General features: G+C 67.6%; 53 protein-coding genes (1 of these 53 cut by a window edge). 28 read left to right on the forward strand and 25 right to left on the reverse strand.

Annotation, left to right across the window (positions count from 1 at the left end; translation table 11 throughout):
* The 15 genes from L540_RS08680 to tam all read left to right on the forward strand — a co-directional run.
* Positions 1-390, forward strand: partial view of a hypothetical protein gene (locus tag L540_RS08680; RefSeq protein WP_043215161.1) — the 3' portion only. Its footprint begins 117 nt before the window's first position; 390 of the gene's 507 nt are visible here — the last part of the coding sequence; its start codon lies beyond the left edge, outside the window; the stop codon is at positions 388-390.
* Positions 391-407: 17 nt separating this feature from the next.
* Positions 408-1,922, forward strand: coding sequence for an MmgE/PrpD family protein (locus L540_RS08685; RefSeq protein WP_082149589.1), 1,515 nt, complete (start codon positions 408-410; stop codon positions 1,920-1,922).
* Positions 1,923-1,947: 25 nt separating this feature from the next.
* Positions 1,948-2,412 carry a hypothetical protein gene (locus tag L540_RS08690; RefSeq protein ID WP_043215159.1) on the forward strand — a complete coding sequence of 155 codons (465 nt, stop codon included), beginning with the start codon at positions 1,948-1,950 and terminating at the stop codon, positions 2,410-2,412.
* A 45-nt stretch (positions 2,413-2,457) separates the two neighbouring features.
* Complete coding sequence (locus tag L540_RS08695; RefSeq protein WP_043215157.1) at positions 2,458-2,646, forward strand: hypothetical protein; 189 nt, start codon at positions 2,458-2,460, stop codon at positions 2,644-2,646.
* Positions 2,647-2,680: 34 nt separating this feature from the next.
* Positions 2,681-4,186, forward strand: a complete 1,506-nt coding sequence (locus L540_RS08700) for an MmgE/PrpD family protein (RefSeq protein WP_048026210.1) — start codon at positions 2,681-2,683, stop codon at positions 4,184-4,186.
* Positions 4,187-4,311: 125 nt separating this feature from the next.
* Positions 4,312-5,004, forward strand: coding sequence for a TetR/AcrR family transcriptional regulator (locus L540_RS08705; RefSeq protein WP_043215154.1), 693 nt, complete (start codon positions 4,312-4,314; stop codon positions 5,002-5,004).
* A 151-nt stretch (positions 5,005-5,155) separates the two neighbouring features.
* Positions 5,156-6,076 (forward strand): SDR family NAD(P)-dependent oxidoreductase, encoded by a 921-nt coding sequence (locus tag L540_RS08710; RefSeq protein WP_043215153.1) that lies wholly within the window; start codon positions 5,156-5,158, stop codon positions 6,074-6,076.
* Between the two features lie 25 nt (positions 6,077-6,101).
* The gene (locus L540_RS08715; RefSeq protein WP_048026212.1) at positions 6,102-7,328 is read left to right on the forward strand and encodes a Rieske 2Fe-2S domain-containing protein; all 1,227 of its coding nucleotides are present in this window, start codon (positions 6,102-6,104) and stop codon (positions 7,326-7,328) included.
* Between the two features lie 103 nt (positions 7,329-7,431).
* Positions 7,432-8,559, forward strand: a complete 1,128-nt coding sequence (locus L540_RS08720) for an acyl-CoA dehydrogenase family protein (RefSeq protein ID WP_231584766.1) — start codon at positions 7,432-7,434, stop codon at positions 8,557-8,559.
* Between the two features lie 14 nt (positions 8,560-8,573).
* Positions 8,574-9,710, forward strand: a complete 1,137-nt coding sequence (locus L540_RS08725; RefSeq protein WP_043215149.1) for a CaiB/BaiF CoA transferase family protein — start codon at positions 8,574-8,576, stop codon at positions 9,708-9,710.
* A 37-nt stretch (positions 9,711-9,747) separates the two neighbouring features.
* The gene (locus L540_RS08730; protein ID WP_043215146.1) at positions 9,748-10,734 is read left to right on the forward strand and encodes an ABC transporter substrate-binding protein; all 987 of its coding nucleotides are present in this window, start codon (positions 9,748-9,750) and stop codon (positions 10,732-10,734) included.
* Between the two features lie 10 nt (positions 10,735-10,744).
* Positions 10,745-11,764, forward strand: a complete 1,020-nt coding sequence (locus L540_RS08735; protein WP_043215144.1) for a cupin domain-containing protein — start codon at positions 10,745-10,747, stop codon at positions 11,762-11,764.
* A 3-nt stretch (positions 11,765-11,767) separates the two neighbouring features.
* Positions 11,768-12,628 (forward strand): fumarylacetoacetate hydrolase family protein, encoded by an 861-nt coding sequence (locus tag L540_RS08740; protein WP_043215142.1) that lies wholly within the window; start codon positions 11,768-11,770, stop codon positions 12,626-12,628.
* A gap of 3 nt (positions 12,629-12,631) precedes the next feature.
* A complete protein-coding gene (locus L540_RS08745) occupies positions 12,632-13,585 on the forward strand; it encodes a PDR/VanB family oxidoreductase (RefSeq protein WP_043215140.1) in 954 nt (317 codons plus the stop codon).
* A gap of 80 nt (positions 13,586-13,665) precedes the next feature.
* A complete protein-coding gene (tam, locus tag L540_RS08750; protein WP_043215139.1) occupies positions 13,666-14,433 on the forward strand; it encodes a trans-aconitate 2-methyltransferase in 768 nt (255 codons plus the stop codon).
* Positions 14,434-14,453: 20 nt separating this feature from the next.
* On the opposite strand, the gene L540_RS08755 is transcribed toward tam, so the two are convergent.
* Both L540_RS08755 and L540_RS08760 read right to left on the reverse strand, forming a co-directional pair.
* Positions 14,454-15,503: an NADP(H)-dependent aldo-keto reductase gene (locus tag L540_RS08755; protein WP_043215138.1), complete on the reverse strand. Its 1,050-nt coding sequence runs from the start codon at positions 15,501-15,503 to the stop codon at positions 14,454-14,456.
* A gap of 71 nt (positions 15,504-15,574) precedes the next feature.
* Positions 15,575-15,988: a hypothetical protein gene (locus L540_RS08760; protein ID WP_043215136.1), complete on the reverse strand. Its 414-nt coding sequence runs from the start codon at positions 15,986-15,988 to the stop codon at positions 15,575-15,577.
* A 139-nt stretch (positions 15,989-16,127) separates the two neighbouring features.
* On the opposite strand from L540_RS08760, the gene L540_RS08765 reads away from it, so the two are divergent.
* Together L540_RS08765 and L540_RS08770 are read left to right on the forward strand one after the other, a co-directional pair.
* Complete coding sequence (locus tag L540_RS08765) at positions 16,128-16,778, forward strand: OmpA family protein (RefSeq protein ID WP_043215135.1); 651 nt, start codon at positions 16,128-16,130, stop codon at positions 16,776-16,778.
* Between the two features lie 54 nt (positions 16,779-16,832).
* On the forward strand, positions 16,833-17,156 hold the full coding sequence (locus L540_RS08770; RefSeq protein ID WP_043215132.1) for a 4a-hydroxytetrahydrobiopterin dehydratase: 324 nt from the start codon (positions 16,833-16,835) through the stop codon (positions 17,154-17,156).
* Positions 17,157-17,162: 6 nt separating this feature from the next.
* Here the strand turns inward: L540_RS08770 and L540_RS08775 are convergent, their stop codons facing one another.
* The 3 genes from L540_RS08775 to L540_RS08785 form a co-directional block, all read right to left on the reverse strand.
* A complete protein-coding gene (locus L540_RS08775) occupies positions 17,163-17,882 on the reverse strand; it encodes a DUF6776 family protein (RefSeq protein ID WP_053073181.1) in 720 nt (239 codons plus the stop codon).
* 142 nt (positions 17,883-18,024) lie between these two features.
* Positions 18,025-18,705 (reverse strand): N-acetylmuramate alpha-1-phosphate uridylyltransferase MurU, encoded by a 681-nt coding sequence (murU, locus tag L540_RS08780; RefSeq protein ID WP_043215129.1) that lies wholly within the window; start codon positions 18,703-18,705, stop codon positions 18,025-18,027.
* Positions 18,705-19,748, reverse strand: coding sequence for an aminoglycoside phosphotransferase family protein (locus L540_RS08785; RefSeq protein WP_043215127.1), 1,044 nt, complete (start codon positions 19,746-19,748; stop codon positions 18,705-18,707). Before L540_RS08785 ends, murU begins: the two co-directional genes overlap by 1 nt.
* Positions 19,749-19,920: 172 nt before the next feature.
* On the opposite strand from L540_RS08785, the gene L540_RS08790 reads away from it, so the two are divergent.
* From L540_RS08790 to rsmA, 3 genes are read left to right on the forward strand one after another with little or no spacing between them, the layout of a single operon-like run.
* Entirely contained in the window at positions 19,921-22,320 is a 2,400-nt protein-coding gene (locus L540_RS08790; RefSeq protein ID WP_180961653.1) for an LPS-assembly protein LptD, read from the forward strand.
* Positions 22,317-23,867, forward strand: a complete 1,551-nt coding sequence (locus L540_RS08795; RefSeq protein WP_043215122.1) for a peptidylprolyl isomerase — start codon at positions 22,317-22,319, stop codon at positions 23,865-23,867. The genes L540_RS08790 and L540_RS08795 overlap by 4 nt, the downstream gene beginning before the upstream one ends.
* Positions 23,868-23,881: 14 nt before the next feature.
* Entirely contained in the window at positions 23,882-24,670 is a 789-nt protein-coding gene (gene rsmA / locus L540_RS08800; RefSeq protein WP_043215120.1) for a 16S rRNA (adenine(1518)-N(6)/adenine(1519)-N(6))-dimethyltransferase RsmA, read from the forward strand.
* Here the strand turns inward: rsmA and L540_RS08805 are convergent.
* Together L540_RS08805 and L540_RS08810 are read right to left on the reverse strand one after the other, a co-directional pair.
* Complete coding sequence (locus L540_RS08805) at positions 24,667-25,158, reverse strand: thioesterase family protein (protein ID WP_043215118.1); 492 nt, start codon at positions 25,156-25,158, stop codon at positions 24,667-24,669. The genes rsmA and L540_RS08805 overlap by 4 nt on opposite strands.
* Before the next feature lie 26 nt (positions 25,159-25,184).
* Positions 25,185-26,327, reverse strand: a complete 1,143-nt coding sequence (locus tag L540_RS08810; protein WP_043215116.1) for a glycerate kinase — start codon at positions 26,325-26,327, stop codon at positions 25,185-25,187.
* A gap of 99 nt (positions 26,328-26,426) precedes the next feature.
* Between L540_RS08810 and pyk the strand changes: the two genes are divergently transcribed.
* Positions 26,427-27,869: a pyruvate kinase gene (pyk, locus tag L540_RS08815; RefSeq protein WP_043215114.1), complete on the forward strand. Its 1,443-nt coding sequence runs from the start codon at positions 26,427-26,429 to the stop codon at positions 27,867-27,869.
* 1 nt (position 27,870) lies between these two features.
* Here pyk and L540_RS08820 read toward each other — a convergent pair whose 3' ends face one another.
* Positions 27,871-29,100 carry a nucleoside recognition domain-containing protein gene (locus tag L540_RS08820; protein ID WP_043215112.1) on the reverse strand — a complete coding sequence of 410 codons (1,230 nt, stop codon included), beginning with the start codon at positions 29,098-29,100 and terminating at the stop codon, positions 27,871-27,873.
* 123 nt (positions 29,101-29,223) lie between these two features.
* Here L540_RS08820 and L540_RS08825 point away from each other — a divergent pair, with 123 nt between their 5' ends.
* Positions 29,224-31,467 (forward strand): acyl-CoA dehydrogenase, encoded by a 2,244-nt coding sequence (locus L540_RS08825; RefSeq protein WP_082149591.1) that lies wholly within the window; start codon positions 29,224-29,226, stop codon positions 31,465-31,467.
* 12 nt (positions 31,468-31,479) lie between these two features.
* Here the strand turns inward: L540_RS08825 and def are convergent, their stop codons facing one another.
* The 11 genes from def to glyQ all read right to left on the reverse strand — a co-directional run bounded on the left by def (position 31,480) and on the right by glyQ (position 42,370).
* On the reverse strand, positions 31,480-32,013 hold the full coding sequence (def, locus tag L540_RS08830; protein ID WP_043215110.1) for a peptide deformylase: 534 nt from the start codon (positions 32,011-32,013) through the stop codon (positions 31,480-31,482).
* A 6-nt stretch (positions 32,014-32,019) separates the two neighbouring features.
* Positions 32,020-32,415: a lactoylglutathione lyase gene (gene gloA, locus L540_RS08835; protein WP_043215109.1), complete on the reverse strand. Its 396-nt coding sequence runs from the start codon at positions 32,413-32,415 to the stop codon at positions 32,020-32,022.
* Between the two features lie 139 nt (positions 32,416-32,554).
* Positions 32,555-33,520, reverse strand: a complete 966-nt coding sequence (locus L540_RS08840; protein ID WP_043215107.1) for a Bug family tripartite tricarboxylate transporter substrate binding protein — start codon at positions 33,518-33,520, stop codon at positions 32,555-32,557.
* Positions 33,521-33,589: 69 nt separating this feature from the next.
* On the reverse strand, positions 33,590-34,798 hold the full coding sequence (tcuB, locus tag L540_RS08845; protein ID WP_043215105.1) for a tricarballylate utilization 4Fe-4S protein TcuB: 1,209 nt from the start codon (positions 34,796-34,798) through the stop codon (positions 33,590-33,592).
* A complete protein-coding gene (gene tcuA, locus L540_RS08850) occupies positions 34,785-36,200 on the reverse strand; it encodes an FAD-dependent tricarballylate dehydrogenase TcuA (protein ID WP_043215599.1) in 1,416 nt (471 codons plus the stop codon). The genes tcuB and tcuA overlap by 14 nt, the downstream gene beginning before the upstream one ends.
* Positions 36,201-36,278: 78 nt before the next feature.
* Complete coding sequence (locus L540_RS08855; protein WP_043215103.1) at positions 36,279-37,205, reverse strand: LysR family transcriptional regulator; 927 nt, start codon at positions 37,203-37,205, stop codon at positions 36,279-36,281.
* Between the two features lie 4 nt (positions 37,206-37,209).
* Complete coding sequence (locus tag L540_RS08860) at positions 37,210-38,067, reverse strand: M48 family metallopeptidase (RefSeq protein ID WP_043215102.1); 858 nt, start codon at positions 38,065-38,067, stop codon at positions 37,210-37,212.
* Positions 38,054-38,782 (reverse strand): lysophospholipid acyltransferase family protein, encoded by a 729-nt coding sequence (locus L540_RS08865; protein ID WP_043215100.1) that lies wholly within the window; start codon positions 38,780-38,782, stop codon positions 38,054-38,056. The genes L540_RS08860 and L540_RS08865 overlap by 14 nt, the downstream gene beginning before the upstream one ends.
* 3 nt (positions 38,783-38,785) lie before the next feature.
* Positions 38,786-39,325, reverse strand: coding sequence for a D-glycero-beta-D-manno-heptose 1,7-bisphosphate 7-phosphatase (gmhB, locus tag L540_RS08870; RefSeq protein ID WP_043215099.1), 540 nt, complete (start codon positions 39,323-39,325; stop codon positions 38,786-38,788).
* Complete coding sequence (gene glyS / locus L540_RS08875; RefSeq protein ID WP_043215097.1) at positions 39,322-41,457, reverse strand: glycine--tRNA ligase subunit beta; 2,136 nt, start codon at positions 41,455-41,457, stop codon at positions 39,322-39,324. Before glyS ends, gmhB begins: the two co-directional genes overlap by 4 nt.
* A gap of 1 nt (position 41,458) precedes the next feature.
* Positions 41,459-42,370 (reverse strand): glycine--tRNA ligase subunit alpha, encoded by a 912-nt coding sequence (glyQ, locus tag L540_RS08880; RefSeq protein WP_043215095.1) that lies wholly within the window; start codon positions 42,368-42,370, stop codon positions 41,459-41,461.
* 255 nt (positions 42,371-42,625) lie between these two features.
* On the opposite strand from glyQ, the gene L540_RS08885 reads away from it, so the two are divergent.
* The 5 genes from L540_RS08885 to L540_RS08905 all read left to right on the forward strand — a co-directional run bounded on the left by L540_RS08885 (position 42,626) and on the right by L540_RS08905 (position 48,001).
* Complete coding sequence (locus L540_RS08885; RefSeq protein WP_043215092.1) at positions 42,626-43,393, forward strand: crotonase/enoyl-CoA hydratase family protein; 768 nt, start codon at positions 42,626-42,628, stop codon at positions 43,391-43,393.
* Positions 43,394-43,457: 64 nt separating this feature from the next.
* Positions 43,458-44,981 (forward strand): fumarate hydratase, encoded by a 1,524-nt coding sequence (locus L540_RS08890; RefSeq protein ID WP_043215090.1) that lies wholly within the window; start codon positions 43,458-43,460, stop codon positions 44,979-44,981.
* 175 nt (positions 44,982-45,156) lie between these two features.
* The gene (locus tag L540_RS08895; RefSeq protein ID WP_043215088.1) at positions 45,157-45,987 is read left to right on the forward strand and encodes an HTD2 family dehydratase; all 831 of its coding nucleotides are present in this window, start codon (positions 45,157-45,159) and stop codon (positions 45,985-45,987) included.
* Positions 45,984-47,171, forward strand: a complete 1,188-nt coding sequence (locus L540_RS08900) for a CaiB/BaiF CoA transferase family protein (protein ID WP_043215086.1) — start codon at positions 45,984-45,986, stop codon at positions 47,169-47,171. The genes L540_RS08895 and L540_RS08900 overlap by 4 nt, the downstream gene beginning before the upstream one ends.
* Complete coding sequence (locus L540_RS08905) at positions 47,171-48,001, forward strand: HpcH/HpaI aldolase/citrate lyase family protein (protein WP_043215085.1); 831 nt, start codon at positions 47,171-47,173, stop codon at positions 47,999-48,001. The genes L540_RS08900 and L540_RS08905 overlap by 1 nt, the downstream gene beginning before the upstream one ends.
* A 74-nt stretch (positions 48,002-48,075) precedes the next feature.
* Here L540_RS08905 and L540_RS08910 read toward each other — a convergent pair whose 3' ends face one another.
* Genes L540_RS08910 through hda form a run of 4 tightly spaced genes read right to left on the reverse strand, consistent with a single transcriptional unit; the run spans position 48,076 to position 51,294 of the window.
* The gene (locus tag L540_RS08910; RefSeq protein ID WP_043215084.1) at positions 48,076-48,555 is read right to left on the reverse strand and encodes a 2-amino-4-hydroxy-6-hydroxymethyldihydropteridine diphosphokinase; all 480 of its coding nucleotides are present in this window, start codon (positions 48,553-48,555) and stop codon (positions 48,076-48,078) included.
* Entirely contained in the window at positions 48,552-49,904 is a 1,353-nt protein-coding gene (pcnB, locus tag L540_RS08915; protein WP_043215083.1) for a polynucleotide adenylyltransferase PcnB, read from the reverse strand. The genes L540_RS08910 and pcnB overlap by 4 nt, the downstream gene beginning before the upstream one ends.
* Entirely contained in the window at positions 49,904-50,602 is a 699-nt protein-coding gene (locus L540_RS08920; protein ID WP_043215082.1) for an HAD family hydrolase, read from the reverse strand. The genes pcnB and L540_RS08920 overlap by 1 nt, the downstream gene beginning before the upstream one ends.
* Positions 50,599-51,294 (reverse strand): DnaA regulatory inactivator Hda, encoded by a 696-nt coding sequence (gene hda, locus L540_RS08925; protein ID WP_043215079.1) that lies wholly within the window; start codon positions 51,292-51,294, stop codon positions 50,599-50,601. The genes L540_RS08920 and hda overlap by 4 nt, the downstream gene beginning before the upstream one ends.
* Positions 51,295-51,543: 249 nt before the next feature.
* Between hda and purM the strand changes: the two genes are divergently transcribed.
* The gene (gene purM / locus L540_RS08930) at positions 51,544-52,593 is read left to right on the forward strand and encodes a phosphoribosylformylglycinamidine cyclo-ligase (protein WP_043215076.1); all 1,050 of its coding nucleotides are present in this window, start codon (positions 51,544-51,546) and stop codon (positions 52,591-52,593) included.
* Between the two features lie 52 nt (positions 52,594-52,645).
* Here purM and miaA read toward each other — a convergent pair whose 3' ends face one another.
* Positions 52,646-53,596 (reverse strand): tRNA (adenosine(37)-N6)-dimethylallyltransferase MiaA, encoded by a 951-nt coding sequence (gene miaA, locus L540_RS08935; protein WP_043215074.1) that lies wholly within the window; start codon positions 53,594-53,596, stop codon positions 52,646-52,648.
* Positions 53,597-53,598: 2 nt separating this feature from the next.
* Entirely contained in the window at positions 53,599-55,452 is a 1,854-nt protein-coding gene (gene mutL / locus L540_RS08940; RefSeq protein WP_043215071.1) for a DNA mismatch repair endonuclease MutL, read from the reverse strand.
* Positions 55,453-55,524 lie beyond the last annotated feature (72 nt).

Here is a 55,524-nt window from a genome sequence, read left to right on the forward strand (position 1 = left end):
CACCAGCTGGGTTACCAACCCGTATTTCCCCAGCCTTTCGGCAGCCTGCCGGACTCCAACAAGCTGCTCATCACCTTCGTGGAGGTGGGGTTGTTCGATCTGGTGAAGAGCTTTGAAATCATCGGCGGCCTGCTGCTGATCTTCAATATCTTCGTGCCCCTGGGCCTGGTCATTCTCTTTCCGATCAGCGGCATGGTGTTCTACAACGCCGTGGTGCTGAACCAGCGCTATGACGGGATATTGTCGCTGACCTATATGGGCACCGCCTGCCTGTACATGAATGTCGTGCTGCTGCTGGCCTATATCAAGTATTACCTGCCCATGCTGTCGTTCAATGCGCGCAGCGGCGGCCTGGCGGACTTGAAGCGCCTGCCCGAAGTGCTGCGATGACAGCGGCGAGGCCGATCATGAAGCCTTTCTCTCCCACGCGGCGGCGCTTGGCCCAGGGTGCCATCCTGGCGGCGGGATTGTCCCTCGGCGGCGCGCGGGCGGCGGGGGGCGGCCCTGTCCGCGACAGCGCGGCGTCCGCCAGGGCCGATGCCATCGAGGACCTGGTCGATTATTGCCTGGCGACGACTTACGAAAGCCTGCCGGAAGCTATCGCCGTCATCGCCAAACAGCAGGTGCTCGACACGATAGGCGTCGCATTGGCCGGCTACGCCGCCGACGGCGTGCGCCAGCTGCGCGAGTTCACCGCGGCCATGGGCGGCAGGCCGGAGAGCCGTATCTGGGGATCTCCGGTCGCAGTGCCGGCCCACGAGGCGGCGCGCGTCAATGGCGCCATGGCGCATGCGCTGGACTACGACGACACGCACGAGAAATCGTATGTCCATCCCTCCGTCATCACCATACCGGCGGTCCTGGCGGTCGCCGAAAAAAGGCCGGGCGTGACGGGGCGGGACATCATCGTCGCCACGGCACTGGGCACCGACCTGAGTTGCCGGCTGGCCATGGCCGCCCAGCCCGGGGTAGATCCTTTCAAAGTGGGTTGGCACAACACAACAGTGTATGGCTATATCAGCTCCGCGCTCGCGGCCGGCAAGTTGCTCGGACTGAGCCGCCAGCAGATGATCGACGCCGCCGGCATTGCCTATCACCAGGCCGCGGGCAACGCCCAGGCCCATGTGGACGGCGCGCTTACCAAGCGCATGGGGCCTGGCTTCGCCGGTTCCGCGGGGGTGTTGGCCGCCCAGCTGGCGCAATCGGGGGTGAGCGGCGCGCGCCAGGTTCTCGAAGGACCGATAGGCCTGTACCGGCAGTACCACGGGGGCGATTACGACCGCAGCCGTCTGCTGGATGGGCTCGGCAGCCATTTCGCCGCGGCGGATCTTTCCTTTAAGCCCTATCCCTCATGCCGGGGCAGCCACACGGCCGTGGATGCGGCGCTGGCCATCCGGGGGCAGCAGGGCTTTCCGGTATCGGAGATCGCGGCCATCACCATCCAGATGGGCCCGGGCGAGTACAAGCTGCTCGGCACGCCGATCGAGGCCAAGCGCCGGCCACGCTCCAATGTCCAGGCGCAGTTCAGCAATCCCTGGATTGTCGCCACGACCCTGCTGGACGGCCGTCTTTCGCTCGCGGACTTCTCGCCCGCGGCGCTGGACCGGCCCGAGGTCCTGGCGCTGACGGCGAAGACCCATACGGCGCTGGATGCCTCCTTGCTCGCCGAAGGCGGCGGGGTGGGGCCGACCCGGCTCACGGTGGAGCTGCGGGACGGCCGTCGATACATCCAAACCGTCCGCACGGCCAAGGGCGAGCCGAATCAGCCTCTGAGCGTCGCCGAATTCGAACAGAAGTTCTCAGACTGTGCGCGGTCGGCGGGCCTGGCCGCAGGCCAGGCGGCCGCGCTCATGTCGACCATCCTGGGCCTGGAGCGTCTGACGGACGCCCGCGCGCTCACCAGACAAATGATTCCGGCGTAACCGCCGTCAATAAGGGAGCAGGGAAATGGCATCGAGGTCGCCTTGGTATTACATCATTCATTGGTTGCGCCTGTACTTCGGCGCTCATCTGCTGTTTTCGGGCATCCGCTACGCGGCCACCGGCTATGTGCCGGAGATCCCGGGGATAGGCGGCGAGTGGGTGCAGGCCAACGCCAATATCTACCTCTACCAGATGATCAAGTACCTGGAGATCATGACCGGCGCGATGATTTTCTTCAATCGCTTGCCGCTGCTGGGCCTGATCCTGGAGTTTCCGGCCACGATCAATATCTTCTGGCTGAACACCTTCATCGTCGCGACGCCGCGCCAGCTGTTCACCGGCCCGCAGGAGCTGTTCATGAACGGGGTCTTGCTGCTGGCGTACAGCGGCTGGATGTTCGCGGCCGTCAAGCCCAGGCTGGAACCCCTGTGGCTATGGGACGGCGCCAAGGCTTACCAGCCGGGGATCGGTCGCCGCATGACTGACTGATGGCCTGCCGCCGTCGCCCGAAAACGCAGCTTTCAAGGTGAATACATGGACAAGAGTAAATGGATGGCCGTCGTGGTTTGCGTCGGCCTGACCGCCGCCGCCTATATCGGCTCCACCGGCCTTTTCTATACCGAGTTCCGGCCGATACGCAATTACGACCTGGTGGCTTTCGCGGGGTCATGGCTGGGGCTGATCTGGCTGCTGATCCGCGATAGGAACAAGAAAGACGACTGAGGTCCGCCGGGCGACAGGCCCAGGGAGAACAAGCATGAACGTGACGCGCAGAAGATTCGCCCAGTTGTCGGGGTTGCTCGCCGCCGGATGGGCGGCAAGCCCCGCCTGGGCCTTGAGCCCGGCCAAGGCCGCCGCCCCGGACGGGCGGCGTACCGCCGATGCGATCGATACGCTGGCGGACTATTGCCTGAACACAAGATATGAGGATCTGCCGGCCGAGGTCATCGCCGTCACCAAGAGCCAGATTCTGGACACCGTGGCGGTCGCGCTGCCGGCGCTGGACGCCGATGGCATCCGGCAGCTCTATGCCTGGAGCAAGGAAACGGGCGGCAGGCAGGAGAGCCGGGTGCTGGGCACGGCGGTTCGCCTGCCCGCCGAGCAGGCGGCAAGACTCAATGCCTCGATGGCGGCCGCGCTGGAGTTCGACGACACCTATGAGCCTTCCCTGATGCACGCCTCCTGCGTGACCATTCCGGTGGCCTTGACGGTCGCCGACCTGGCTGGCGGCATCGACGGCAAGACCCTGATCGCCGCCGTCGCCGCCGGCACGGACGCGGCCTGCCGGCTCTCGCGCGCCGGCTCGCCCGGGGTGTCGCCTTTTGTGGTGGGTTGGGATCCCACGCCGATGTACGGTTTTTTGGCCGCTTCCCTGGTGGCGGCCCGCTTGCTGGGCCTGACGCGGGAACAGGCCGTGGCGGCCGCGGGTCTGGCTTATCACCAGCTGTCCGGCAATGCCCAGGCCAGCATCGACGGCACGCATGCCAAGCGCCTGGGCGCCGGCTTCGCCAGTTATGGCGGCGTGATGTCGGCGCGGCTGGCGCAGCGCGGCGTCTTCGGTTCTCCCCATGTGCTCGATGGGGTCAAGGGCTTGTTCCGGCAGTATCACGGCGGTCGGGTGTCGGAGGAGGCCTTGCTGGCGGACTTGGGCAGCCATTACGCCGGGCCCGAGATCGCGCCCAAGCCCTATCCCTGCTGCCGCGGCGGCCATGTGGCGATCGACGCCGCCCTGGATCTCGTCCGAAGCCATGACATCCGTCCCGCCGCGGTGGATCATGTCAGGATATACAGCCCGCCGGCGGAGATGATGCTGCTGGGCGCGCCCCTGGAGAAAAAACAGCGTCCGCGGAGCATCGTCGAGGCGCAGTTCAGCAATCCGTGGATGGTGGCCGCCGCCATCCAGGACCGCGAGGTCAGCCTGCGCCACTTTACGGTGCAAGCGTTGGGCAGGCCCGACCTGCAGGCGCTCGCGCAACGGATGCGGACAATCGAGGACAACACCCTGGTGCGTCCGGATGGCGGGCCGGGCTTCGTGCGCGTGGAGGTGTATTTGCGCGACGGCAAGATGCACGGCAAGCAGGTCAACTATGCCAAGGGAGATCCCAAGAACCCCATGAGCGCCGAGGAGTCGCGTAAAAAATTCTACGAATGCACGGATGCCGCCGGCATGAAACGCGGGCAAGCCGCCCGGGTCATGGACCGAATTCTCGCGCTGGAGACGGAAAAAGACGTGTCCGCGCTGAATGCGGCCATGGCGATTTAGTTCCCGCTTGCCGCGCCGGCGATGATGATGGCCGCCCGTGCAATGTATGAAATAATAACTTTCGATTAGCCAAGTGGCGCCGCATGGCGTGCTGACACAGCAACCGGTTTTATCAAAGCGGATATATGGTTTCTAATTTGAATGGTCGTGCCCGCAGGCCTGGCGAGCATAAATCCAGCGCCGCGGTGCGCGCCCGGATTCTCGAAACGGCTTTCGACGTTATATCCAGATTTGGCTACAACGGCACCACCATGGCCAAGGTCGCCAGCAATGCCGCCTTGCCCATAGGCAGTGTGTACTGGCATTTTGAAAGCAAGGATCTGCTGCTGGCCGCCATGATCGACGAGAGCTTTCTGCGCTGGCGCAGCGAGACGGCGGAACGCAACCGTCCGCGGCCGGGGGAAAGCTTCGAGGATCACGTGATGCGGATTTTCGGGTCCACGGCCAATCCAAAATACTTCGCCGCGGATTTCTGGCGCCTGGGCGTCATCCTCAGCGTGGAGAAGTCCGTTCCCGAGCAGACGGCGCGGGCGCGATTCCTCAAAATCCGCGAAACGCAAAGGGAAGAATTGACCTCCTGGTGGACGTCGACCTTGCCCGAGCCCCTCCTGGACCACGCGCCGGATCTGCCAAACAAACTCAGCATGTTCACGCTCGCGATGCAGGACGGTAATGCCATCGCGGGGGCGTCCGGCGAATCCCTGGACGATTTCCAGGCCACCCTGGCCTCCTGCCTCATCCATCTCGTGAGCCAGGCGCAGCAAAGCGTGCCGGCCAAGAGAAGCCGGACGCGCCAGGCGCGCGGCGCGGCGGCCTGATGTCCTGCCGGGCCGCCCGCGCGGCCCCGTCTCGCCGCTTGGTTTCATTCAAATCCATTCAAAATCCGCATAACAGCATTTGAGTAATTCGGCTTGTTGCGGATGAAGCGACCGCAGAGAATTTCAAACAGTTCTCAACGGTACGCATTCAATGGACAGACTAAAAGACAAAGTCGGAATTGTGTTCGGCGCGGGCCCGAACATCGGCGGAACGATCGCGCATTTTCTGGCGCGCGAAGGCGCGAGCGTATGCGTGATGGACGCCAGCGAGGCGGCCGCCCGCGAAACGGCCAAATATCTCCAGGATCGCGGCCTGCGCGCCTTCGGCGTGGCGGGCAACGCGCGTGATCCGGCCGATGTCAAGGCCGCGGTCGATGCGACCATGGCCGAATATGGACGCCTCGATATCGCCGTGAACATGGCCGGGCGCGTGCATTGGAGCCATGTGCTCGATATGGACCTGGATGACTGGAATGATTCGGTCGCTAGTTTTGCCACCGCCGGTCTGATCACGACCCAGCACTGCTCGCGCGCCATGATGGCCAGCGGCGGCGGCAGCATCATCCATATTCTGTCGACGGCGGCGCATTTCGGCGAGGCCGATGGCGCGGCCTATTGCGCCGCCAAGGCCGCGCTGCTGAACTTCGCCCGCTCTTCGGCCCTGGATCTCGCCCATCTCGGGATACGGGTCAATACCGTGACGCCCTGTTCCATGGAGCACCAGCTCTGGACCACGATGCGCGACGAGATGTTCGATCCGCAATGGCGGCAGCCCGCCAGGACGGGTTTTTATTCGCGCCAGGAGTATCTGGACCAGATGCCGCTGCGCCGTTTTCCGCGCGCGGCCGATCTGGCCTGGGCCACGGTCTTCCTGGCATCGGATGAGTCGGCCTGCATGACGGGCGCCGACCTGGCGGTCGACGGCGGGCTGCGTCACAAATACCCCACCTGGTCGCCAGGAAAACATCATCCCGTGGATGTCCGGGATTATGCCCGCGGCATTCAGCTGACCAAATATGGCGAGCCGCAAGGGCCGTTGACCGATCTGCTGGGCGAACCTGTCCAGCGATAGCTTTCCGCATGACGAGGAGACAGATATGAGCGCAATTGACGAGCGGCGCCAGGAGCGCGCGCGCCAGTTCCAGCGGCTGACGCAATGTGACCGCGATACCGATATGGGCAAGCTGCTGCGCCGATTCTGGCAGCCGATCGAGCTGTCCGAGAACATCGAGGTCAACGCCGCCATCCCCGTGAAGGTGCTTGGCGAGGCGTTGACGCTGTATCGCGGCGCCAGCGGCGCGCTGCATCTGGTGGGCGGGCGCTGCGCGCACCGCCGCACCCTGCTGCACACCGGATGGGTGGTGGGCGAAGAGATCCGCTGCATCTATCACGGCTGGCAGTTCGACAGCAGCGGCGCCTGCGTCAAGCGCCCGGCCGAAGCCGATACCGGCATGCCGCGCACTCAGATCGCCGCCTATCCGGTGCGGGAGTACCAGGGCCTGGTATTCGCCTATCTGGGCGAGGGCGATGCGCCGGCGTTCGACCTGCCGCGCAAGCTGCAGACCGAGCGCGAGGGCGCGCTGGTGGCCAATGGCATGGAGCGCTGGGATAACAACTGGTTCCAGCAGGTGGAGAACTCCATGGACGCCGTGCATGTGAGCTTTGTGCACATGGCCTTGACCGTCGGGCCTTTCGGCAAGGCGGTGACGGCCGGCATTCCGGAGCTGAGCTATGAGGAAACCGCGGCCGGCATCCGTCAGACCGCGCGCCGTTCCGAGGGCAATGTGCGCCAGAGCGATTGGACTTTCCCGAACAACAACCACATTACGGTGCCGGGTCTCACGCCCGATGATCCCTGGCTGGATGTGTTTGTCTGGATGCTGCCCAATGATGAGCTGAATACCACGCGCTTCATGATCTACAGCCTGCCGCCTGGGGCGAGCGAGGCGTCGAAACAGCGCTTCCGCAGTTATTTCGCGAAGTATGGCAAATACGATCCGGCGGCGCATCATGAGGAGCTGTTCCGCTCGCGCGTGTGGAAGAACCCGGAAGACACCTTCGTGGGCCTGACCGCTGCCCAGGACTATCTTTCCATCCGCGGCCAGGAGCGCGTGACCCATCGCGAGGACGAGATCCTGGGTCGCTCCGACCTGGGCATCGTGACGTTGCGCAAGATTTTCTGGCGCGAACTGGATCTGCTGCGCGACGGCAAGCAAACCAAGGCGTGGAAGGCGCTGGAGAAGCCCGTCGACTTGCCGTTGCAGCCGGGCGAGGAGGGCGGCGCCGGCCAGCCCGACACGCCGAGCGCCTACGCGCAAGCCTAAGCCCCGCAACGCCGGCAGGCGCGCGGGCGCCTGCTTCACTTATGGTGTCTCGCACACAATGCTTGATTTAACCCCTCACGAGGCTCTTCCTGAAGAGCTATTGATGTTCCGCTCGTCCATCCGGCGTTTCGTGGACAAAGAGCTGGTTCCGCTTGAACGCCATCTCGGCCCCGACGGTCTGCTGGACGACGGCCGCGCGCAGCACGTGCGCGATCGCGCCAGGGAGGCGGGATTCTGGCTCATGGATGTTCCCGAGGATGTCGGCGGTCAAGGGCTGTCGCTGCTGCCGCTGGCCGTTTTCTGGGAAGAGGTGGGACGCAGTACGGTGGCCTCCTGGGTCCGGCATCACGGCTTGTTCGGCCCTACTGTCGGGCCCATTCTGGCGGGCTTGGACGTCTCCCAGCGCGAGCAATACCTGTATCCGGTCGTCGACGGAAAGAAGAAGTTCTGCTTTGCCCAGACCGAGCCGGACGCGGGCTCGGATCCCTCGGCCATGCGCACGCGGGCCGTCAAGACGGAGGCGGGATACCGCATCACTGGCGTCAAGCGCTTTATCACTCGCGCCGGGCAGGCCAGTTTCGCCCTGGTGATGGCGGTGACCGATCCGGCCAAGGGCGCCCGCGGCGGGATTTCCTGCTTCATCGTGGACATGGACCGTCCCGGCGTGCGCCTGGCCGGCGCCGAGCGCACCCTGATGGGCGACAAACCCTGGGAGATCGCCTTCGAGGATGTGGAGGTTCCGGCGGAGAACCTGGTCGGCGAAGAGGGCAAGGGCTTCGCCCTGGCGCAGGGCTATATCAACCATGGGCGCATACGCCAGGGCGCCCACGCCTGCGGGGCCGCCGAGCGCTGCCTGGGCCTGACCGCCGCTTATGCGGCGCAGCGCAAGACCTTTGGCGCGGCCTTGGCGCAGCGCCAAGGCGTGCAATGGATGTTGGCCGATGGATTCACCGAGGTGTATGCCACGCGCTTGATGGTGTATGACGCGGCCCGCAAGGCCGACGCGGGCCTGGACGCCAAACTCGAGACCTTCATGATCAAGACTTTTGGCGTGGAGATGGGCTTTCGGGTGGTGGACGCCTGCATGCAGCTGCATGGCGGCATGGGCCTGAGCGAGGACACGCCTATCGAGCGCTTCTGGCGCGACTTGCGCAGCTACCGCATCACCGAAGGGCCGACCGAGGTGCTGCGCACCACGCTCGCGCGCCAGATCCTCAAGCAGTACAGCTGATACGGGAATCCCTGATGAAAGACACACTGGACGATATTCTCGTCATCGAGCTGGGCACGGTATTGACGGCGCCCCTGGCGGGCATGATGCTGGCCGATATGGGCGCGCGCGTCATCAAGGTCGAGCACCCCGAAGGGGGCGATCCTTTCCGGCGTCATGCGGGCACCTTGTACAGCCCGCATTTCGTCGCCTACAACCGCAATAAGGAGAGCATACAGCTCAACCTGCAGACCGAGGCGGGCAAGGCCGACCTGGCGAAGCTGATCGCGCGGGCCGACGTCTTGCTGGACAACTACCGCTCGGGCGTGATGCCGCGGCTGGGGTTTGACGACGCCCGGCTCAAGGCCTTGAACCCGCGCTTGATCCAATGTTCGATCACCGGCTTTGGCGCCAGCGGCCCTTACCGCGACCGTCCCTGCTATGACGCGGTGGCCGTGGCGTTGTCCGGCATCGCCGCGCAGATGGTGGACCCCGCGCAACCATCGCTCAAGGGCCCCTCCTTGTCCGACAACATCACCGGTATGTATGCGGCCTATGGCATTCTATCCGCCCTGCATGCGCGCGGCCGCCACGGTCAGGGAGCCAAGGTCGAGGTCAATATGCTGGAAGCCTCGATCGCCTTCTCGCCGGAAGGCTTTGCGCAATACACCCGGCTGGGCATGGTGCCCAACCCTCTGTCGAGGGTCGCGGTTTCGCAGTCATATGCTTTCCGCTCCAAAGACGGCCGGCTGGTGTCGGTTCATCTGTCCTCGGTGGAGAAGTTCTGGCAGGGCTTTGTCCAGGCCATCGGGCGGGCCGATCTGCTTGACGACGCGCGCTTCCAGACGCCGCCCGCCCGCGCCAAGCACTACGAGGAACTGGCCGGCGAGGTCGCCGAGACCTTCGCGAGCCGCGACCAGGCCTATTGGTGTGAGCGGCTGCAGGCCAATGATGTGCCGCATGCCCCGGTGAACAGTGCGCCGCAGGTCATGGAGGATGCGCAGGTGCGTCATCTTGAGACCTTCTATGAGGTCCGGCATCCGGAGCAGGGCGCGATGACCGCCATTCATCGGCCGGTGCGCATCAATGGACAGCGCGGTCCTTCGGACAAGGCGGCCCCCACGCTGGGCGAACACACCGAAACCATACGGCGCGAGTTCGGCCTTTCTTGAAGCGCCGATTCGGACCAGAAACCAGAGAAGACGAGCAATGAGCAAACTGAAGCTTTCCGTGGCCATCGGCAACTACGACCGGTGCCGCCCATTGATAGACGGCGCCGTGCAGATCGACGGTGTGGATCCGGTGATCATGACCTTGTCGCCGGAGGAGATTTTCTTCCGGGCGTTTCGCGGCCAGGAATTCGATATCTGCGAGCTGTCCCTGTCCAGCTCGACGCTGCAGACCGCCCAGGGCGGCTTCCCCTATGTGGGCATCCCGGTCTTTCTGTCGCGCGCCTTCCGCCACACGTCGATGTATTGCCGCACGGACAGAATCAAGACCCCGGAAGACCTGCGCGGCCGCCGGATAGGCTTGCCGGAGTACCAGCTGACGGCCAACGTCTGGGCTCGCGCCATCTTGCAGGAAGATCATGGCGTGGCGCCGTCGGATGTGACTTGGGTGCGCGGCGGGATCGCGCATGCGGGCCGGCCCGAAAAGATCAAGGTCCAGCTGCCGGACAATGTCCGCGTGGAAGACGCGCCCGAGGGCGAGACGATTTCCAGTCTGCTGGCCAAGGGCGAGATCGACGGCTATATCGCGCCGCGCCCGCCCTATGTGCCCGCCGCGACCCCGGACGTGGGCTGGCTGTTCCGCGACCCGGTGGCGGCCGCCAAGGACTATTACCGGCGCACCCGGATTTTCCCCATCATGCACATCCTGGGCGTGCGCCGCGAGCTGGCCGAGCAGCATCCCTGGCTGCCGGGCGCCATCTACAAAGCCTTCGATGCCGCCAAGCGCCAGGCCATTGAGCATCTTTCCGATACGTCGGCCACCAAGATCACCTTGCCCTTCGCCGAAGAGCGCCTCAAGGAGGCGCGCGAGCTCATGGGCGAGGATTACTGGTCATACGGTATCGAGGCCAATCGCCACGTGCTGGAGAGCTTCTTCCATCACCACCATGCGCAGGGCCTGTCGCCCCGCCTGGTGACGCCGGAGGACCTATTCCATCCCGGCACTTTCGAAAGTTATCGACTCTAAGGAGCGCGCCATGTCGGCAAATAGCGGCGAGGTCCGCGATCAATGGCTGCAGGCCCGATTGGCGCCCCTGTGGGAAAGCCCCAACGCCCATAAGCCCCAAGAGAATCAGGCGACCAGCCATATCTGGCGCTGGGAAGCGGTACGGCCGCTGCTGGATCTGGCTTTCCAGGAGACGTCGCCGGCGGCGGTGCAGCGGCGGGTATTGCAGATGCTGAGTCCGCAATCCCGGTCGATCGCCGATGAATTCACCTGCGGCAATGTGCTGGCCGCCTACCAGTGCCTGTTGCCGGGCGAAACCGCCCGTCCGCACCGCCACACGATGAATGCCTTGCGCTTCATGCTGGAGGGCAGGGGCGCCGTCACCCTGGTCGACGGCAAGGCTTGCGCCATGGAGTTCGGCGATCTCGTGCTCACGCCGGGCATGGCCTGGCATGAGCATCGCCACGAGGGGCATGAGCCGGTGGTCTGGCTGGATGTGCTGGATGTGCCGCTGCATATGTATCTGGGGTCCGTGGTCTTCCAGCCGGGCCCCATGCAGCCCGAGCCCCTGACGATGAGCGACGCAGCCTTCGCCGCGCCCAACATCCTGCCCTGCGTGACTGTCGGCGATGCGGGAAGGTCGCCGGTGTTCCGCTATCCCTACGAGGATGCTTTGCGCGCCTTGGCGCACGCGCCCGTTTCGCCGGATGGGATGCGCCGGGTGCGCTATGTCAATCCCCTGACGGGGCAGGGCGCGATGCCCCTGCTGGAAACGACGATGCAGGAACTCGATGGGGGCAGCGCCTCGCGGCCGGTCCGCTCGAACGCCAACCAGGTGGTCGCGGTGGTGCAGGGCCAGGGCGAGAGCGAAATAGGCGGCAGGCGCTTCAGCTGGAAGCCCCGCGATATTTTCACCGTGCCGCAACACAACTGGGCAAGCCATGCCGCGCAGGGCGGGTTGGCGCGCTTTTTCGTGGTCTCCGACGCGGATGTCTTGCGCCGGCTGAATGTCTTTGCCGAAGAAGTGCAAGCACCCGGCAGCCAAGGATAGAAGATGAAGATTTGTTGGTTCAATGATGATAGGCCGGGCATTGTCGACGACGGTGTCGTGTTTGATGTCAGCGCCGCGCTGCGCGCCTTGCCCGCGCCGCCTTACCCCAATCGCTCGGGAGACTGGCTGATCGTCAATCTGGACCGCTTCCAGGCGGCGGCCGGCGAGCTGCTGCCGAGCGCGCCTTCCCATCCGCTGGCCTCGGTGCGCTTGCTGAGCCCGGTCGCCAATCCGGGCAAGATCATCGGGGTGCCGGTCAACTACCAGAAACACGTGGAAGAGGCCGCCGCCGATGTGGCGACCTTCACCAATCGGCAGACGGGCAGTGTCCTGGAGCAGGGTTTGTTTCTCAAGGCCAACAGCTCCCTGATCGGCTGCGGCCAGGCCGTGCGCATCAGCATGCCGGAGCGCCTGACGCATCACGAAATCGAATTGGGCGCCGTGATCGGCAAGACCGCGAGGAATGTTCCGGAGAGTGAGGCGCTGTCTTATATCGCCGGTTATGCGATCGCGCTGGATATGACGGTGCGCGGCGCCGAGGACCGCTCCTTGCGCAAGTCGCTGGACAGCTATTCGGTGCTGGGCCCCTGGATGGTGACGGCGGACGAGATCGCCGATCCGCAGGCACTGGATCTGCGCCTGCGGGTCAATGGCAAGGACCGCCAGGTGGCCAATACGCGCGACATGATCCTCTATATCGCCGAGCAGATCGCCTGGGCGTCGCGCTTCTACACCCTGGAGCCCGGCGACGTGATCATGACGGGAACTTGCGAAGGCGTGGGGCCGGTGGTGGGCGGCGACCTGATCCATGCGGAGATCGAGGGCATAGGCGCCATGGACGTATCCGTGATCGAGGCGCGCTGATCGATGAACGCCTCTGTATCCAGCCTGAACCTCAGAGTACAGGCGATCCGCTACGCGGCCCGCGACACGTATTTGCTCGAACTGGTCTCGCCCGAGGGCGCGGCCCTGCCCGGAGCCAGCCCCGGCGCCCACATCGACCTGCATCTGGGCAATGGCCTGACGCGCTCCTATTCCTTGCTGTGTTCGGGCGCGAGGCTTGATCGCTATTCGGTCGGGGTCAAGCTGGATCCGCGCGGCTGCGGCGGCTCGCGCTATGTCCACGAGCAGCTGCGGGTCGGGGCCATCATCGGGGTTTCCGAGCCGCGCAATCATTTTCCCTTGAAGGAAGATGCGGCCCACACCATTCTGATCGCGGGCGGCATCGGCATTACGCCCGTCTGGTGCATGGCGCGGCGCCTGGAGGCTTTGGGCGCGTCCTGGGAGCTTTGGTATAGCGCCCGCACGCGGGCCGATGCGGCATTCCTGCCCGAGATCGAGGCGCTGGCCGGCAAGGTGCGCCTGCATTTCGATGACGAGGCGGGCAGGGTGCTGGACATCGCGCGCATCGTGGACGCCGCCGCCAAGGACGCGCATCTGTACTGCTGCGGACCGGCGCCCATGCTCGACGCCTATGAGTCGGCCGCCGCCGGCCGCGATCCCGGCACGGTGCACTTGGAGCGCTTCGCAGCCAGGCAGGCGGCCGCGCGCGACGGCGGCTTTGTGGTCAGCCTGGCCCGCAGCGGCAAGGAGCTGACGGTGCCGGCGGGCGCCAGCATTCTCAAGGTTTTGCTGGACAACGGGGTGGCGGTCGATTTTTCCTGCCAGGAAGGCATCTGCGGATGCTGCGAGGTCGCCGTCCTGGAGGGGGAGGTCGATCATCGCGATGCCGTCCTGACCGATGAGGAGCGCAGCCGGAGCCAGACGATGATGGTGTGCTGCTCGGGCGCGAAGAGCGGACGGCTGGTCTTGGATCTCTAGGGCCCCGCGCGCCGCAGTGGCTAAAGCGGCCGATCTTGCCTAGACTGACGGACCGTGCCATTCCGAGCGCAGGAGCCGATATGAGCTGGTCCGCCAAGCAGTATTCCGCCTTTGAGAACGAACGCACCCGTCCGGTGCGGGACCTGGTCGCCGCCATCCCCACGGCCGAGGTGCGCCGGGCCGTGGACCTGGGCTGCGGCCCGGGGAATTCCACCGAGGTGCTCGCGGCGCGTTTTCCGCAGGCCGAGGTGAGCGGCATGGACAGTTCGGCGGACATGGTGGCCGCCGCGCGCAAGCGCATGCCGGGCGTGGCGTTCAGCCAGGAGGATATTTCCACCTGGAATCCGGATGTCCGCTACGACGTGATCCTGGCCAATGCCTCGCTGCAATGGGTGCCCGACCACGCCACGCTGTATCCGCGTCTGCTGGGCCGCCTGGCGCCGGGCGGCAGCCTGGCGGTGCAGACGCCCGACAACCTCGAGGAGCCGGCCCACCGCCTGGCCCGCGCGGTCGCCAGCGAGGGGCCCTGGGCCGCCAAGCTAGCCGGCGTGCGCCACCCGGACCGCCATCCCGCGGACTGGTATTACGCCCTGCTGTCGCCGCTGGCCCAGCGCGTCGATGTCTGGCGCACGACCTATATGCATCCCCTGGCCGGGGCGCGGGCCATCGTCGAGTGGTTCAAGGGCACGGCCCTGCTGCCCTATCTGAACCTGCTCGACGAGGACGGCAAGGCGGCTTTTCTGGCCCGTTATGAGGCGGCGGTCGCCCAGGCCTATCCGGCTTTACCCGATGGCACGGTGCTGCTGCCTTTTCCGCGCCTGTTCGTGATCGCCGCCAGCAAGGCCTGAGCCATCGGCTTTCGCGGCGCTCAGGGAGCCGGATTCGGCCAGCGCGCCTGGATGGCGTTGACCGCGTCGACGATCTCTTTGGAGAGCGTGACGTCCACGCTGTCGATGTTTTCCTTCAGCTGCTCCAGCGTGGTGGCGCCGATCAGGTTGCTGGTCACGAAGGGCTGGGCGTTGACCCAGCCCAGGGCCAGCTGCGTCGGCGTCAGGCCATGCTCGCGGGCGAGCGCGCAGTACGCCGCGGTGGCGGCTTCGGCCTGGGGATTGCTGTAGCGGGTGAAGCGTTCGAACAGCGTCAGGCGGGCGCCGGCGGGGCGCGCGCCATCGAGGTATTTGCCGCTCAACATGCCCATGGCCAGCGGCGAATAGGCCAGCAGGCCCACGTCTTCGAAGCGGCTGAATTCCGACAGGCCGAGCTCATAGTGGCGGTTGAGCAGGCTGTAGGGGTTCTGGATGGACGCCAGGCGCGGCAGGCCGCGCGTTTCGGCCAGCTTGATGAACTGCGCCACGCCCCACGGCGTTTCGTTGGACACGCCGATATGGCGCACCTTGCCGGCGCGCACGAAGTCCTGCAGCACTTCCAGGGTTTCGCCGATGGGCACGGTATGCGCATCCTCGACCCAGGGATAGTTGGGCCGGCCGAAGGTCATGGTGGTGCGGTCGGGCCAGTGCAGCTGGTAGAGATCCAGGTAGTCGGTCCGCAGCCGCTTGAGGCTGGCGTCCAGGGCCTCGGTCAGGTTCTTGCGATCCAGGTAGGTCTTGCCGTCGCGGATGTGGCTGGGGCGCTTGGCGTCCCGCACCGGGCCGGCCACCTTGCTGGCCAGCACGATGTCCTGGCGGCGGCCGGTCTTGGCCAGCCAGCTGCCGATATAGCTTTCCGTGCGGCCCTGCGTCTCGGCCTTGGGCGGGACGGGATACATTTCGGCCGTGTCCACCAGGTTGACGCCGCGCTCCAGCGCGTAGTCCAGCTGCTGGTGAGCCTCGGCCTCGGTGTTCTGCTGGCCCCAGGTCATGGTGCCCAGGCCGATGAGGCTGACCGAGAGATCGGTGCGGCCAAGCTTGCGGTATTTCAAGGAAGTGCTCCGGTCTGTGCGTCGCCGGCGGGCAACGCCTTGGTTGCCGATCTTACACCCGGGGGCCGCGCCTAGTGCCGCTTGGCAGCCTGCGCGGCCGCCCGCGTGGCCTGGCAGCGCCCGACCACCCGCCCGTCTCGCCAGGCGGCCGCGGCGGCTGGCAGGCGGAAGGGATCGCGGCAGACGACAAAATGCGTGTCGATGACGTCTTCCAGCAGGGAGCGGCTGCTGCGGCCGGCCATGGCCGTGGCGCCGATGCGGCCCGCGGCGCAGTCATCGCCGTCGCGCCTGACCTGGCAAAACGTGATGTTGACGCGGAAATTGCAGAGATTGCGCAATTGCCGCCCGGTCTGGCCCCCCGCTTCGCTGACCAGGCATTGGTTCACGGGGGCGCCGTAGGCGATATTGCCGGGATGGGCGGCGGCCGGCAGGGCCAGGGCGAGGGCGGCCAGGAGGCAAAGCGCGAGTCGACGAGCCGTGTGCATGGCGTAGGGAAGGAGCCGGTACTGGAGCGCTTTATACGCAATTCCCGGCCGCGCGGCTACAAATTGTTGCCGTACGCCGGCGACGGATTGTTAGCATGGGTTGCCGGCATATGCCGGATTTCCCGTTGTGGAGGTCGTCATGCGAGCAGAAAGAATCAGCAAGCGCGTTGCGGTCGTCGGAGTGGTGGGATCCCTGTTGTTGGCGGGCTGTGCCACGCAACAGCAAACGAATACGGCGGTGGGCACGGGCGCCGGCGCCGCCGTGGGCGCGGGCGTCGGGGCCCTGATCGGCCACGGCAAGGGCGCGGCCATTGGCGCGGGCATCGGCGCGGTGGCGGGCGGTCTGATCGGCTACAACTGGAAGACGGTCAAGGAAGATGTCCAGCAATCCGGCGCGTCGTCGCTGGGCGTGGACGTGGTCGAAATGCCCGATGGCTCACTGAAGGTGAATATCCCGGGCAATGTGTCGTTCGACACCGGGCGCGCGACGCTCAAGCCGGCCTTGCTGCCCGTGCTCGACAGCGTGGCGCGATCGCTGCAGCAGCATCCCGAGCTGCGCGTGAAGGCGGTAGGCCATACCGACAATACCGGCTCGGTGGCCACCAACCAGAAGCTCTCGCAGGATCGCGCCCAGGCCGTGGCGACCTATCTGGGCCGGCAGGGCGTGGCGGCTTCGCGCATCATGGTCGAAGGCCGGGCGGCGACCGACCCGATCGGCGATAACAACACCTCCGAAGGACGCGCGGCCAACCGCCGCGTCGAGGTATACCTCTATGCCGTGAAGCAGTAGCATGGGGCATGGGGTCTGCTCGCCCGGAAGCAGACCCCGCCAGGAGGGCAGGGCATGACTCAACGATATCTGCGCATGGAGCTGTCCATCGCGCGCGCGGCGCTGCCCGGCTGGCAGGCGCATCCGACGCGGCAGGCGCTGCAAAAGCGCTACCGTTTCGATCATTTCAATGCGGCGTTCGGCTTCATGAGCCGGGTGGCGATGTTCGCCGAGAAAATCGACCACCACCCTGAATGGAGCAACGTCTACAACCGGGTGGATGTCGTCCTGACCACCCATGACGCCGGCGGCGTGACCGAACTCGACGTGCGCATGGCGCAGTTCATGGACGAGGCGGCGGCGCAGGCCGGGGCGGCCAGCCTGGCCATCCCGGCTTGAGCGTCTTTAGTTGGCGCGCCCGCTTTCGCGCACGTAATAGATGCGCATGGCGTGCTGGCGCTGCTGGCCATCCAGTACGCGGATGGTGACCGAGCGCGGAACGAAGCCGTCGGGGGTGGCGAGCTTGCCCACGGCATGATCATAGCGGGCCAGCGAAAGCGGAATCGCATCGGGAGTGATGCGGTCGCGGCGCCCGTTGGGATAATTGCCCTCGATGAGCAGCTCGATGCTGCCCTGGAAGGGCGTGCCGGTGTCGTTGTCGCGCATGATCAGGATCTGGTAGTCCAGCGCGCCGGTCTCGCGCTTGAAACGCGCCGAGCGCACGCCGATGTCGCCGCCGCGCGGATCGGGCGGCACGGCATCCTGGAACAGCGCCAGCTCCTGGTTGAAGGCTTGAATGCGGCTGCGGGCCTGGGCCAGGTCGGCGGTCAGCTGTTCATGCGTGGACTTGTTGTTGTCACGCTGGGTGATGGCCTCGTCGAGCTGGCTTTGCAGGCGCTGGCGCTCCACGTTGGCGGCGCTCAGTTCGGTGTGCAGCTGTTCGGACTGCTCGACGGTCAGGCGCTGCGGCCCGTAGTTGGCCTGCAGGAAGAGCACCCCGCCCGCGCCCAGGCCGATGCCGATGAGCAGTAATACCAGCCAGCGCGGCAGGCGGCGCGAGCGTTTTCCGGGTTGGTAGAGCGAAGGCCTGAATACCGGTTTTTGCGACCGTCCGAACATCCCCATGCGAGCAAAATTCCTATAGCGGGTGTAATGCGTGGCGCCAGGCGCCCGCCAGTCAAAACGAGAAAGGATACCGCGAGTGCGCGCCTGGATGCGGCCCGGACAACTCTGGTTTCCTCCGTTGATACCATGAAATAAGGGGCGGCTACGTCTCTTGGAGCGCCTGGTCGAGGTCGGCCAGGCGCGCGGGCGTGCCGACGTCGGTCCAGCGCCCACGGTAGTGCTGGCCTCGGACCCGGCCCTGCGCCATGGCGGCGCGCAAGAGCGGCGCCAGCGGGGCCGGCGCATCGCGCGCCACGCCCTTGAACAGGGCGGGATCGTAGATGCCGATGCCCGAGAACGTCAAACGCGGCCCTTCGCCGCTGCTGACCTGCCCCTGGGCGTCGAGCAGGAAATCGCCCGCCGGATGCTGGGGAGGATTGTCCACCAGCAGCAGCCAGGCCCCCGCGGCCGGCAGGCCGGCGGCGTTGGCGCGGGCCAGGCCCGGATCCCAGTCGCACCAGATATCGCCATTGATGACCAGAAAGGGCTGCTCGCCCAGCAGCGGCAGGGCCCGGGCGATGCCGCCCGCGGTCTCCAGCGCCGGGGCTTCGGGCGAGTAGCGCAGGGACAGGCCGAAGGCGCGGCCGTCGCCCAGCGCGGCCTCGATCTGGCTGCCCAGCCAGGCGTGGTTGATGACGACGTCGGTGAAGCCGGCCGCGGCCAGCCGCTCCAGGTGCCAGACGATGAGGGGCTTGCCCGCCACGGGCAGCAGCGGCTTGGGGGTGTGGTCCGTGAGCGGGCGCATGCGTTCGCCGCGCCCGGCGGCCAGGATCATGGCGCGCATCAGAAGGTATACCCCACCTTGACCTCGCGGTCGTCCAGCTTGTCGAGCAGGCGCAGCAGCGGGCTGAAGACGCCGTAGCGCTGGGCCACCTGGCGCACATAGCCGTTGACGCGCGGCATGTGCTCCAGGTAGCCGGCCTTGCCGTCGCGGTGGTTCAGGCGGGCGAACACGCCCAGGATGCGCAGATTGCGCTGCAGGCCCATCCATTCGTAGGCGCGGTGGAATTCGGCGAAATCCGTCTCGACCGGCAGGCCGGCCTGCCGGGCCATTTCCCAATAGCGGATGGCCCAGTCCAGCTGCTGGGGTTCTTCCCAGGTGGTGCGCGCGTCCGTGACCAGGGAGGCCAGGTCATAGGTGATGGGACCGGCCAGCGCGTCCTGGAAGTCGATCACCCCGGGGTTGGGGCCATGGCGGGGATCCTCGCAGACCATGAGATTGGGCGAATGGTAGTCGCGGTGCACGAAGACCGCCGGCTGGCTGCCGTTGCTGGAGGCCAGCAGGGCGAAGATGCGCTCCAGGGCGTTGGCCGTCTGTTCGTCCAACCTGGCCTGGTGGTGCACGCCCACATACCACTCGGGGAACAGGTCCAGCTCGGCGCGCAGGCGCGGGGTGTCATAGGCGGCCAGCCCGGTGGTGGCCGCCGTCTGCAGGCGCACCAGGGCGGCCAGGGCGTCGCGGTACAGGGTTTGCAGCGTCGCGTCGTCCAGGCCCTCGCGGATACGCTGGGTATAGTTTTTTTCGCCCAGGTCGCTGAGCAGAAGCAGGCCCTGGGCGGCATCCTGCGCTACGATGGCCGGCACGTTGACGCCGGCCGCCGCCAGCAGGCCGTCCACATGGACAAACGGCCGGATGTCCTCGTGAGGCGCCGGCGCGTCCATCAGGATCAGGCTGCGGCCGGCGGCCTGAAGCCGGAAGTAGCGGCGGAAGCTGGCATCGCCGGAAACCGGCGCCAGGGTGGCGGGTTGCAGGCCCAGCTCGGCGGGCAGGGTGGCAAGCCAGGCGTGCAGGGATGCCAGGCGGGGATCAGTCTGGTGGGAGTTCAAGGCGGCCAGTCTCGCGGAAGTGCTCTTTGGGGAACGGGCGGCACCCGGGCCGGGGCGCCCAACCTCGGGCGATCCCGGAAACCGGGGCGGCGAGGCTTCTCTATAATACCGGGTCGATCCAGCGTCCGTCCGAGGCTGGCAGGCCCTCACAGACACAGGTTGGTTTTTACTCGTGCATATGATCAGGTGGTTGATCCTCTCCGCTCTCAGCGTCGCCGGGGCCGCTCAGGCTCAGGGCAGCCAGGATGTCGCCCCTGCCCAGAAGGGCGGCAAGCCCGCGAGCAGCACCGCCGCCTCCGCCCTGGAAATGCCCGGCCTGCGTACTTCGCCGGGCCTGCGGGTGCGCCACTTCCCCGATGAGCAGATCCCGGCCTATATGGAGGCCGACGATATTTCCGGCGATCCCTCCTCGGAAATCCTGCTCAAGGGCAATGCCCAGGTGCGGCGTGTCGATGGAGTGGTCAAGGGCGACAGCATCCATTACAGCAATGAGACGGGAGACGTGGACGTCAAGGGCAATGCGCGCATCATGCGCGATGCCACGCTGGTGACCGGCCCCTCGGCCCGGCTCAACATGAACACCTACAGCGGCGAGATCGACAAGCCCAATTTCTGGATCGGCGCCAGCGGCGGGACGGCGCGTGCCGACCATGCCGACATCTTCAGCCGCTCGCAGATGCGCCTGACGCAAGTCACCTATAGCGGCTGCCCTTGCGAGAAGCCCTCCTGGTACATCAAGGCGAATTCGGTCGACCTGGATTTCGACGAGAACGAGGGCGTGGCCCGCAGCGGGGTGCTGTACTTCAAGGACGTGCCCATCCTGGCCTCGCCCTACCTGACCTTCCCGATCCGCAAGGAACGCAAGTCGGGTTTCCTGCTGCCGACCTACGGTTCGTCGAGCAAGACCGGCCTGGATATCTCGGTGCCGTATTACTTCAACCTGGCGCCCAACTATGACGCCACCCTGATCACGCGCTATATGGGCAAGCGCGGCCTGCAGCTCGGCGGGGAGTTCCGCTACCTGGGCGAGACCCATGTGGGCTCGGTGTCGGGCACCTACCTGCCCAGCGACCGCGATGCCGGCTTCGACCGCTATATGTACCGCCTGACGCACAGGCAGTACTTCGGCGGGGGGTTCTATGCCGATTGGGATATCAATGGCGTGTCCGACGATAACTATTATCGCGACATGACGACACTGGGCCTGAACACGGCCTCGACCACCTATCTGCCGCGCCAGGGCCGGGTGGGCTGGTCGTCCAACTATTGGCAGACCTATGTGCAGGTCTACAAATACCGCACGCTGCAGGATCCCGATGCGCCCATCGTGCCGCCTTACGACAAAGAGCCGGAAATTTTCCTGCAGGGCGCCCGCTACGACTGGAACGGCTTCGATGTGCGCATGGATTCGACGGCCGTGCGCTTTCGCCGGCCGCTCTTTCAGGGCAACCGTGTCGGCCCGGAAGGCGACCGCCTGCAGGCCTATCCCACGATCGCCTTCCCCATCGTGCGCGCCGGCTGGTACATCACGCCCAAGGCCGGCCTGAACTACACTCAGTACAGCACCTCTTGGTATAACACCGACTGGAACCAGCTCGGCAGCACCGCGCCCTATCGCGGCACCGACTCGCGCACCGTGCCCATCTTCTCGCTGGACGCCGGCATGACCTTCGAGCGGCCCACGACGTTGTTCGGCAAGGAGTCCACGCAGACCCTGGAGCCGCGCCTGTACTATCTGCGAGTGCCCTACCGCAAACAGGATACGCTGCCGGTCTATGACACCAGCCTGGCCGACTTCAGTTTCGAACAGGCCTTCCAGGAAAATATCTACACCGGCGGCTGGGACCGCATCGCCAATGCCAACCAGCTGACCGCCGCGCTCACCACGCGCTGGCTGGACGCCAATACCGGCTTCCAGCGCGCGGCCCTGTCCGTGGCCCAGCGCCTGTACTTCGAAGACCAGCGCGTCACCCTGCCGGGCGAGACGCCGCGCGAGAACGTGCGTTCGGACTTCCTGGTGGGCGCCAGCGCCGCCCTGACCGACACCCTGAGCACCGACATCGCCGCCCAGTACAACCCTTACGACAACAACTGGTCGCGGGGCCTGGTGAGCGCGCGCTGGTCGCCGCAGCGCCAGACCACGGTGGCGGTGGCCTACCGCTATCAGCGCGATCCGGTCAACAATATTGCCTATGCGCCGCGCGGCCAGAACCAGGTCACGCTGGCGCTGCAATGGCCGTTCAGCAATCGCTGGTACGGCGTGGGCCGCATCGACTACGCTTTCCACTCCGATCCCGGCTACACGGGCGGCGACTCGAACGCTCCGCGCGTGACCCAGGCCATCGCCGGCCTGGAGTACAAGGGCGATTGCTGCTGGACTGGCCGGGTTGTCTTCCAGCGTTATGCCGTGGCGGCCAACGACACCAATACGGCGGTTTTCTTCCAGCTCGAACTGACCGGGCTGGGCGCTTTGGGTACCGATCCCCTCAAGCTGCTCGACAAGAGCATTCCGGGCTATCAGCCGGTTTCGCAGCCTGCCTCGGCAGGCACGACATTTGAAAGGTATGAATGATGCGTAGGTTGCACTCGTCGCGCCGTTTCCGCGGCAGCCTTCTGGCGTTGGCCCTGGGCCTGGCCCTGCCCCTGGCCCATGCCGCCGACAAGCCGGCCGCCGGCAAGCCGGCCGCGGCCAAGGCGCCGGCCTCCTCGGAGCAGTTTGTCGATGGCATCGCCGCCGTCGTCAACAAGGATGTCATCACCATGCGCGAGGTGCGTGAAGGCACGGCGCGCGCCAAGGTGGACCTGCAGCGCCGCGGCATCCAGCTGCCGGACGATAAAACGCTGCAGAAGCAGGTGCTGCAACGGCTGATCTTCGAGCGCCTGGAGCGCCAGGAGGCCGACCGCCTCGGCATCCGCATCGACGACAACCAGGTCAACCAGGCCATCAATATGGTGGCCTCGCGCAACAAGATCACCCCCCAGCAACTGCGCGCCGAAGTCGAGAAGAGCGGCGTGAGCTGGGAGGAATACCGTCGGTCGCTGCGCGATGAAATCCGCACCGACAGGCTGCGTCAGCGCACCGTCGACAATCACATCATCATCACCGACGCCGAGGTCGACGCCTACCTGAAGGACCAGGCGCGCAATCCGGCGCTGCAAGGCGCGCCCGCCATGCAGGGACGCGCGCCCGAACCCGAGCCCCAGCAGCCGCCCGCGCCGCAGGCCACGGGCCCGGTCCAGGTCGCCCTGGCCCAGATCCTGGTGCGCGTGCCCGAGGGCGCCTCGCCCGAGGCGGTCGCCAGCCTGCGCAAAAAGGCCGAGGACGTCCTGGCGCGCCTGAAGCGCGGCGACGATTTCGCCAGCGTGGCGGCCGCCGCCTCCGACGGCCCCGAGGCGCTGCAGGGCGGCGTCATGGGCGCCCGGCCGCTGGATGGCTGGCCCGATCTTTTCGTCAAGGCCATCAGCGGCGTGGCGGCCGGACAGGTCAGCGCCATCGTGCAGTCGGGCAATGGTTTCCACATCCTGAAGGTCCTGCAGCGCAGCGATGGGCGCGCGCCGGCGCGCGCCCAGCAGCGTCCGGCGCCCGCGCCGGCTCCCGCCCAGGCGCCGCAGGCGGGCGGCCCGCGCGCGCAGCAAGGCCCGGTCCAGGTCACGCAGACCCATGCGCGCCACATCCTTATCAAGACCTCCACCGTCATGAGCGACGAGCAGGCCCGCCAGCGCCTTGAGCAAGTGCGCCAGCGCCTGCTCTCGGGCGGCGCCAAGTTCGAGGACATGGCGCGCCAATATTCGCAGGATGCCACCGCGCCGCAGGGCGGCGACCTCGGCTGGGTCAATCCGGGCGAGATGGTGCCGTCCTTCGAGGCCGCCATGAACGCGCTTAAGCCCGGCGAAGTCAGCCCGCCCGTCGAATCGCCCTTCGGCTGGCACCTGGTCCAGGTGCTGGAGCGCCGCGAGAAGGACGTCACCGACGAGGTCCAGCGCATGCAGGCCCGCCAGGCGCTGTTCGAGCGCCGCGCCGGCCCTGCGTTCGAGGATTGGATGGAGCAGCTGCGCGGGCAAGCCTTCATCGACAATCGCCTGGAAAAGCAAGACCGCATCGAGCAGAACAACCGCTGAACACGGAAGCATTCATGTCGCAACACCAGGCGCGCAAGCGCTTTGGCCAACACTTTCTCACCGACGAGAGCGTGGTCGAGTCCATCGTGCGGGCCATCGCGCCGGCGCGCGGCGACGCCATGGTCGAGATCGGCCCCGGCCTGTCGGCCCTGACGGCTCCGTTGCTGGAGCGGCTGGACAAGCTGTCCGTGGTCGAGATCGACCGCGACCTGGCGGCCCGCCTGCGCAAGAAGTATCCGCCCGAGCGCCTGTCGGTGGTCGAGGCCGACGCGCTGACGGTCGACTTCGGCCAGTTCGGCGCGGGCATGCGGGTGGTGGGAAACCTGCCCTACAACATCTCCAGTCCGCTGCTGTTTCACCTGATGGGGGCGGCCGACCTGGTGCGCGACCAGCATTTCATGCTGCAGCGCGAGGTCATCGACCGCATGGTGGCCGAGCCCGGCTCGGCCGACTATGGCCGCCTGTCGGTCATGCTGCAGTCGCGCTACCGCATGGAAAAGCTTTTTGACGTGCCGCCCGAGGCCTTTGATCCGCCGCCGCGCGTGGTCTCGGCCGTGGTGCGCATGGTCCCCTTGGGCGAGAGCCGCCCGCGTCCCGTCAGCGCCGCGGCCTTCGAGGCCGTCGTGGCGCGGGCTTTCTCGCAGCGGCGAAAGATGCTGCGCCGTGGCCTGGGCGACTGGGCCGCCCAGGTGCCCTGGGAAGAGGTGGGCGTGCCCCCCACCGCCCGCGCCGAGGAAATCGGCGTGGCGCAGTTCATCCGCCTGACCGATGCCTTGGTGGCCGCGGGAGCCGTCAAGGCCTAGGGGCCAGGGGCGGCGCTGGGCGGCTTGAGCGGCAGGATGCGCCGGTAGCCGATCGGCAGGGCGTGTTCCGCGTGCGTTTGCGTGATCCGGGCCAGCTGTTCGGCCAGCTCGGCCGGGAAGGGCGTGGCGCGGCGATGGCGCAGGTCCACGTGCAGCGACAGCTGCTCCATCGTGGCGGCCAGATAGTTCTGCCGCGTCTGCCAGAGCTCCATCAGGCACAGCAGCCGCTTGTCATCGCAGGCCAGCAGGCGCAACCTGAGCATGAGCGGGTCGCCGGCCAGCACTTCGCGCATATAGGCGACCTGGATATTCATCGTATAGATGCCGCAGCCGGTGGCTTCGGTATAGTCCAGGCCGACGCCGACCTGCCGCAGCAGCTCAAATCCCACGCGGTCGAACACGCCGACATAATGCGCCGCGTTCATATGCCCATAGGCGTCGATCCAATCGGGGTCGACCGCCAGCGTGGTCGAGGGCAGCGTGCTCATCAGGGCTCCTTTGCAAGGGGAAGAGGTCAAAGCCGGCGCCGCGCCGCGGCCATCCAGAGCTGCATGATGTCGCGCGCGCGGGCGGCGAGGTAGTCGTCGGCATGCGCGAGCGCCTGGTCCAGGCTGTGCGGGCCTGGCACGAGGCTGAAGGCCGCGGTGATGCCGGCGGCGTGCAGGGCCTCATAGCCCTCGCCCAGGGATCCGGCCAGCGCCACGACGGGCACGCCGGCTTCGCGCGCCAGCCGGGCCACGCCAGCCGGCGTCTTGCCGCGCAGCGTCTGGGCGTCCATGCGGCCTTCGCCGGTGAAGACCAGCGTGGCGCCCTGCAGGGCTTGCGCCAGGCCGCCCAGTTCCGCCACCAGGGCCACGCCCGGCCGGAAACGGCCGCGCAGGAAGGCATGGGCCGCGAAACCCAGGCCGCCGGCCGCGCCGGCGCCGGCCGCGTTGCGATGGTCCTGGCCCAGCACGCGGTGCGCGACATCGGCCAGCCGCGACAGCGCGGCATCCAGCTGCTCGACCTGCGCCGGGTTGGCGCCCTTTTGCGGCCCGAAGACATGGGCCGCGCCCTGCGGGCCGCATAGCGGATTGTCGACGTCGCAGGCCACCTCGACCTCCAGCCCGGCCAGCCGTGGATCCAGGCCATCGAGGTCGATGCGCGCCAGGGCCCGCAAGGCGCCGCCGCCTGGCGCGAGCGGCTGGTCCGCCGCATCCAGGAAGCGCGCGCCCAGCGCGCGCAGCATGCCGCTGCCGCCGTCGGTGGTCGCCGATCCGCCCAGGCCGAGGATGAGCTTGCGCGCGCCGCTGTCCAGCGCGGCCAGGATGAGTTCGCCCACCCCGTGCGTGTCGGCGGCCAGCGCGTCGCGCTCGGCCGGGGCAATGCCCTCCAGGCCGGCGGCCGAGGCCATTTCGATGACCGCCGTCGCATGGTCCAGCCAGCCCCAGCGCGCTTGCACGGGGCGTCCCAGGGCGTCGCGCACGCGGGCCAGTCGGGCCTGGCCGCCGGTGGCGGCCAGGACGGCGTCGACCGTGCCTTCGCCGCCATCGGCCATCGGCACCCGCACCGTGTGCGCGCCGGGGCAGGCCAGCTTGACGCCGCGCTCGATGGCGCGCGCCGCGGCGGCGGCGTCGAGGCTTTCCTTGAACGAATCCGGGGCGATGACGATCTTCACGGCGCGGGGCTCCTGTGTCGCGGCAAGCGGCCATGATACCCGCGCGGGCCCGGGCGGCGTACCATAGGGCTTCCTGTGGATTCTTCCTTGAGAGTATTCATGCCTGTATTGCGCCGCACCAAAATTGTCGCCACCCTGGGCCCTGCCAGCTCTTCGCCGCAGATGATAGGCGCCCTGATCGATGCGGGAATGGATGTCGCCCGCCTGAACTTCTCTCATGGCAGCGCCGACGACCACCGCGAGCGCGCCCGCACCATACGCCGGCTGGCCGCCGAACGCGGCCGTTTCGTCGCCATCATGGGCGATCTGCAGGGGCCGAAGATCCGCATCGCGCGCTTTGCCGACAAGCAGGTCACGCTGCTGGCGGGACAGGCGTTCACGCTGTCGCGCAGCTATCCCAAGGACGCGGGCAATGCCTCCATCGTGGGCATCGATTTCCCCGAGCTGGTCCATGACTGCCGCCCCGGCGACGAGCTGCTGCTCGATGACGGCCGCATCGTGCTGCAGGTCGAGCGGGTCGAGGGCGACGAAGTGCATACCACGGTGGTCGTGGGCGGCGCGCTGTCGAACAACAAGGGCATCAACCGGCGCGGCGGCGGCATTTCGGCGCCCAGCCTGACCGACAAGGACCGCGAGGACATTCGCCTGGCCGCCGAGCTGGCGCTGGATTATGTGGCGGTGTCTTTTCCGCGCTATGGCCGTGACATCGACGAGGCGCGCGCCCTGGTGCGCGCCGCCGGCAGCGAAGCCTGGATCATCGCCAAGATCGAACGCGCCGAGGCGGTAGCCGATGATGAGGCGCTGGATTCGCTTATCCGCGCCAGCGACGGCGTGATGGTGGCGCGCGGCGACCTGGGCGTCGAAGTGGGAGACGCCGAACTGGTGGGCATCCAGAAGCGCATCATCCAGCATGCCCGCACGCAAAACAAGGTGGTGATCACCGCCACGCAGATGATGGAATCCATGATATCCAGCCCCATGCCCACGCGCGCCGAGGTCTCCGATGTGGCCAATGCGGTGCTGGACTACACGGATGCCGTGATGCTGTCGGCCGAAAGCGCCTCGGGCCAGTATCCGGTGCAGGCGGTGCAAGCCATGGCCCGCGTCTGCCTGGGCGCCGAAAAGCATCCGACCACGACCCATTCGCATCACCGGCTGGGCGAGACGTTCACGCGCTGCGACGAGACCATCGCGCTGGCGGCCATGTACGCCGCCAATCATTTCCCTGGCGTGAAGGCCATCATCGCCCTGACCGAGAGCGGCCATACGCCGCTCATCATGTCGCGCATCCGTTCGGGGGTGCCCATCTATTGCTATAGCCCGCACCCGCTGACGCAGAACCGCGCCGTGCTGTTCCGCGGCGTGTATACCGTGCCCTTCGCGCCGGCCGACCATGATCCGGCGGCCCTGAGCGACGCGGCCATCGACGAGTTGAAAAAACGCGGCCGGGTGGCGGCCGGCGATTGGATCATCCTGACCAAGGGGGATTTCTATCGCGACAGCGGCGGCACCAACGGCATGAAGATCCTGCGCGTGGAGTGATTCAGCCGAAGAACCAGTAGCACACGCCGATCGAGGCCAGCACCCCGGCCAGGTCGGCGATGAGCGCGCAGCCCACGGCGTGGCGCGCCCGCACAATGCCGACCGACCCGAAATACACGGCCAGCACATAGAAGGTGGTTTCGGTGCTGCCCTGCATGACGGCGGCCAGCAGCGCCGGGAAACTGTCCACGCCGAAATGCGTCATGGTTTCCAGCATCATGGCGCGCGCCGCGCTGCCGGAGAACGGCTTGACCAGGGCCGTGGGCAGGGCGTCGACGAAGCGCGTGTCCCAGCCCGCCGCGGCGGCCAGCCAGCGGATGCCGTCGAGCAGGAAGTCCAGCGCGCCCGAGGCGCGCAGCACGCCCACGGCGCACAGCATGGCGACCAGGTAGGGCAGCAGATCGCGGGCGATGCCGAAACCCTCCTTGGCGCCGGCGATGAAGGTCTCGTAGACCGGCACCTTTTTGCAGGCCCCGACCACCAGGAAGGCCAGCAGCACGGCGAACAGCGTCAGATTGCCCATCAGCGAGGACAGCGCCGCGATGGCGCTGGCCGACATGCCGGCCAGCAGCGCCATGAAACCGCCCAGCAGCAGGGCCGCGCCGCCCAGCCAGGCGAGCACGACCGGGTCCCAGAGCCTGAGGCGCTGGCAGACCGCCACGGCCAGCAGGCCCGCCAGGGTGGAGGCGCTGGTGGCCAGCAGGATGGGCAGGAAGACCAGTGTCGGGTCGGACGCGCCCTGTTGGGCGCGGAACATGAAGAGCGTGACCGGCAGCAGCGTCAATGAAGAGGCGTTGAGCACCAGGAAGAGAATCTGCGCATTGCTGGCCGTGTCGGGCTGGGGATTGAGCGACTGCAGTTCGCGCATGGCGCGCAGGCCGATGGGCGTGGCGGCATTGTCCAGGCCCAGGCCATTGGCCGCGAAGTTCAGCGTGATCAGACCGATGGCGGGGTGGTTGCGCGGCACGCCGGGCATCAGACGGGCAAACAGCGGCCCCAGCAGGCGCGCCAGGGCGTTCACCAGGCCGGCGGCTTCGGCGATGCGCAGAAAGCCCAGCCACAGCGTCAGCGTGCCGAACAGCAGCACCATGACCTCGACAGAGATGCGCGCCATGTCGAAGAGGCTGGCGACAATGGCGCGGAATACCTCGGCATCGCCGAGGCCGATCCAGCGCACCAGGCCGGCGCCGGCGGCAACCAGAAAGAAAGCCAGCCAGAGTTTGTTCAGCATCGCTCACCAGGGGAGGCAGGGGTGGCGCTATTGTCGCAGACAGGTCCCGCCCTGGTTTGTGCCGGGCGTCCCAAACTGGTAACTTGGTTACACAACGATGCCCCGCAGAGGTCAGCCATGAGTATGAGATCCCGCTTCGCGGACTGGCGCCGCAAGCGCATAGCCGAACCCGCCTATCGCTGGGCGCGCGCCGCTTTGCCGGGCTTGTCCGACACCGAACGCGAGGCGATCGAGGCCGGCGACGTCTGGTGGGACGGCGATCTCTTCACCGGCAACCCCGATTGGAACAAACTGCTCGCCGTGCCCGCGGCCCAGCTCAGCGAAGAAGAGCGCCTGTTCATCGAAGGGCCGGTGGCCCGCCTGTGCGCGCTGCTGGACGAATGGGACATCGAATGGAAGCGCCGCGACCTGCCGCCCGAGGTCTGGGACCTGATGCGGCGCGAACGCTTCTTCGGCATGATCATCCCCAAGGAATACGGCGGCCTGGGCTTTTCGCCCTACGCGCATTCCGAGGTCGTGCGGCGGGTGTCGGCGTATTCGATCACGGCCGGCGTCACCATCATGGTGCCCAACTCGCTCGGCCCGGGCGAGCTGCTGCTGCAATTCGGCACGCCCGAGCAGCGAGCGTTCTGGCTGCCGCGCCTGGCCGATGGCCGCGAGATTCCCTGCTTCGGGCTCACCAGCCCCGAGGCCGGATCCGATGCCGCTTCCATGACCGACACCGGCGTGGTGTGCCGCCAGGTCATCGAGGGCCAGGACCTGCTGGGTATCCGCCTGAACTGGCACAAGCGCTATATCACGCTGGGGCCGGTGGCCACCGTGCTGGGCCTGGCCTTCAAGTTGCGCGACCCCGAGGGCCTGCTGGGCGGTCCCGAGGACGTGGGGATTTCGGTGGCCCTGGTGCCCACCGATGCGCCGGGCGTGGAGATCGGCCGCCGCCACCTGCCATCCATGCAGGTCTTCCAGAACGGCCCCAACCACGGCCGCGACGTCTTCGTGCCCATCGAGGCCCTGATCGGCGGGCCGGCCCGGGCCGGCCAGGGCTGGCAGATGCTGATGAGCGCCCTGGCCGCGGGCCGGGGCATCTCGCTGCCATCGCTGTCGGCCGCCGGCGCCGTCATGAGCGCCCACACCACCGGCATGTATGCGCGCGTGCGGCGCCAGTTCGGCATCCCCGTGGGCCGTTTCGAGGGCGTGCAGGAAAAACTCGCCCGCCTGGCCGGCCATGCCTATCTGGTCGAGGCGGCCCGCCGCCTGACCTGCGCGGCGCTCAACCAGGGCCATAAGCCGGCCGTGGTGTCGGCCATCATGAAATACCACGCCACCGAGCGGCTGCGCCTGTCGGTCAATGACGCCATGGACGTGCATGGCGGCAAGGCCGTCATCGACGGGCCGCGCAATTATCTGGGGGCGCTGTATCGCGCCCTGCCCATCGCGATCACCGTGGAGGGCGCCAATATCCTGACCCGCTGCCTCATCGTCTTCGGCCAGGGGGCCATCCGCGCCCATCCCTATCTGATGCGCGAGGTCATGGCTCTGGGCGAAACCGACCAGGCGCTCGGGCAGGAGCAATTCGAGCAGGCCTTCTGGCAACACATGCGCCATAGCGGCATGACGGTCCTGCGCGCCTGGGGCCGCGCCTGGACGGGCGGGCTGTTCGCCCCGGCGCCGCCGGCCGGCGCGGTCAGCCGCCATTACCGCCGGCTGAGCCGCTATTCGGCGGGCTTTGCCCTGCTGGCCGACGCCGCCATGGCGCTGCTGGGCGGCGCGCTCAAGCGGCGCGAGATGTTGTCCGCCCGCCTGGGTGACATCCTGTCCGAACTTTATCTCCTGTCGGCCTTGCTCAAGCGCTGGGAAGACGAAGGGCGTTGCCATGCCGACCTGCCATTGGTGGCCTGGGGCATGGAGGAGGGCAGCCTGCGCATCGAGCAGGCCATGGACCAGATCCTCTCCAACCTGCCCAACCGGGCGCTGGCCATGGCCTTGCGCGTCCTCGTCCTGCCCATGCGGCTGGCGCGCGGGCCCAGCGATGCGCTCATGCGCGAGTGCGCCAACCTCCTGCTTGAACCCTCCGCCACGCGCGACCGCCTGACGGCCGATCTGCAGCGCGGCGGGGGCGGCGACGCCATCGGCAAGCTGGAGGATGCCTTCGCGCGCGTCAGCGCATTGGGCCCCTTGCGGGACCGGCTGCGGCGCGAAGGGGTCAAGGATTGGCGCGAGGCCCACAAGGGCGGCGCCATCAGCGATGCCGTGGCCGAGCAGATGCTCGCCGCCGAGGCCGCCGTGGCCGAGGTCGTCGCGGTGGACGACTTCGCGCCCGAAACGCTCACCGGCGAGCCGGAAAGCCCGGCGCGCCGTCCGCTCTAGCGCCGGGCAGGCTCAATCGTCCTGCTTTGGGTCCATCCCGGGAAAGAGGATCTCGGTGTAGCCGAACTTGGAGAAGTCCTGGATGCGCGAGGGGTAGAGGCGGCCGATCAGGTGGTCGCACTCGTGCTGCACCACCCGCGCATGGAAATCGCTGGCTTCACGGTCGATCAGCCGGCCATCCGGATCCATGCCCTGGTAGCGGATATGGCGGTAGCGCGGCACCAGGCCGCGCAGCCCGGGCACCGACAGGCAGCCTTCCCATCCCTCGTCCATCTCGTCCGACAGCGGCGTGATGACCGGATTGCACAGCACGGTCTGCGGCACGGCCGGCGCGTCCGGGTAACGGGGGTTGCGCTCGAAACCGAAGATCACCAGCTGCAGGTCCACGCCGATCTGCGGCGCGGCCAGCCCCACGCCGTTGGCGTGGATCATGGTCTCGAACATGTCTTCGATCAGCTGCCTGAGGGCCGGGCTGCCGAAGTCCTCGACCGGCGCGGCCACGCGCAGTAGCCGCGGATCGCCCATTTTCAGGATGGGATGGATCATGGCGTATCAGTCCGCGCGGCCTTTCTTCTGGATGAATTCGATCTTGTAGCCGTCGGGATCCTCGACGAAGGCGATGACGGTGGTGCCATGCTTCATGGGACCGGCCTCGCGCGTGACCTTGCCGCCCTTGGCCTTGACCTTGTCACAGGCTTCGTAGGCGTTGTCGACTTCCAGGGCGATGTGGCCATAGCCGGTGCCCAGGTCGTATTTTTCGGTGTCCCAGTTGTGGGTCAGCTCGATGACGGCGCCGTCGGCTTCGTCCTGGTAGCCGACGAAGGCCAGCGTGAATCGGCCGTCCGGATAGTCTTTCTGGCGCAGCAGGCGCATGCCCAGGACGTTGGTGTAGAAATCCAGCGATTTTTCGAGATTGCCGACGCGCAGCATGGTGTGCAAAAGACGCATTGCTCTGTCCTCAATGATGTTGTCGCCGCGTCCGGGGGGCAGCAGGACGCGGTGTTCAGACCACCATCGTAACAAAACGGCCGCGGCGCCGTGGGGCGGAGAACCCCCCTTCGCCCGAAGGGGGGAGCGGCGCGATGGGCTATAGCGAGGCGCCGGAATCGCGGACGGCGACGGCCCAGGTCGAGACTTCGGTCTGGATGAAGCGGCCGAAGGCCTCGCCGTTCAACTGGGCCGCGCGCGCGCCCTCTTCGGCCAGGCGCTGCTTGACTTCGGGCGATTGCAGGGCGCGGCTGAATGCGTCGTTCAGCGTGGCGATGACGGCCGGCGGCGTGCCGGCCGGCGCGACGATGCCGTGCCAGGAGAGCGCGGAAAAACCGGGCAGGCCGGATTCGGCCATGGTCGGCAGCTGGGGCAGGGCGGACGAGCGTTCCGGCGAGGTCACGGCCAGGGCCTTGAGGCTGCCGGCCTTGATATGGGGCAGCGCGCCGGGGATGGTGGTGAACATGAAGTCCACCTGTCCGCCCAGCAGGTCGGACAGCGCCGGGCTGCCGCCCTTGTAGGGCACGTGGGTGAATTCCAGCTTGGCCTGGCTGCGGTACATCTCGCCCGCCAGGTGGCCGGGCGTGCCGGCCCCGGCCGAGGCCATATTGAGGCTGCCGCCCTGGGCGCGCAGCAGGGCGGTCAGGGCGGCCACGCTGTCGACGCCGAGATCTTTGCGCGCGACCAGCACATTGGGCACGGTGGCCAGCAGGGTGACGGGCGCGAAATCCTTGACGGCGTCGTAGCTGATCTTGGGATAGAGGGAGGGGTTGATGCCATGCGTGCTGGCCGTGGCCAGCAGCAGCGTATAGCCGTCGGGCGCGGCGCTGGCCACGGTCTTGGCGGCGATGCTGCCATTGGCGCCGCCCTTGTTTTCCACCACGATGGTCTGTTTGAGCGTCTTGCCTGCTTCGGCGGCCACGGTGCGCGCCAGAATGTCGGAGGTGCCGCCGGCTGAGTGCGGCACGATGAGCGAAATCGGGCGTGCCGGAAAGGTCTGGGCCTGGGCCAGGCCGGTGGCCAGCATGAGGGTACAGGCCGCCTGGAGCAATGGGCGCAATGACATGGAAAAGTCTCCTGGTATTTATTTATGGGAAAGCGGGCGCCGCGGCCTGGGCCGCGGCGGGGCCCAAGATCAGTCCGAACCCAGTCCCAGGGTGTTGGGCTGGCGTTTTTCTATGGCGGACTTGAGCAGGGCGGCGCTGCGGAAGATGCCGTGGGCGAACTTGCCATAGGGCAGGGTCAGGAACAGCGCCATCACCACGCCCAGATGCACGGCCAGCAGCAGGCCCATCCAGGCCGTGTCGCGCAGGGCGAGCAGCAGCAGGCCGGTCAGGCTGGTGAAGAACAGCAGGGCGATGAAGCCGCGGTCCATCGGCCGTTGCCGGGTGTCGCCCTGGCGCGGATCGCGCTTGAGGTTGAGCCAGAGCAGGCCGGCCGGGCCGATCAGCAGGCCGATGCCGCCCGCCGTGCCCAGGAGCACGGGCAAGCTGAAGAAGGGGTAGGGGGCGTGCCAGTCCAGCAGATAGTGATAGAGGGTGGCCACCGAGGTGGCCGCGAAGCACAGCATGAAGCCGTAGAAGGTGAAGTGATGGAAGCGGCGGCGGGCCAGGGTGAAGGCGTCGTCGGCTTCGTTGCAGCCCTTGCCATGGCCGCCGTCGAGGTATTTGAGGCGCAGCGCATTGTGCGCCGCCTCGGCCACGGCCGGGCCGCTGGCCGCGCCGGGGCTGACATCGCGCCAGAAGCGGGCCACGCCCAGGGCCAGGGCGAGCACGGCGAAGCCGAACACGGCGCCGAACATCAGCGCCAGGGTGTTATGCGGAAAGATGGCGTAGAAGTTGCCGGCCAGGGGCGTGTGCAGCCAGCCGCCATTGATGCCGACCACCAGCGCCAGGAACAGCGCCAGCGTGGCGGCCACGGCCAGCGACAGGGTCAGCCCGTTGCGCTGGTAGAGTTTGCCCAGCGCCTGGGGCCAGGCATAGTCGGTATAGGTCTGCAGGCGCACCCGGGCCATGGCCTGCGGCACGTTGACGCCGAATTCGTGCGGCGGCGCGTATTGGCAGGCGTGCAGGCAGGCGCCGCAGTTGTGGCAAAGATTGGCCAGGTAGTTGACGTCGCCCTTGCCGAACTCCAGGCGGCGGGTCATGGCGGGGAAGACCGCGCAGAAGCCTTCGCAATAGCGGCAGGCATTGCAGATCTGCATGATGCGCGCGACTTCGTTTTCGTCTTCGCTCATCCGCGCGCCGGCCGTGCTGGCATTGGCGACGAATGTCATGGGCTGGCCCCGCGACGGGGCGGCGCCGGCCAGTTCGGCCTGGCGGGCCAGTTGTTCAAGCTGCTTCACGTCGGGCTCCGTTCTTGACTTGGGCGCGCGCGGCTTCGGCCGCGCGGGTGCCGGCGATGCGGCCGAAGGCCGTGCCGATGGACATGCCGACGCCGGCCGTATAGCCCTTGCCCAGCACATTGCCGGCCATCATTTCGCCGGCCACGAAAAGGTTGTCGCTGGGCTTGCCGCCAAAGCGCACGGCGGCGGTCTCGTCGACCTTCAGGCCCAGGTAGGTGAAAGTGATGCCGGGACGCAGCGCATAGCCATAGAAGGGCCCCGTGTCGATGGGACGCGCCCAGTGGGTCTTGGCGGGCGTCAGGCCTTCGGTATGGCAATCATCCAGCTGGGTGTGGTCGAAGCTGCCCACGCGGCAGGCGCGGTTGTAGTCTTCGATGGTCTGCACGAAACGGGCCGGATCCAGCTCCAGCTTGGCGGCCAGCTCGGCCAGCGAGTCGGCGCGCACGCCCGGGAAGACCGGCGGCATGAAGCGGCCCACCGCCTTGGCGTCGATGATGGAGTAGGCGATCTGCCCGGGCTGCATGGCGACCAGGCGGCCCCAGATGGCGTAGCGCTTGGGCCAGAAGTCTTCGCCCTCGTCGTAGAAGCGCTCGGCGTCGCGGTTGACCACCACGCCCAGCGACACGCAATCGATACGGGTGCAGATCCCGCCGTCGTAGAGCGGGGCGCGCGCGTCGATGGCCACGCAATGGGACTGCGAGGGGTCGCCGATGATGTCGGCGCCGGCTTGCATCATGAACTTCAGCAGCACGCCCTGGTTAAAGCGCGTGCCGCGGATCAGGAAGTTGTCGGCCGGCCATTCGCCGCGTTCGTTCTGGCCCCAGGCTTCGCGCATCCATTCGAGATTGGACTCGAAGCCGCCGGCGGCCAGCACGCAGCTGCGGGCCTCGATGCGCTCCTGGCCGATGCGCGCGGCGACGAAATGGCCATCGGCCAGCTCCAGCGAGTCGACCGGCGCGTTGTAGCGGATCTGCACGCCCAGGGCTTCGGCGCTGCGGTAGTAGGCGTTGACCAGGGCCTTGCCGCCGCCCATGAAGAAGGCATTGGTGCGCGCCACGTGCAGCGCGCCGGACAGCGGCGGCTGGAAGTTCACGCCGTGGCCGCGCATCCAGTCCCGACAGGAGGACGAGGCGCGGATGACCAGGCGGGCCAGCTTCTCGTCGGTGATGCCGCCGGTGACCTTGAGCAGGTCTTGCCAATATTCTTCTTCGGGGTAGGCGTCGACCAGCACGTCCTGGGGGGCGTCGTGCATGCAGCGCAGGTTGCGGGTGTGCTGGGAATTGCCGCCGCGCCATTCGCGCGGCGCGGCTTCCAGCAGCAGCACGCTGGCGCCGGCCTCCCGGGCCATCAGGGCCGCGCACAGGGCGGCGTTGCCGCCGCCGATCACGAGTACGTCTATCATGTCGTCGTCCATCATTCGATGGCGCCGACTATAGGGATCTCCGCAAGCGTCCGCCAGAAGGCCCCTGGCAATGCCTCTTCACGATTTGTGAAGGGTCGCGCCCGGCCAGGCCCCGGCACGGACCAGCTCCGAGGCGGTCTGGGCCAGCAGCACCCTGACCGCCAGGGCGGCCGGGGACAGTTCGTCGTCGGACAGGCTGACCAGCAGATTGCTGCGCGCCAGCTGGCGGTCGCGGATCTGGCGCGTGGCCAGGGCGGCGCCGCGCAGGCGCACGGTGGCCGCGCCGGGCTGGATGGTGGCGCCCAGCCCCGCCTCGACCAATTCCATCAGCACGTCCAGGCCGTCGATCTCGGCGGCCAGGTTGGGACGGGCATTCAAGCGCGCGAAACCATTGTTGACCAGGGCGCGCAGGCCGTGGCTGTCGCTGGGCAGCAGCAGCGGCAGGCCGGACAGGTCGCGCAGGCGCACGGGGCCGGGCGGGGGCAGCCCGGGCATGTCCTCGCGCGCGATCAGGAACAGGCGTTCATCGAGCAGCGGCATGACGCTCCAGCGCCGCGCCGTTTCGGTGTGGAACACGATGGCCAGGTCCAGCTGGCGGGCATTGAGCATGGTGGACAGATGGCCCGACAGGCTTTCGACCAGCCGCAGGCGCACGTCCGGATAACGTTCGCGCATGGCGCGCATGAAAGGCAGGGCCAGCACCGAGGCCGTGGTCTGCGCCAGCCCGATGCTGACATGGCCGCTCAGGCGCGATTCACGCGCGGCCTTCATGGCGTCGTCGGCGTGCCGCAGGGACAGTTGCGCCTGGCGCAGGAAGGCCAGGCCGGCGTCGGTCGGCACCACGCCGGTGGAGGTCCGGGTCAGCAGGCGCGTGCTCAGTTCGCTTTCCAGGCGGCTGATCTGCTGGCTCAGGGCCGATGTGACCACGCCCAGTTCGGTCGCCGCGCGCCCCAGGCTGCCGCATTCGGCCACCTTGACGAAGTAGCGCAGTTGGCGCAGTTCCATGGCGTCAGAACCTGGGCAGCATGGCCGGATCGTGGCGCCGCAGGACTTTCTTGGCGGCCTCGAAACCGGGCAGGATGTGGCCGACCTCGGCCCAGAAATCCTGGCTGTGGTTCATCTCGCGCAGATGCGCGAGCTCATGGGCGATGACGTAATCGATGATGTCGGGGCTGAAATGGATCAGGCGCCAGTTCAGCATGATGTTGCCGTCGCTGGTGCAGGAGCCCCAGCGCGTGGCCGCCGAGGACAGGCGCCAGCGCCGGATTTTCAGGCCCGTGCGTTCGAGGAAGTGCGCCAGGCGCTCGCCGAAGAGCGCGCCGGCGCGCTGCTGCAGCCAGGCCTGGGCGGCGTCGCGGATGCGTCCGGCCTCCGCGTCGGCGGGCAGGGGCAGCCAGAGCGTGGCGCCCTCGGCCGGCGCGGCGATATCGCCCTCGAAATGGGCCTGGCGCCGGTCGGCGGCCAGGCCGATGATGATGCGCCGCCCCAGATAGGGCAGCTCGCCGCCGGCCTGCCAGCGTGTCTGCGTCAGCGCCAATTGTTCGCGGCGGGAATGCCAGTCGCGCAGCTTGGAGAGGATCCAGCGGGCTTTTTCGCGCACGGCCTCGTCGATCTGGCCCAGCGTGACCCAGTTGGGCGCGGTCACCCGCAGCCCGTCGTCGGCCACGACAAAACCTATGCTGCGGCGCCGCGAGCGCAGCAGCACGAAGCCTATGCGCTGCTGCTCGGTCTGCACTTCGCGCCAGCGCCCGCCCGCTGGCAGCGGGTCGGGGCAGGGCGTGGGGATGGTGGCCAGGGGCGCGCGGGTCGGCGCCTCCTGGGAGGGGCTGGCATCGAAGAGGAATTCGAGCTGATCAGCGCTGGCCATACCTTTCGGGATTGAGCGTCCGCATTTCCGCGTCGATCCATGCGTGGACCTTGGCGTTGAGTTCGTCGGGGGTGAGTCCTTGCGATTCTATCGCGGGCCCGATGGACACGGTCACCAGGCCGGGCTGCTTGACGAAGGCATTGCGGCGCCAGCATTCGCCGGCGTTCAGGGCCACGGGCACCACGGGCGCGCCGGTGCGCGAGGCCAGCAGCGCGCCGCCCATCTTGAAGCGGCCCATCTGGCCCGGCGCCACCCGCGTGCCTTCCGGAAACAGCAGGGGCCAGCGGCCGTCGTCCAGGCATTTGCCGCCTTCCCGCACCACTTGCTCGAAGGCGTCGCGGCCCTTGGCGCGGTCGATGGGGATCATGCGCAGCAGGGCCAGGCCCCAGCCGAAGAAAGGCACCCAGTGCAACGACTTTTTGTAGACGAAGCAGACCGGGCGCGGCATGTGCGCCGGAAAGAACAGGGTCTCCCAGGCCGATTGGTGCTTGGACAGCAGCACCACGGGTTTGTCGGGCAGGTTTTCCCAGCCCTTGACCTGCCAGCGGATGCCGCAGAACACCTTGGCGCCCCAGATGGCCAGGCGCGGCCAGCCCACGGTGAGCTTGTAGCGCAGGCGCAGGGGCAGCGGCGCCCACAGGATGCAGGCAAAGGCGTAGGGGATGACCGTGATGGACAGGAAGACCATGTAGAGAAAGGAGCGCAGCCAGGCCATGCCTTATTCGTCCTGAAGAAGGATATCGGCCACTTCGGCCAGGTTGGCGCAGACGCGCGTGCCGGGGGGCAGATTGCCCTTGGCGCGGGTCTTTTCGCCGTTGCCCGTGAGCACCAGCCAGGGCGCGCAGCCGGCCGCCGCGGCGGCCTGCAGGTCGCGCAGCGAATCGCCCACGGCCGGCACGCCGGCCAGGTCGGCGTCCAGGCGCAAGGCGATGTCGTGCATCATGCCCGGCAGGGGCTTGCGGCAGCCGCAGCCATCGTCCGGCCCATGGGGGCACAGGAAAATGGCTTCGATGCTGCCGCCCAGGGCGGCCAGCTCGCGGCGCATCTTGATATGGATGGCGTTGAGCGTATCCATGTCGAACAGGCCGCGCGCCAGCCCCGACTGGTTGGTGGCCACGACCACCGTCCAGCCGGATTGCGTCAGGCGCGCGATGGCCTCCAGGCTGCCTGGCAGCGGGATCCATTCGTCAGGGGTCTTGACGAAGGCGTCGCTGTCGCGGTTGATGACCCCGTCGCGATCCAGGATGATGAGTTTCACTGCGCCAGCCTGGAGATGTCCGCGACCTGGTTCATCAGGCCGTGCAATTGCTTGAGCAGGGCGAGGCGGTTGGCGCGCAGCGCCGCGTCCTCGGCCATCACCATGACGTCCGCAAAGAAGGCATCGACCGGTTCGCGGGCCTGGGCCAGGGTGCGCAGGTTGGCCGCGAAGTCGCCGGCGGCCAGCTGCGCGCCGGCTTGCGGCCCGAGCCGGGCGATGGTTTCGGCCAGGGCTTTTTCGGCCGGATCGGCCAGGCGCGCGGCATCGACCTCGCCGATGTCGCCTTCGGCCTTTTTGAGCAGATTGCCGATGCGCTTGTTGGCCGCCGCGAGGCTGGCGGCCTCGGGCATCTGGCCGAAGGCGGTCACGGCGCGCACGCGCTCGGCCACCTGGTGCAGGGGCGGCGTCAGGGCGATCACGGCCTCGACGGCATTGCGGTCGTGCTCGGTGATCAGCTGGTTGCGGTAGCGTTCATAGATGAAGGCCTGCACCTCGGGCAGCGTGCTGGCGGGCACCTTGCCGGCCGGGAAGCTGGCCTCGGCCAGGCCCAGCAGGCCGGTCAGGGACAGCGGGCCGTCCTCGCTGATCTTGAGCCAGCCGCCGGCGGCCAGCTGCTCGAAGGCGCTGATCAGGCCCAGGGCGGCGCGGCGCAGGCCGAAGGGATCGCGTTCGCCGGTGGGCGCCAGGCCGATGGCCCAGATGCCGACCAGGGTCTCGGCGCGCTCGGCCAGGAACAGCACGGCGGCGGTCAGCGTCTCGGCGCTGACCGGGCTGTCGCAGCGGTTGCGGTACTGGGTGCGCAGCGCCTCGACCACATCGGCCGGTTCGCCGTCGCCGGCCGCGTAATAGGCGCCCATGATGCCTTGCAGCTCGGGGAATTCGCCCACCATGTTCGAGCCCAGGTCGGCCTTGGCCAGCAGGGCCGCGCGGTCGCCGGCCGACACATCGGCGCCCAGCGCCTCGGCCACGCCGCGCGCGATGGCGCGCACGCGGTCCACGCGCTCGAGCTGGGTGCCCAGCTTGTTGTGGTACACGATGCTGCCCAGCTGCTCGACGCGGGCGGCCAGCGGCACCTTGCGGTCGGTCTCGAAGAAGAACTGCGCGTCGGCCAGGCGCGGGCGCACGACCCGCTGGTTGCCTTCGACGATGTTCACCGGATTGGCGACCTGCATATTGCTGACGATCAGGAAGCGATGCGTGAGCTTGCCGGTGGCCGGGTCGAACAGCGGGAAATACTTCTGGTTCAGGCGCATGGTGAGGATCAGGCATTCCTGCGGCACTTGCAGGAACTGCTCCTCGAACTGGCCCACGTAGACGGTGGGATGCTCGACCAGGGCCGTGACCTCGTCCAGCAGCGCGGCGACTTCCGGGTCATCGCCCAGGGTGGCCGACAGCTTGCCGGCCTCGGCCTGCAGCTGTTTTTCGATATCGGCGCGCCGCTTCTCGAAGGAAGCCACGACGCGCGCCTGCGCCAGGGTGGGCTCGTAGGCGTCGGCCTGGGCGATGACCACATCGCCCTCGCTCATGAAGCGGTGGCCCAGCGTATTGCGGCCGGCCTGCAGGCCCAGGGCCGAGATGGGCACGATGTCGGCGCCGAACAGCGCCACCAGGCGATGGGCGGGGCGGACGAACTTTACAGTGCTGACGCCATCGGCCAATTGATAGCGCATGACCTTGGGGATGGGCAGGCCGTCGATGGCGTTGTCCAGGCCTTCTTGCAGGCCGGCGGCCAGCTGGGCGCCGGGCGCCGTGCCGCGGGCCACCAGGTATTCCTGCTTGCCATCGGACTCGCGTTCCAGGCTGGCCGGATCGAGATGCTCCAGGCCCTTGGCGGCCAGCTTCTTGATGAGCGCGGGCGTGGCCTTGCCGTCTTCGGTCAGGCCGATCTTGGCGGGCATGAGTTTTTCGGCGTAGGCCTGGTCGGGGGCCTGGGCCAGCACGGCGGACAGGTGCACGGCCAGGCGGCGCGGCGTGGCGTAGGCGGTGGCCTGGCAGCCCTGGGCCAGCAGGCCCAGGCGGTCCAGCGTGGCGCGCACGCCTTCGGCGAAGGACTGTCCCAGGCGGTTCAGGGCCTTGGGGGGCAGTTCCTCGGTCAGCAGTTCAACCAGCAGGGGGCGGATAGTGGTGGTCATGTCAGGCGGCCTCCCCGGCGGGGGCGCTGCCGCCCAGCATGGGAAAGCCCAGTCGTTCACGGGAGTCGTAATAGGCCTGCGCGACGGCGCGCGACAGGTTGCGGATGCGGCCGATATAGGCGGCGCGCTCGGTCACGCTGATGGCGCCGCGCGCGTCCAGCATATTGAAGGTGTGCGCGGCCTTCAGGGCGGCCTCATAGGCCGGCAGGGCCAGCGGCACGTCCATCAGGCGCTTGGCCTCGGCTTCATAGTCATTGAAGTGCGAGAACAGCATCTCGGCCGAGGAGTGCTCGAAGTTGTAGGTGGACTGCTCGACTTCGTTCTGGTGGAAGACATCGCGGTAGAGCACGCGGCGGCCATTGGCGCCTTCGGTCCAGACCAGGTCGTACACGCTTTCGACGCCTTGCAGATACATGGCCAGGCGTTCCAGGCCATAGGTGATCTCGCCGGTGGTGGGCGTGCAGTCCAGCCCGCCGACCTGCTGGAAATACGTGAACTGCGTCACTTCCATGCCGTTGAGCCAGACCTCCCAGCCCAGGCCCCAGGCGCCCAGCGTGGGGTTTTCCCAGTCGTCTTCGACGAAACGGATGTCGTGCTCGGCCGGGTTGATGCCCAGGGCCTTGAGCGAACCGATGTACAGGTCGAGGATTTCCGGGGGAGCCGGCTTGAGCACCACCTGGTACTGGTAATAGTGCTGCAGGCGGTTGGGGTTTTCGCCGTAGCGGCCGTCCTTGGGGCGGCGCGAGGGCTGGACATAGGCCGCGCGCCAGGGTTCGGGCCCGATGGCGCGCAGGAAGGTCGCCGTGTGCGAGGTACCGGCGCCGACTTCCATGTCATAGGGCTGCAGCAGGGCGCAACCTTGTTTGTCCCAGTACTCCTGGAGCGTGAGGATGATTTGCTGAAAGGTAAGCATAGGGTTCGTGGCTAGGGGCCGGGTGCGCTGACGCGGGAAAACCGTAGATTTTAACTGGCTTGCGGCCACCCCCGGCGGCAGGCGCTGGCGCGGCCCGATTTATCGCGCCCCCGGGGACGGCGGAAAAGGGGCCGGATGTCGCGGCCGTGGCGTGGACTGGGGGCGGGACGATGTCCGGGCATTGGTCGTATCATTGCTGTTTGCCCAAGTCTTATATAAAACCCGGCGCGCCCGGGGCTACAGGAAGGAGCCAGCATGTCCGAACTCATCAAGGTGGAAGTCACCGACGGTATCCTGATCATCACGGTGAACCGCCCCGATGCCAAGAACGCCATCAACCTGGAGGCAGCCCAGGCCATGGCCGCCGCGATCGACCAGCTCGATGCGCGCGATGATATCCGCATCGGCATCCTGACCGGCGCGGGCGGCACGTTTTCGTCGGGCATGGACCTCAAGGCCTTCGCCCAAAGCGGCCAGCGTCCGCTGATCCCGGGGCGCGGCTTCGCCGGCCTGAACGAACGCCCGCCCAAGAAGCCGCTGATCGCCGCGGTGGAGGGCTATGCCCTGGCCGGAGGCTGCGAACTCGCCCTGGCCTGCGATCTGATCGTGGCCGCCGGCAATGCCAAGTTCGGCCTGCCCGAAGTCAAGCGCGGGCTGGTGGCCGGCTCCGGCGGCATGCTGCGCCTGCCGCGCCGCCTGCCTTACCACGTCGCCATGGAGATCATCCTGACCGGCGAAATGCTGGGCGCCGAGCGCGCCTATCAGCTGGGCCTGGTCAACCGGCTGGCCGAGCCCGGCCAGGCGCTGGAAGGCGCGCTGGCCCTGGCGCGCGTCATCGTCGAGAACGGCCCGCTGGCCGTGCAGACCGCCAAGAGCATCGTGCAGCAGTCGCTGGACTGGGACCAGGAAGGCATGTTCGATCGCCAGCGCCCGCTGATCGCCCACATCTTCACCTCCGCCGACGCCAAGGAAGGCGCGACGGCCTTTGCCGAGAAGCGCAAGCCCGTCTGGCAAGGCAAATAAAATCCCTTCCAGGGCCGGGCGCCGCGTCCGGCCGAATGTTCCTCTTGTTTCTCACCGTAATGCCATGACCGTCACCATCAAAGAAGAAGACCTGATCCAGTCGATTGCCGACGGGATCCAGTTCATCAGCTACTACCACCCCGTTGACTACATCCGCCACCTGGCGCGCGCCTACGAGCGCGAGGAAAGCCCGGCCGCGCGCGATGCGATGGCCCAGATCCTGACCAACTCGCGCATGTGCGCCGAGGGCAAGCGCCCGCTGTGCCAGGACACCGGCATCGTCAACGTCTTCCTGAAGATCGGCATGGATGTGCGCTTCGACACCAAGCGCAGCCTGCAGGAACTCTGTGATGAGGGCGTGCGCCGCGGCTATACCAATCCGGACAATCCGCTGCGCGCCTCGGTCCTGGACGACCCGCTGTTCGCCCGCAAGAACACGCGCGACAACACCCCCTGTATCCTGCACGTCGACCTGGTGCCCGGCAACACGGTCGATGTGCAAGTGGCTTCCAAGGGCGGCGGCTCCGAGAACAAGACCAAATTCGTCATGCTCAATCCCAGCGATTCGCTGGTCGATTGGGTGCTCAAGACGGTGCCCACCATGGGGGCGGGCTGGTGCCCGCCGGGCATGCTGGGCATCGGCGTCGGCGGCACGGCCGAGAAGGCCATGCTGATGGCCAAGCAGTCGCTGATGGAAGACATCGATATGTACGAACTGCTGGCCCGCGGCCCGCAGAACAAGCTCGAAGAGCTGCGCATCGAACTCTATGAAAAGGTCAACGCGCTGGGCATCGGCGCGCAGGGCCTGGGCGGCCTGACGACCGTGCTGGACGTCAAGATCAACACCTTCCCGACCCACGCCGCCTCCAAGCCCGTGGCCATGATCCCCAATTGCGCGGCCACCCGCCATGCGCACTTCGTGCTGGATGGATCCGGCCCGGCCCGCCTGGACCCGCCGTCGCTGAGCGAATGGCCCGATGTGCACTGGGCGCCGGACTACAACAAGTCCAAGCAGGTCAACCTGGATACGCTGACCCGCGAGGAAGTCGCCAGCTGGAAGCCGGGCCAGACGCTGTTGCTGTCGGGCAAGATGCTGACCGGCCGCGATGCCGCGCACAAGCGCATCCAGGATATGCTGGCGCGCGGCGAAAAGCTGCCGGTGGACTTCACCAACCGCGTCATCTACTACGTGGGCCCGGTCGATCCGGTGCGCGACGAAGTGGTCGGCCCGGCCGGTCCCACCACCGCGACCCGCATGGACAAGTTCACCGAAATGATGCTGGCCCAGACTGGCCTGATCTCCATGATCGGCAAGTCCGAGCGTGGCCCGGTCGCCATCGACGCCATCAAGAAGCATCAATCGGCCTACCTGATGGCCGTCGGCGGCGCCGCCTACCTGGTGTCCAAGGCCATCCGCGAAGCCCGCGTGCTGGCCTTCGAAGACCTCGGCATGGAAGCCATCTACGAGTTCGACGTCAAGGACATGCCCGTGACCGTCGCGGTCGACGCCCAGGGAGTGTCGGTGCACACCACCGGTCCCAAGGAATGGCAGGCCAAGATCGGCAAGATCCCGGTCGCCGTGGCCTGATCCCGCTTCAAACCGCCTTCGGGCGGTTTTTTTTTGAGCCCGGATGTCCGACCCCTCCGGGCGGGTCTCGGGGTGCGCATTAAGCCCCACCAAACCCCGGCTTGAGCAAAAACGAATTTACAGCCGCCGCCGGCCCCGGCATGCTCCCGGGGACAATACGCAAAGGAGTGAATTCATGTCTGAGCAGGCCCTAGACCGGTGGGTCGGCAGCACCGAAAGGATGGCTGATACCCTGGATCCGGTGCACGCGGCGCGCATCGCCGCCACCCTGGGGGTGGCGGCGCCGGCCGAGGGACAAGCCTTGCCGCCCCTGTGGCAATGGGCCTATTTCATCAAGACGGTCGATATGGCCGGCCTGGGCGGCGACGGTCATCCGGCGCGCGGCGGCTTCCTGCCGCCCGCCGACGACCGCAACCGCATGTGGGCGGGCGGGCGCGTGGCCTTTCACCAGCCGCTGAAGGTGGGGGTGCCGGCCGAGCGTGTTTCCACCGTCGCCGATATCAAGGAAAAGACCGGCCGCACCGGCAGCCTGTTGTTCGTCACCGTGCGCCATGAGTATCTGCAGCAAGGCCAGGCCGCCATCGTCGAAGAGCAGGACATCGTCTACCGGCAGCCCTCGCCGCCCAAGCTGGAGGGCAGCGAGGCCGCGCCCCAGGCGCAATGGCGCGAAACCGTCGAGCCCAGCCCGGTGCTGCTATTCCGCTACTCGGCCGTGACCTTCAACGGCCATCGCATCCACTACGATTACCCCTATGTGACCGAGACCGAGGGCTATCCCGGCCTGGTCGTGCATGGCCCGCTGATCGCCACGTCCATGCTGTCGGCCTTCTGCCGCGCCCATCCCGAGGCGCGCCTGAAGCACTTCGCCTATCGCGGCCTGCGTCCGCTGATCTGTCCCAAGCCCTTCACGGTCGCGGGCGCGATCCAGGAGCCCGGCCTGGCCCGGCTGTGGGCCGAGCAGGACGGCACGCTGGCGCATCAGGCCGAACTGAGGTTCGAAGCATGAGCGCCCCGCGTCCCCTGGACGGCATCACCGTCGTCAGCCTGGAACACGCCATCGCCGCGCCTTTCTGCACCCGCCAATTGGCCGATATGGGCGCGCGCGTCATCAAGGTCGAGCGCCCGGGCGTGGGCGATTTCGCTCGCCGTTACGACGAGCGCGTGCGCGGCCAGGCCTCGCATTTCATCTGGACCAACCGCTCCAAGGAGAGCCTCACGCTCGACCTCAAGAAACCCGAGGCGGGCGAGATCATGCAGCGCCTGCTGGCCGAGGCCGATGTGCTGGTGCAAAACCTCGCCCCGGGCGCGGCGGCCCGCCTGGGCCTGTCGTTCGAGGCCTTGAGCGCGCGTTTCCCGCGGCTGATCGTCTGCGATATTTCGGGTTATGGCGAGGGCGGTCCCTACCAGGACAAAAAGGCCTATGACCTGCTGATCCAGAGCGAAAGCGGCTTTCTGTCGGTCACCGGTACGCCCGAGGATCCGGTCAAGGCGGGCTGTTCGATCTCGGATATCGCCGCGGGCATGTATGCCTATAGCGGCATCCTCAATGCCCTGCTGCTGCGCGGCAAGACGGGGCGGGGCAGCCGCATCGATGTGTCCATGCTGGAGAGCACGGTGGAGTGGATGGGCTATCCCATGTACTACGCCTTCGAGGACGCGCCGCCGCCGCCGCGCGCGGGCGCCGCGCACGCCACCATCTATCCCTACGGCCCCTTCCCGGTGGGCGACGGCAAGACCATCATGCTGGGGCTGCAGAACGAACGCGAATGGAAGGTGTTCTGCGACCAGGTGCTGTGCCAGCCCGGACTGGCCACCGACAGCCGTTTCGAGAGCAATTCGCGCCGCACGGCCAATCGCGACAGCCTGCGCCAGCTCATCGTGCAGGCTTTTGCCGCGCTGACCATCGACGAGGTCACCGATCGCCTGGAGGCGGCCCAGATCGCCAACGCCCGCGTCAACGACATGAAGGGCGTCTGGGAGCACCCCCAGCTCAAGGCGCGCGACAACTGGCGCGAGATCGACAGCCCGGCCGGCCGCATTCCGTCCTTCCTGCCGCCGGCGCACAACAATGCTTTCCGCCCGCGCATGGACGCCGTGCCCGCCGTGGGTGAAAACACCGACGCGGTGTTAGCATCCTTGGGATATGCGCCCGACGATGTGGCGCGCTTGCATGCCGCGGAGGTTGTGTAATGTCCTCAGTCATCCGAACCGCGCTGTTCGTGCCCGCCAACCGGCCGGACCGCATTCCCAAGGCCCTGGCCACCGGCGCCGACACCGTTATCGTCGATCTCGAAGACGCGGTCGAGCATCTGGCCAAGGACAGCGCCCGCCAGGCCCTGCTGGATTTCCTGGACGCGCATCCGGACGCGCGCCTGTGGGTCCGCATCAACGACGCCAGCACGCCTTGGCATGACGCCGACTTGCAGGCCCTGCGGGGGCGCGCCACGGTCAGCGGCATCGTGTTGCCCAAGGCCGAGAGCATGGCCCAGGTGCGCCATGTGGCGCAGACCAATATCCCGGTCATCCCCATCGTCGAGACGGCGCAGGGCGTGCTCAACCTGGGAGAGATCGCCGCCACGCCTGGCGTGCAGCGCCTGGCCTTCGGCTCGCTGGATTATTCCCTGGACCTGTCCATGACGCCCGACACCGAAGGCGCCGACCTGGTGCTGGACCACGCCCGGGTGCAGCTGCTGCTGCACGGCCGGGTGGCCGGCCTGGCGCAGCCGCTGTATGGGGTGTTTCCCGGCATCCAGGATACGACCGGCCTGCGCGCGGCCGCCATCCGGGCGCGCGACATGGGCTTTGGCGGCCTGCTTTGCATCCATCCGACCCAGGTGCCAGTGGTGCACGAGGCCTTCCTGCCGCCGCTGGCCGATCTCGAATGGGCCCGCCAGGTCGTGCGCGCCCACCGCGATAGCGGCCTGGCCGCCTTCAAGCTGGATGGCAAGATGATCGATGCGCCGGTCATCGCGCGGGCCCGCCGTCTGCTGGAAAGGGCCGGGGAGAGCATTCCTGCTTAGGTGATCTAGGCGGTGTCGGGCACCAGGACGAGCCGGCGCGCAACGCAAGATCGCGCCACTCGGTGTCTGCCCCCTCAGGCGCGGATTTGCTCTATCGCCTGGTCGCCTGCGGCCCGCAGCAGGTCGGCGTAGCTGCCCTGGGGCAGTTGGAGGCCAGGCGCCAGGTCGCGCAGCGGATAGAGCACGAAGGCGCGTTCGTGCAGCCTCGGGTGGGGCAGGGTCAGGCGCGGGGTGTCCATGCGCTGCCCGTCATAGAGCAGCAGGTCGAGATCCAGCGTGCGCGGGGCATTTTTGTAGGGACGCTCGCGGCCATGGCGCAGCTCGAGCGCCTGCAGGGCGTCGAGCAGTTCGAGCGGCGCAAGCGTGGTGTCCAGCTCGGCGACCGCATTGATGAAATCAGGGCCACTGGCCTGGACTGGCGCCGAGCGATAGAAGGGCGAGGCGCGGCAGGCCCGCACGCCGGGCAGGGCGGCGATCTCGGCCAGGACGGCGCGCAGGGTCGCGGCGCCGTCTCCGAGATTGGCGCCCAGGCCGACGTAGGCGCGCTGGCTCATTCGGCGTTGCTGCGGCGGCGGCGCGGACGGCGGCGGCGGCGCGAGGGGCTGCCTTCTTCGGCGCTGTCTTCGCGCGGCTGGCGCGCGGATTCTTCGATCATCTCGGCGCGCGTGGCGTCGTCGGCGTTGGCCAGGTCCATCCACCATTGGGCCAGCACGCTGTCGAATTCGCCGGCGGCGGCGCGCAGCTGCAGGAAGTCGCAGGCCGCGCGGAAACGCGGCTGTTCGATCATGCGGTAGGCGGTCTTGCCGCCACGGCGCTCAAAGCGCGGCTGCATGAACCAGATTTCGCGCATGTCCGAGGAGAAGCGGCGCTGGATGGCGAGTTTTTCGGTCTGTTCGTCCAGCACCGAATCGGCGGCCTGCACCAGCGAGGGGATATTGTGTTCGCCGCGGCCGCGCAGTTCTTTCCAGCGCGCCTCGACTTGCTGCCAGAGCAGGGCGGCGAACAGGAAGCTGGGGCTGATGGTCTTGCCGGCCCGCACGCGCGCGTCGGTGCGCTCCAGCGCCAGCTCGACGAAGTGTTCGCCGCCGGGCTGCTCCAGCACCACGTCCAGCAGCGGCAGCAGGCCATGGTGCAGGCCGTCGGCGCGCAGCTGGCGCAGGCAGTCCATGGCATGGCCGCAGGTCAGCAGCTTGAGCATTTCGTCGAACAGGCGCGAGGCCGGCACGTTTTCGATCAGCGCGGCCATGGTGCGGATGGGCTGTCGCGTGGCCGGATCTATCGTGCCGTTGAGCTTGGCGGCGAAACGCACGGCGCGCAGCATGCGCACGGGGTCTTCGCGGTAGCGCTTGACCGGGTCGCCGATCATGCGGATCTGGCGTTTTTTCAGGTCCTGCACGCCGTTGTGATAGTCGATGACTTCTTCGGTATGCGGGTCGTAGTAGAGCGCGTTCATGGTGAAGTCGCGCCGCGCCGCGTCTTCTTCCTGGCTGCCGAAAACATTGTCGCGCAGGATGCGCCCGTGCTCGTCGGTTTCCTGGTCGGCCGAGGCCGGCGCGCGGAAGGTGGAGGTCTCGATGATCTCCTGGCCGAAGACGACGTGCACCAGCTGGAAGCGCCGGCCGATGATGCGCGCGCGGCGGAACAGCGGACGGATCTGCTCGGGCGTGGCGTTGGTGGCGACGTCGAAGTCCTTGGGCTCCAGGCCCATGATCAGGTCGCGCACGGCGCCGCCCACGATATAGGCTTCATAGCCATGCTGGCGCAGGACTTCGCAGACCTTGATGGCGTGCCGCGAGACATTGCGGCGGTCGATGCCGTGCCTGTCGCTGGCGATGCGTTGCGGGCCTCGGTTGACGGGCCCAAACAGGCGTCCGACGAATTTTCGTATGGTGTCGGTGATCATCAGGACTTGTGGTCTTCGAGAGAGGCGAACAGGTCCAGCACCTGCCAGCCGCGTTGCAGCGCGGTCTGGCGCAGGCCGGGGCTGGGGTTGGTGGCGATGGGCCGGGTAACGACTTCAAGCAAGGGAATATCGTTGGTGGAGTCGCTGTAGAAGAAAGACTCGGGAAAGTCGTTCAGCGACAGCTGTTGCGCGGCCAGCCACTGCTTGACCCGCAGGACCTTGCCGGCCTTGAAGCTGGGCGTGCCTTCGATACGGCCAGTGTAGCGGCCATTGCGGTATTCGGCATCGGTGGCGATCAGATGCGGGATGCCGAAGGCGCGGGCGATGGGGGCGGTGACGAAACTGTTGGTGGCCGTGACCACGGCGCACAGGTCGCCGGCGGCCAGGTGCCCGGCGACCAGGTCCAGCGCGCGGGCCTGCATGGACGGGCGTATCACCTCGGCCATGAATTCCTCGTGCCAGGCCGCCAGTTCGACGGGGCTGTGCGCGGCCAGCAGGCCCAGCATGAATTCGGCGGCCTGCTCGGCGGTGAGTTCGCCCCGGTTGTAGCGCTCCATCAGGTCGTCGTTGCGGCGCCGGGCTTGGTCGGGATCGCCCGCCCGTCCGGTGCGCGCCAGGAAATCGGCCCATTGATAATCACTGTCCAGGGGCAGCAACGTGTGGTCCAGGTCAAACAGGGCGAGACGGCGGGTGCTCATGTGGCTTGGGATTCGGCAAGCATGGCGCGCAAAAGCGCCGTGGTGATGGGGCGGCCTGTGGCCAGGGAATAGCGGTCCAGCGCGTCCAGCAGCGCCGCCAGCTTGCGGATGTCGCGCTCGTGGTGCGTCAGCATCCAGTTGATGACCTCGGGCGCCAATTGCAGGCCGCGGTCGGCGGCTTGGGCCGACAGCGCGGACAGCTTGTCGGCATCCGAAAGGGGTTCGAGACGAAAGACCAGGTCCCAGCCTAGGCGGGTGCGCAGGTCTTCGCGCAAGGGCAGCGACATGGGCGCCCGGTCGCCGGCCACGGCCAGCGCGAAGGCGCGGTCGGTCGCCGCCGATTCGCGCCAGCGATTGTACAGGGCGAAGAGAGCCGCCTGCCTGGCCTTGTCCATCAGGTGCACGTCGTCGACGGCGATGATGGCCGGCATGGGCGCGGTGGAATCGGCCTGGGCGAGCTGGCGCAGCATCTGCGGCCCGCTGGGCGCGTCGATATAGACCGCCCCGGCGCGCGAGGCCAGGCCGCGCAGCAGATGGCTGCGTCCGCAGCCCGCCGGGCCCCAGAGGTAGATGGCGCGCCCCGCGGCGAGGGCGCGAGCGGCCGCCAATGCCTCGCCGTTGGGGCCGGCAATGAAGTTGTTCAGCGAAGGCGCTGGCGCAGGAAGTACGTCGAGCAGCAGCTGGCGGTTCATTGGAATTGCAGTAAGACTAGCTGGGGGCCGGGCGCGGTGCCGCGCGCGGCTAACCCTTAACTTTAAACCACGAAGGCCTCTCCCGTCCTGCGCGGATGCCGCCTCGGGCCGCCCATCGGGAAAAAAGGTGCCGCAAAGCAGCGAATCCGCGCCGAATCGGCCCCGGATTGGGTCTGTCCGCCGCTTCGTCTAAAATCCCGCATAGTTCCCCCCGAATCCGCAATTGTTACATTTCCCACGGTTTTCCTCATGACCAACGAACATACCGCTCCCCTGACCTACCGCGATGCCGGGGTTGATATCGACGCCGGCGATGCGCTGGTCGATCGCATCAAGCCGCTGGCCGCGCGCACCATGCGCCCGGGCGTGCTGGGGGGCATCGGCGGATTCGGCGCTCTGTTCGAGGTGCCCAAGAAATACCGTGAGCCCGTGCTGGTCTCGGGCACCGATGGCGTGGGCACCAAGCTGCGCCTGGCCTTCGACTGGAACCGCCACGACACGGTCGGCATCGACCTGGTCGCCATGAGCGTCAACGACATCCTGGTCCAGGGCGCCGAGCCTCTGTTCTTCCTCGATTATTTCGCCTGCGGCAAGCTGTCGGTGGATACCGCGGCGGCCGTGGTGGGCGGCATCGCCCGGGGCTGCGAATTGGCCGGCTGCGCCCTGATCGGCGGCGAGACCGCCGAAATGCCCGGCATGTACCCGGAAGGCGAGTACGACCTCGCCGGCTTCGCCGTGGGTGCGGTCGAAAAATCGGCCATCATCGATGGCAAGTCCATCCAGCCGGGCGACGTGGTGCTGGGCCTGGCTTCCAGCGGCGCGCATTCCAACGGCTACTCGCTGGTGCGCAAGATCCTCGAACGCGCCGGCGCGCGTCCGGAGCAGGATTTCGACGGTCAGCCGCTGGTCGATGTCGTCATGGCGCCCACCCGCATCTACGTCAAGCAGGTCCTGGCCGCCATGGCCAAGCACGGCGCGGCCATCAAGGGCCTGGCCCACATCACCGGCGGCGGCCTGGTCGAGAACGTGCCGCGTATTCTGCAGAAAGGCCTGTCGGCCCGGCTGAATCGCGATGGCTGGGAAATGCCCAAGCTGTTCCAGTGGCTGCAGCAGCAGGGCGCGGTCGCCGACGCGGAAATGCACCGCGTCTTCAATTGCGGCATCGGCATGGTGCTGGTGGTCGCCGCCGATCAGGCCGACGCCATCGCCGCCACGTTGCGCGGCCAGGGCGAAGTGGTCAAGCGCATCGGTGAAATCGTGCCCCAGGAATCCGGCATGGCCCAGACCTTCGTGGTCTGAGCGCGCGTTTCCGCGAGCCCCAATCCGCCGAGATGGCGGGTTTTTTTTTGGCTTATGCGCCGGCGGCCTGGTCCAGATAGGGCGCCGCCATGTCGAGCACGCGCGCGGCGGCATCGGGCGCCAGGCAGTCGACGATGAGGCGGTCGGGCTGGGCGCGTAGCCAGGTGAGCTGCCGTTTGGCGAGCTGGCGGGTCGCGGCAATGCCTTGTTCGCGCGCCTGCTCAAGCCCGATCTCGCCATCGAGATGGGCCCAGATCTGGCGATAGCCCACGCAGCGCACCGAAGGCAGGCCGGGGTGCAGGTCGCCGCGGGCATGCAGGGCGCGCACCTCATCGACCAGTCCGGCCTGCAGCATGGCGTCAAAGCGCTGGGCGATGCGCGCGTGCAGCCCGGCGCGGTCCGTGGGCTCGAGGCTGATGGTCAGGAAACGATGGCCGGTGCCGGCGCGGCGTTTCTGGCCGGTGAGCAGGGCCGACATCGGCTGGCCCGAGAGCAGGCAGATTTCCAGCGCGCGCTGAATGCGCTGGCTGTCATTGGGCGAGAGCCGCGCCGCCGTTTCGGGATCGTGCCGCGCCAGCTCGGCGTGCAGGGCCGGCCAGCCCTGTTCGGCGGCGCGGGCTTCGAGTTCGGCCCGCAGGATGGGGTCGGCCTGGGGCAGGTCGTCCAGCCCCTCGCGCAAGGCCTTGTAGTACAGCATGGTGCCGCCGGCCAGCAGGGGAGTGCGGCCGCGCGCCTGGATCTCGGCGATCAGGCGCAGCGCGTCGGCGCGGAACTCGGCCGCCGAATAGGATTCGGCGGCGTCGCGGATATCCAGCAGGTGCTGCGGCACCTGGGCCTGTTCGGCGGGCGACGGCTTGGCCGTGCCGATGTCCATGCCGCGATAAATCGTCGCGGAATCGACGTTGATGATTTCCAGCGGCCAGCGCCGGGCCAGGGCCAGGGTGGCGGCGCTCTTGCCGGCGGCGGTCGGGCCGGCCAGGCAGATCAGGGCGGGTTGTTCCATGCTTACTGGCCGCGCAGGAACAGCTTGTCCAGGTCGTTGACCGACCACTGTATCCATGTGGGCCGGCCATGATTGCATTGGTCGGCGCGCTCGGTGGCTTCCATCTGGCGCAATAGCGCGTTCATTTCTTCGAGGGTGAGGCGGCGGTTGGCGCGCACCGAACCATGGCAGGCCATGGTGGACAGCAGCTCGTTGCGCTGCTCGGTCAGCAGCCGGGATTCGCCCACCGAGCCGAGATCGCGCAGCACGGCGCGCGCCAGGCTTTCGACGTCGCCGCGCGCCAGCAGCGCGGGCACGCTGCGCACGGCGATGGAGTTGGGCCCGGACGGACGCATCTCGAAGCCGAGTTCGCCCAGCTGTTCGGCGTACTCCTCGACCAGGGCGACGTCTTTTTCCTGGGCATGGAAGACCACCGGCACCAGGAGGTCCTGGCGCGGCAGGTCGCGGCTGTCCAGGGCGCGTTTGAGCTGCTCGTAGACGACGCGCTCGTGCGCGGCGTGCATGTCGACCAGGATGAGCCCGCGGGCGTTCTGGGCCAGGATGTAGACGCCATGCAACTGGCCCAGCGCCATGCCCAGCGGCTGCTCTTCGTGCTCGGGCAGCGGGCTGGCCGCCGGCGCGGGACGCGGCGCCGGCTCGGCCAGCATGGCTGGCGCCGCCGGGGTTTCGGCCAGCGGCCGGTACAGGGATTGCCAGTCGCGGGCCGCCACGCCTTCGGGCTCCTGCAGCCGGAAGGGCACCTGGGTATGCGGGCGCGAGGCGGGCGTGTAGGGGCTGGGCTGCGGGATGGGGCGCGCCGGGGCCGCCTCGGCGGCGCTGGCGGCGGTTTCGGGCGCCGGCGCGGGCTCGGCCTCCAGCGCCTGGGCGCCGCCGGTCTGCGCCAGCGTCTGCCCGACCACCTGGGCCACGAAGCGATGCACGGCGCCGCTATCGCGAAACCGCACTTCGTGCTTGGCCGGATGGACGTTGACATCCACGGCCGCGGGGTCGACGTCCAGGTAGAGCACATAGGCCGGCTGGCGGTCGCCGTGCAGCACATCGGCATAGGCGCTGCGCAGGGCATGGCTGACCGTGCGGTCGCGCACATAGCGGCCGTTGACATAGAGGTATTGGCGGTCGGCGCGCGCGCGCGCCGCCGTCGGCCGGGTCACCATGCCCATGAGGCCGATGGCGCCATAGCGGGTGTCGACCGGCAGGGCCTGACCGGCGAACTCCGCGCCCAGCACATCGCGGATGCGCTGGCCCGGATCGGCCGGCAGCCATTGGCGCTGGGCCTTGTCGTGGTGGAAGAGGCGGAAGGCGATCTGCGGATGGGCCAGGGCGATGCGCTCCAGCGCATCCAGGCAGTGGCCGAACTCGGTGGCTTCCGAGCGCAGGAACTTGCGGCGCGCCGGCACATTGTCGAACAGCTGGCGCACATCGACCGTGGTGCCCGCCGGGCCCGAGGCGGGGCTGATCTCGCCGCTGGCGGCGTCGATCTGCCAGGCGTGTTCGCCATGGCGGACACGCGAAATGATGGACAGGCGCGCCACCGAGGCGATGGAGGCCAGCGCCTCGCCGCGGAAACCCATGGAGGCGACGGACTCCAGCTCCGAAAGCGAACGGATCTTGCTGGTCGCATGGCGCGCCACGGCCAGGGGCAGTTCTTCGAGGGGAATGCCGAAACCGTCGTCGCTGACGGCGATGCGCCGTATGCCGCCGCCTTCGAGGCGGATCTCGATGGCCCGGGCGCCGGCGTCGATGGCGTTTTCGAGGATTTCCTTCAGCACCGAAGCCGGGCGCTCGATCACTTCGCCGGCCGCAATCTGGCTGATCAGCAGGTCGGGCAGTGGGGCGATAGAACGGCGGTCGGACATGGCGGGCGGGGATCGAAGCAGGGGTATGCCGCCGATTTTAGCCCCTGCCGGGCTTGGGCTATAGTGTCTCTT

The organism is Bordetella pseudohinzii (assembly GCF_000657795.2).
Classification (GTDB): Bacteria; Pseudomonadota; Gammaproteobacteria; order Burkholderiales; family Burkholderiaceae_B; genus Bordetella; species Bordetella pseudohinzii.

What these genes read in the sequence shown, in the direction of transcription:
- mutL (WP_043215071.1), bottom strand. Translation starts at nt 55,452, where the DNA reads ATGTCCGACCGCCGTTCTATCGCCCCACTGCCCGACCTGCTGATCAGC.
- L540_RS08920 (WP_043215082.1), bottom strand. Translation starts at nt 50,602, where the DNA reads ATGAGCACCCGCCGTCTCGCCCTGTTTGACCTGGACCACACGTTGCTG.
- L540_RS08770 (WP_043215132.1), top strand. Translation starts at nt 16,833, where the DNA reads ATGACTCAACGATATCTGCGCATGGAGCTGTCCATCGCGCGCGCGGCG.
- pyk (WP_043215114.1), top strand. Translation starts at nt 26,427, where the DNA reads ATGCCTGTATTGCGCCGCACCAAAATTGTCGCCACCCTGGGCCCTGCC.
- L540_RS08685 (WP_082149589.1), top strand. Translation starts at nt 408, where the DNA reads ATGAAGCCTTTCTCTCCCACGCGGCGGCGCTTGGCCCAGGGTGCCATC.
- L540_RS08695 (WP_043215157.1), top strand. Translation starts at nt 2,458, where the DNA reads ATGGACAAGAGTAAATGGATGGCCGTCGTGGTTTGCGTCGGCCTGACC.
- L540_RS08730 (WP_043215146.1), top strand. Translation starts at nt 9,748, where the DNA reads ATGAGCAAACTGAAGCTTTCCGTGGCCATCGGCAACTACGACCGGTGC.
- L540_RS08715 (WP_048026212.1), top strand. Translation starts at nt 6,102, where the DNA reads ATGAGCGCAATTGACGAGCGGCGCCAGGAGCGCGCGCGCCAGTTCCAG.
- L540_RS08910 (WP_043215084.1), bottom strand. Translation starts at nt 48,555, where the DNA reads ATGAGCCAGCGCGCCTACGTCGGCCTGGGCGCCAATCTCGGAGACGGC.
- pcnB (WP_043215083.1), bottom strand. Translation starts at nt 49,904, where the DNA reads ATGATCACCGACACCATACGAAAATTCGTCGGACGCCTGTTTGGGCCC.
- hda (WP_043215079.1), bottom strand. Translation starts at nt 51,294, where the DNA reads ATGAACCGCCAGCTGCTGCTCGACGTACTTCCTGCGCCAGCGCCTTCG.
- glyQ (WP_043215095.1), bottom strand. Translation starts at nt 42,370, where the DNA reads ATGCTTACCTTTCAGCAAATCATCCTCACGCTCCAGGAGTACTGGGAC.
- L540_RS08740 (WP_043215142.1), top strand. Translation starts at nt 11,768, where the DNA reads ATGAAGATTTGTTGGTTCAATGATGATAGGCCGGGCATTGTCGACGAC.
- L540_RS08905 (WP_043215085.1), top strand. Translation starts at nt 47,171, where the DNA reads ATGTCCTCAGTCATCCGAACCGCGCTGTTCGTGCCCGCCAACCGGCCG.
- tcuA (WP_043215599.1), bottom strand. Translation starts at nt 36,200, where the DNA reads ATGATAGACGTACTCGTGATCGGCGGCGGCAACGCCGCCCTGTGCGCG.
- L540_RS08855 (WP_043215103.1), bottom strand. Translation starts at nt 37,205, where the DNA reads ATGGAACTGCGCCAACTGCGCTACTTCGTCAAGGTGGCCGAATGCGGC.
- L540_RS08710 (WP_043215153.1), top strand. Translation starts at nt 5,156, where the DNA reads ATGGACAGACTAAAAGACAAAGTCGGAATTGTGTTCGGCGCGGGCCCG.
- L540_RS08840 (WP_043215107.1), bottom strand. Translation starts at nt 33,520, where the DNA reads ATGTCATTGCGCCCATTGCTCCAGGCGGCCTGTACCCTCATGCTGGCC.
- L540_RS08825 (WP_082149591.1), top strand. Translation starts at nt 29,224, where the DNA reads ATGAGATCCCGCTTCGCGGACTGGCGCCGCAAGCGCATAGCCGAACCC.
- L540_RS08690 (WP_043215159.1), top strand. Translation starts at nt 1,948, where the DNA reads ATGGCATCGAGGTCGCCTTGGTATTACATCATTCATTGGTTGCGCCTG.
- purM (WP_043215076.1), top strand. Translation starts at nt 51,544, where the DNA reads ATGACCAACGAACATACCGCTCCCCTGACCTACCGCGATGCCGGGGTT.
- L540_RS08860 (WP_043215102.1), bottom strand. Translation starts at nt 38,067, where the DNA reads ATGGCCAGCGCTGATCAGCTCGAATTCCTCTTCGATGCCAGCCCCTCC.
- def (WP_043215110.1), bottom strand. Translation starts at nt 32,013, where the DNA reads ATGATCCATCCCATCCTGAAAATGGGCGATCCGCGGCTACTGCGCGTG.
- miaA (WP_043215074.1), bottom strand. Translation starts at nt 53,596, where the DNA reads ATGGAACAACCCGCCCTGATCTGCCTGGCCGGCCCGACCGCCGCCGGC.
- tam (WP_043215139.1), top strand. Translation starts at nt 13,666, where the DNA reads ATGAGCTGGTCCGCCAAGCAGTATTCCGCCTTTGAGAACGAACGCACC.
- L540_RS08820 (WP_043215112.1), bottom strand. Translation starts at nt 29,100, where the DNA reads ATGCTGAACAAACTCTGGCTGGCTTTCTTTCTGGTTGCCGCCGGCGCC.
- L540_RS08735 (WP_043215144.1), top strand. Translation starts at nt 10,745, where the DNA reads ATGTCGGCAAATAGCGGCGAGGTCCGCGATCAATGGCTGCAGGCCCGA.
- L540_RS08725 (WP_043215149.1), top strand. Translation starts at nt 8,574, where the DNA reads ATGAAAGACACACTGGACGATATTCTCGTCATCGAGCTGGGCACGGTA.
- L540_RS08745 (WP_043215140.1), top strand. Translation starts at nt 12,632, where the DNA reads ATGAACGCCTCTGTATCCAGCCTGAACCTCAGAGTACAGGCGATCCGC.
- murU (WP_043215129.1), bottom strand. Translation starts at nt 18,705, where the DNA reads ATGCGCGCCATGATCCTGGCCGCCGGGCGCGGCGAACGCATGCGCCCG.
- rsmA (WP_043215120.1), top strand. Translation starts at nt 23,882, where the DNA reads ATGTCGCAACACCAGGCGCGCAAGCGCTTTGGCCAACACTTTCTCACC.
- L540_RS08805 (WP_043215118.1), bottom strand. Translation starts at nt 25,158, where the DNA reads ATGAGCACGCTGCCCTCGACCACGCTGGCGGTCGACCCCGATTGGATC.
- L540_RS08720 (WP_231584766.1), top strand. Translation starts at nt 7,432, where the DNA reads ATGTTCCGCTCGTCCATCCGGCGTTTCGTGGACAAAGAGCTGGTTCCG.
- L540_RS08765 (WP_043215135.1), top strand. Translation starts at nt 16,128, where the DNA reads ATGCGAGCAGAAAGAATCAGCAAGCGCGTTGCGGTCGTCGGAGTGGTG.
- L540_RS08795 (WP_043215122.1), top strand. Translation starts at nt 22,317, where the DNA reads ATGATGCGTAGGTTGCACTCGTCGCGCCGTTTCCGCGGCAGCCTTCTG.
- L540_RS08865 (WP_043215100.1), bottom strand. Translation starts at nt 38,782, where the DNA reads ATGGCCTGGCTGCGCTCCTTTCTCTACATGGTCTTCCTGTCCATCACG.
- L540_RS08700 (WP_048026210.1), top strand. Translation starts at nt 2,681, where the DNA reads ATGAACGTGACGCGCAGAAGATTCGCCCAGTTGTCGGGGTTGCTCGCC.
- L540_RS08775 (WP_053073181.1), bottom strand. Translation starts at nt 17,882, where the DNA reads ATGGGGATGTTCGGACGGTCGCAAAAACCGGTATTCAGGCCTTCGCTC.
- L540_RS08705 (WP_043215154.1), top strand. Translation starts at nt 4,312, where the DNA reads ATGGTTTCTAATTTGAATGGTCGTGCCCGCAGGCCTGGCGAGCATAAA.
- L540_RS08895 (WP_043215088.1), top strand. Translation starts at nt 45,157, where the DNA reads ATGTCTGAGCAGGCCCTAGACCGGTGGGTCGGCAGCACCGAAAGGATG.
- L540_RS08885 (WP_043215092.1), top strand. Translation starts at nt 42,626, where the DNA reads ATGTCCGAACTCATCAAGGTGGAAGTCACCGACGGTATCCTGATCATC.
- L540_RS08900 (WP_043215086.1), top strand. Translation starts at nt 45,984, where the DNA reads ATGAGCGCCCCGCGTCCCCTGGACGGCATCACCGTCGTCAGCCTGGAA.
- gloA (WP_043215109.1), bottom strand. Translation starts at nt 32,415, where the DNA reads ATGCGTCTTTTGCACACCATGCTGCGCGTCGGCAATCTCGAAAAATCG.
- glyS (WP_043215097.1), bottom strand. Translation starts at nt 41,457, where the DNA reads ATGACCACCACTATCCGCCCCCTGCTGGTTGAACTGCTGACCGAGGAA.
- L540_RS08760 (WP_043215136.1), bottom strand. Translation starts at nt 15,988, where the DNA reads ATGCACACGGCTCGTCGACTCGCGCTTTGCCTCCTGGCCGCCCTCGCC.
- L540_RS08890 (WP_043215090.1), top strand. Translation starts at nt 43,458, where the DNA reads ATGACCGTCACCATCAAAGAAGAAGACCTGATCCAGTCGATTGCCGAC.